This is a genomic window from Streptomyces sp. JJ36, assembly GCF_021696945.1.
Lineage (GTDB): Bacteria > Actinomycetota > Actinomycetes > Streptomycetales > Streptomycetaceae > Streptomyces.
Genome location: NZ_JACYHE010000043.1, coordinates 1 through 50,556, shown reverse-complemented (window position 1 = coordinate 50,556; position 50,556 = coordinate 1). Strand labels below are relative to the sequence as shown.

42 protein-coding genes, 1 tRNA gene and 3 pseudogenes are annotated in these 50,556 nt (G+C 73.7%); 21 read left to right on the top strand and 25 right to left on the bottom strand.

Annotation, left to right across the window (positions count from 1 at the left end; all coding sequences use genetic code 11):
• Window positions 1-141: 141 nt before the first annotated feature.
• The 4 genes from HOY81_RS17140 to HOY81_RS17125 all read right to left on the bottom strand — a co-directional run bounded on the left by HOY81_RS17140 (window position 142) and on the right by HOY81_RS17125 (window position 8,146).
• Complete coding sequence (locus HOY81_RS17140) at window positions 142-4,554, bottom strand: alpha-(1->3)-arabinofuranosyltransferase family protein (protein ID WP_237321300.1); 4,413 nt, start codon at window positions 4,552-4,554, stop codon at window positions 142-144.
• A complete protein-coding gene (locus tag HOY81_RS17135) occupies window positions 4,551-5,321 on the bottom strand; it encodes a class I SAM-dependent methyltransferase (protein ID WP_237321299.1) in 771 nt (256 codons plus the stop codon). Before HOY81_RS17135 ends, HOY81_RS17140 begins: the two co-directional genes overlap by 4 nt.
• Window positions 5,322-5,530: 209 nt before the next feature.
• Window positions 5,531-6,784 carry a glycosyltransferase family 4 protein gene (locus tag HOY81_RS17130; RefSeq protein WP_237321298.1) on the bottom strand — a complete coding sequence of 418 codons (1,254 nt, stop codon included), beginning with the start codon at window positions 6,782-6,784 and terminating at the stop codon, window positions 5,531-5,533.
• A 372-nt stretch (window positions 6,785-7,156) separates the two neighbouring features.
• Window positions 7,157-8,146, bottom strand: coding sequence for a DUF3068 domain-containing protein (locus HOY81_RS17125; RefSeq protein ID WP_237321297.1), 990 nt, complete (start codon window positions 8,144-8,146; stop codon window positions 7,157-7,159).
• Between the two features lie 202 nt (window positions 8,147-8,348).
• Between HOY81_RS17125 and HOY81_RS17120 the strand changes: the two genes are divergently transcribed.
• From HOY81_RS17120 to HOY81_RS17110, 3 genes are all read left to right on the top strand, one after another.
• On the top strand, window positions 8,349-8,639 hold the full coding sequence (locus tag HOY81_RS17120) for a hypothetical protein (protein ID WP_237321305.1): 291 nt from the start codon (window positions 8,349-8,351) through the stop codon (window positions 8,637-8,639).
• The gene (locus HOY81_RS17115) at window positions 8,636-9,871 is read left to right on the top strand and encodes a helix-turn-helix domain-containing protein (protein ID WP_237321296.1); all 1,236 of its coding nucleotides are present in this window, start codon (window positions 8,636-8,638) and stop codon (window positions 9,869-9,871) included. Before HOY81_RS17120 ends, HOY81_RS17115 begins: the two co-directional genes overlap by 4 nt.
• A gap of 261 nt (window positions 9,872-10,132) precedes the next feature.
• Window positions 10,133-11,173: an alcohol dehydrogenase catalytic domain-containing protein gene (locus HOY81_RS17110; protein WP_237321295.1), complete on the top strand. Its 1,041-nt coding sequence runs from the start codon at window positions 10,133-10,135 to the stop codon at window positions 11,171-11,173.
• A 90-nt stretch (window positions 11,174-11,263) separates the two neighbouring features.
• Here the strand turns inward: HOY81_RS17110 and HOY81_RS17105 are convergent, their stop codons facing one another.
• Complete coding sequence (locus HOY81_RS17105) at window positions 11,264-11,692, bottom strand: organic hydroperoxide resistance protein (protein ID WP_237321294.1); 429 nt, start codon at window positions 11,690-11,692, stop codon at window positions 11,264-11,266.
• A gap of 163 nt (window positions 11,693-11,855) precedes the next feature.
• Window positions 11,856-12,914, bottom strand: a complete 1,059-nt coding sequence (locus tag HOY81_RS17100) for an NADP-dependent oxidoreductase (RefSeq protein WP_237321293.1) — start codon at window positions 12,912-12,914, stop codon at window positions 11,856-11,858.
• Window positions 12,915-12,998: 84 nt separating this feature from the next.
• Here HOY81_RS17100 and HOY81_RS17095 point away from each other — a divergent pair, with 84 nt between their 5' ends.
• Window positions 12,999-13,538 carry a MarR family winged helix-turn-helix transcriptional regulator gene (locus HOY81_RS17095; RefSeq protein WP_237321292.1) on the top strand — a complete coding sequence of 180 codons (540 nt, stop codon included), beginning with the start codon at window positions 12,999-13,001 and terminating at the stop codon, window positions 13,536-13,538.
• An 18-nt stretch (window positions 13,539-13,556) separates the two neighbouring features.
• On the opposite strand, the gene HOY81_RS17090 is transcribed toward HOY81_RS17095, so the two are convergent.
• Entirely contained in the window at window positions 13,557-14,504 is a 948-nt protein-coding gene (locus tag HOY81_RS17090; protein WP_237321291.1) for an SGNH/GDSL hydrolase family protein, read from the bottom strand.
• A 301-nt stretch (window positions 14,505-14,805) separates the two neighbouring features.
• Between HOY81_RS17090 and HOY81_RS17085 the strand changes: the two genes are divergently transcribed.
• A complete protein-coding gene (locus HOY81_RS17085) occupies window positions 14,806-15,300 on the top strand; it encodes a DUF3145 domain-containing protein (protein ID WP_237321290.1) in 495 nt (164 codons plus the stop codon).
• A 121-nt stretch (window positions 15,301-15,421) separates the two neighbouring features.
• Entirely contained in the window at window positions 15,422-16,408 is a 987-nt protein-coding gene (locus tag HOY81_RS17080; protein ID WP_237321289.1) for an NAD(P)-dependent oxidoreductase, read from the top strand.
• 121 nt (window positions 16,409-16,529) lie between these two features.
• Here the strand turns inward: HOY81_RS17080 and HOY81_RS17075 are convergent, their stop codons facing one another.
• The 5 genes from HOY81_RS17075 to HOY81_RS17055 all read right to left on the bottom strand — a co-directional run bounded on the left by HOY81_RS17075 (window position 16,530) and on the right by HOY81_RS17055 (window position 21,524).
• Window positions 16,530-17,792: a beta-ketoacyl synthase gene (locus HOY81_RS17075; protein WP_237321288.1), complete on the bottom strand. Its 1,263-nt coding sequence runs from the start codon at window positions 17,790-17,792 to the stop codon at window positions 16,530-16,532.
• 73 nt (window positions 17,793-17,865) lie between these two features.
• Window positions 17,866-18,114, bottom strand: coding sequence for an acyl carrier protein (locus HOY81_RS17070; RefSeq protein ID WP_237321287.1), 249 nt, complete (start codon window positions 18,112-18,114; stop codon window positions 17,866-17,868).
• Window positions 18,115-18,208: 94 nt separating this feature from the next.
• Complete coding sequence (locus HOY81_RS17065) at window positions 18,209-19,213, bottom strand: ketoacyl-ACP synthase III (protein WP_237321286.1); 1,005 nt, start codon at window positions 19,211-19,213, stop codon at window positions 18,209-18,211.
• 13 nt (window positions 19,214-19,226) lie between these two features.
• The gene (locus HOY81_RS17060) at window positions 19,227-20,162 is read right to left on the bottom strand and encodes an ACP S-malonyltransferase (protein ID WP_237321285.1); all 936 of its coding nucleotides are present in this window, start codon (window positions 20,160-20,162) and stop codon (window positions 19,227-19,229) included.
• Window positions 20,163-20,261: 99 nt separating this feature from the next.
• Complete coding sequence (locus tag HOY81_RS17055) at window positions 20,262-21,524, bottom strand: CdaR family transcriptional regulator (RefSeq protein ID WP_237321284.1); 1,263 nt, start codon at window positions 21,522-21,524, stop codon at window positions 20,262-20,264.
• 42 nt (window positions 21,525-21,566) lie between these two features.
• On the opposite strand from HOY81_RS17055, the gene HOY81_RS17050 reads away from it, so the two are divergent.
• Window positions 21,567-22,241 (top strand): pirin-like bicupin family protein, encoded by a 675-nt coding sequence (locus HOY81_RS17050; protein WP_237321283.1) that lies wholly within the window; start codon window positions 21,567-21,569, stop codon window positions 22,239-22,241.
• Between the two features lie 86 nt (window positions 22,242-22,327).
• Here HOY81_RS17050 and HOY81_RS17045 read toward each other — a convergent pair whose 3' ends face one another.
• Complete coding sequence (locus HOY81_RS17045; RefSeq protein ID WP_237321282.1) at window positions 22,328-23,368, bottom strand: aldo/keto reductase; 1,041 nt, start codon at window positions 23,366-23,368, stop codon at window positions 22,328-22,330.
• A gap of 4 nt (window positions 23,369-23,372) precedes the next feature.
• Window positions 23,373-23,870, bottom strand: a complete 498-nt coding sequence (locus HOY81_RS17040) for a MerR family transcriptional regulator (protein ID WP_237321304.1) — start codon at window positions 23,868-23,870, stop codon at window positions 23,373-23,375.
• Window positions 23,871-24,025: 155 nt separating this feature from the next.
• On the opposite strand from HOY81_RS17040, the gene HOY81_RS17035 reads away from it, so the two are divergent.
• The gene (locus tag HOY81_RS17035; protein WP_237321281.1) at window positions 24,026-24,877 is read left to right on the top strand and encodes a serine hydrolase; all 852 of its coding nucleotides are present in this window, start codon (window positions 24,026-24,028) and stop codon (window positions 24,875-24,877) included.
• An 86-nt stretch (window positions 24,878-24,963) separates the two neighbouring features.
• On the opposite strand, the gene HOY81_RS17030 is transcribed toward HOY81_RS17035, so the two are convergent.
• The 3 genes from HOY81_RS17030 to HOY81_RS17020 all read right to left on the bottom strand — a co-directional run bounded on the left by HOY81_RS17030 (window position 24,964) and on the right by HOY81_RS17020 (window position 27,935).
• Window positions 24,964-25,890 carry a DUF4429 domain-containing protein gene (locus HOY81_RS17030; protein ID WP_237321280.1) on the bottom strand — a complete coding sequence of 309 codons (927 nt, stop codon included), beginning with the start codon at window positions 25,888-25,890 and terminating at the stop codon, window positions 24,964-24,966.
• Window positions 25,891-25,935: 45 nt separating this feature from the next.
• Window positions 25,936-27,150: an alpha/beta hydrolase gene (locus HOY81_RS17025; protein WP_237321303.1), complete on the bottom strand. Its 1,215-nt coding sequence runs from the start codon at window positions 27,148-27,150 to the stop codon at window positions 25,936-25,938.
• A gap of 197 nt (window positions 27,151-27,347) precedes the next feature.
• Window positions 27,348-27,935 carry a TetR family transcriptional regulator gene (locus HOY81_RS17020; protein WP_237321302.1) on the bottom strand — a complete coding sequence of 196 codons (588 nt, stop codon included), beginning with the start codon at window positions 27,933-27,935 and terminating at the stop codon, window positions 27,348-27,350.
• Window positions 27,936-28,221: 286 nt separating this feature from the next.
• Here HOY81_RS17020 and HOY81_RS17015 point away from each other — a divergent pair, with 286 nt between their 5' ends.
• Both HOY81_RS17015 and HOY81_RS17010 read left to right on the top strand, forming a co-directional pair.
• Entirely contained in the window at window positions 28,222-29,832 is a 1,611-nt protein-coding gene (locus tag HOY81_RS17015; protein ID WP_237321279.1) for an MFS transporter, read from the top strand.
• A 515-nt stretch (window positions 29,833-30,347) separates the two neighbouring features.
• The gene (locus HOY81_RS17010) at window positions 30,348-30,689 is read left to right on the top strand and encodes a peptidase inhibitor family I36 protein (RefSeq protein ID WP_308341087.1); all 342 of its coding nucleotides are present in this window, start codon (window positions 30,348-30,350) and stop codon (window positions 30,687-30,689) included.
• A 61-nt stretch (window positions 30,690-30,750) separates the two neighbouring features.
• On the opposite strand, the gene HOY81_RS17005 is transcribed toward HOY81_RS17010, so the two are convergent.
• Both HOY81_RS17005 and aceE read right to left on the bottom strand, forming a co-directional pair.
• Window positions 30,751-31,557 carry a potassium channel family protein gene (locus tag HOY81_RS17005; RefSeq protein ID WP_237321277.1) on the bottom strand — a complete coding sequence of 269 codons (807 nt, stop codon included), beginning with the start codon at window positions 31,555-31,557 and terminating at the stop codon, window positions 30,751-30,753.
• A gap of 144 nt (window positions 31,558-31,701) precedes the next feature.
• Complete coding sequence (gene aceE, locus HOY81_RS17000) at window positions 31,702-34,434, bottom strand: pyruvate dehydrogenase (acetyl-transferring), homodimeric type (protein ID WP_237321276.1); 2,733 nt, start codon at window positions 34,432-34,434, stop codon at window positions 31,702-31,704.
• Window positions 34,435-34,838: 404 nt separating this feature from the next.
• Between aceE and HOY81_RS16995 the strand changes: the two genes are divergently transcribed.
• The 6 genes from HOY81_RS16995 (at window position 34,839) to HOY81_RS16970 (ending at window position 39,400) form a co-directional block, all read left to right on the top strand.
• The gene (locus HOY81_RS16995) at window positions 34,839-35,279 is read left to right on the top strand and encodes a DUF3052 domain-containing protein (protein WP_237321275.1); all 441 of its coding nucleotides are present in this window, start codon (window positions 34,839-34,841) and stop codon (window positions 35,277-35,279) included.
• Window positions 35,280-35,450: 171 nt separating this feature from the next.
• Complete coding sequence (locus HOY81_RS16990; protein WP_237321274.1) at window positions 35,451-35,912, top strand: peroxiredoxin; 462 nt, start codon at window positions 35,451-35,453, stop codon at window positions 35,910-35,912.
• A gap of 131 nt (window positions 35,913-36,043) precedes the next feature.
• Window positions 36,044-36,619 carry a TerD family protein gene (locus HOY81_RS16985; RefSeq protein WP_237321273.1) on the top strand — a complete coding sequence of 192 codons (576 nt, stop codon included), beginning with the start codon at window positions 36,044-36,046 and terminating at the stop codon, window positions 36,617-36,619.
• A gap of 128 nt (window positions 36,620-36,747) precedes the next feature.
• Complete coding sequence (locus tag HOY81_RS16980; protein WP_237321272.1) at window positions 36,748-37,326, top strand: TerD family protein; 579 nt, start codon at window positions 36,748-36,750, stop codon at window positions 37,324-37,326.
• A gap of 34 nt (window positions 37,327-37,360) precedes the next feature.
• Window positions 37,361-38,515, top strand: coding sequence for a DUF475 domain-containing protein (locus HOY81_RS16975; RefSeq protein WP_237321271.1), 1,155 nt, complete (start codon window positions 37,361-37,363; stop codon window positions 38,513-38,515).
• 138 nt (window positions 38,516-38,653) lie between these two features.
• Window positions 38,654-39,400: a Tellurium resistance gene (locus tag HOY81_RS16970; RefSeq protein WP_237321270.1), complete on the top strand. Its 747-nt coding sequence runs from the start codon at window positions 38,654-38,656 to the stop codon at window positions 39,398-39,400.
• Window positions 39,401-39,462: 62 nt separating this feature from the next.
• Here HOY81_RS16970 and HOY81_RS16965 read toward each other — a convergent pair whose 3' ends face one another.
• Entirely contained in the window at window positions 39,463-40,449 is a 987-nt protein-coding gene (locus HOY81_RS16965; RefSeq protein ID WP_237321269.1) for a TerD family protein, read from the bottom strand.
• 197 nt (window positions 40,450-40,646) lie between these two features.
• On the opposite strand from HOY81_RS16965, the gene HOY81_RS16960 reads away from it, so the two are divergent.
• The 3 genes from HOY81_RS16960 to HOY81_RS16950 are packed head-to-tail and all read left to right on the top strand — an operon-like array spanning window position 40,647 to window position 45,389.
• The gene (locus HOY81_RS16960; protein ID WP_237321268.1) at window positions 40,647-41,831 is read left to right on the top strand and encodes an HpcH/HpaI aldolase/citrate lyase family protein; all 1,185 of its coding nucleotides are present in this window, start codon (window positions 40,647-40,649) and stop codon (window positions 41,829-41,831) included.
• A gap of 40 nt (window positions 41,832-41,871) precedes the next feature.
• On the top strand, window positions 41,872-44,568 hold the full coding sequence (locus HOY81_RS16955; RefSeq protein ID WP_237321267.1) for a phosphoribosyltransferase: 2,697 nt from the start codon (window positions 41,872-41,874) through the stop codon (window positions 44,566-44,568).
• Window positions 44,565-45,389 (top strand): HAD family hydrolase, encoded by an 825-nt coding sequence (locus tag HOY81_RS16950; RefSeq protein ID WP_237321266.1) that lies wholly within the window; start codon window positions 44,565-44,567, stop codon window positions 45,387-45,389. Before HOY81_RS16955 ends, HOY81_RS16950 begins: the two co-directional genes overlap by 4 nt.
• A 221-nt stretch (window positions 45,390-45,610) precedes the next feature.
• Here the strand turns inward: HOY81_RS16950 and HOY81_RS16945 are convergent, their stop codons facing one another.
• Window positions 45,611-45,844: a zinc ribbon domain-containing protein gene (locus HOY81_RS16945; protein WP_237321265.1), complete on the bottom strand. Its 234-nt coding sequence runs from the start codon at window positions 45,842-45,844 to the stop codon at window positions 45,611-45,613.
• Between the two features lie 47 nt (window positions 45,845-45,891).
• Window positions 45,892-47,148: a hypothetical protein gene (locus HOY81_RS16940; protein ID WP_237321301.1), complete on the bottom strand. Its 1,257-nt coding sequence runs from the start codon at window positions 47,146-47,148 to the stop codon at window positions 45,892-45,894.
• 216 nt (window positions 47,149-47,364) lie between these two features.
• On the opposite strand from HOY81_RS16940, the gene HOY81_RS16935 reads away from it, so the two are divergent.
• Window positions 47,365-47,439: transfer RNA gene (locus tag HOY81_RS16935), tRNA-Val, on the top strand.
• Window positions 47,440-47,508: 69 nt separating this feature from the next.
• On the opposite strand, the pseudogene xerC reads toward HOY81_RS16935, so the two are convergent.
• From xerC to repSA, 3 genes and pseudogenes are all read right to left on the bottom strand, one after another.
• Window positions 47,509-48,659 (bottom strand): annotated as a pseudogene (gene xerC / locus HOY81_RS16930) (tyrosine recombinase XerC).
• The gene (locus tag HOY81_RS16925) at window positions 48,659-48,847 is read right to left on the bottom strand and encodes a helix-turn-helix domain-containing protein (RefSeq protein WP_237321264.1); all 189 of its coding nucleotides are present in this window, start codon (window positions 48,845-48,847) and stop codon (window positions 48,659-48,661) included. The pseudogene xerC and the gene HOY81_RS16925 overlap by 1 nt, the downstream one beginning before the upstream one ends.
• Window positions 48,844-50,079: pseudogene (repSA, locus tag HOY81_RS16920) on the bottom strand (replication initiator protein RepSA); the annotation flags it as partial. The pseudogene repSA and the gene HOY81_RS16925, both read right to left, overlap by 4 nt.
• 218 nt (window positions 50,080-50,297) lie before the next feature.
• Here repSA and HOY81_RS27740 point away from each other — a divergent pair.
• Window positions 50,298-50,431, top strand: a pseudogene (locus HOY81_RS27740) (transposase); the annotation flags it as partial.
• Between the last annotated feature and the right edge of the window lie 125 nt (window positions 50,432-50,556).

Genomic DNA, 50,556 nt, shown 5'->3' with positions numbered 1-50,556 from the left:
GGTGTCCCGGGGCCGCGGATGCGCGTGGTGCGGCCCCCGGACTGCGCCCGGCCGGCCCGGTCCCGGCGCCCGGCCGGCCCGTCGGCGGCCCCGGGGACGCCGGGGCGGCCGGGGTCTCTCCTGCGTTCTGCTGGGGTGCGGTCATCGACGCGGGACCTCCCCGGGTCCGTGGGTTCCGTGCCCGTCCGCGGCCGGGAGGGGCACCGTGGGCTGCGGTCCGGCGCCCGGCCGGCCCGGCGGCGCGGGCTCCCGGAAACCGCCGGGTCCGGGCGGCGCGGCGACCACCGGCGGGCCCGCCGCGCCCGGGGCGGCCAGGGTCCCGTCCCCGGGCTCGCCGTCCGGCGCGGTCCCGCGGGACGGCACCGTCACCAGCGCGGCCGCGAGCGCCAGCAGCGCCAGTGCCTGTGCCGGATGCCCGAACGCCCCCTCGCCCGCGGCGATCCCGGGCCCGCCGGTGGCCGCGCCCACCGCCGCGGCGACGCCCGCACCGGCCATGGCCAGCAGCGCCAGCGGCACCAGCGCCCCCGGCCGGAACCGGGCCACCAGCGCGAGCACCGGCACCACCAGTGCGTACGGGCCGGCGATCAGCACCAGCACGGCGGTGAGCACCACGACCCCCAGCACCCAGCCGGGGCGTGGCACCGCGCTGCCGTCCGCCGGTTCGCCGGCGCCCAGCGGGCGGCCCGCACGGGGGCGCAGGAAGGCCAGGGCGAGCAGCACCACGATTCCGGCGCCGCCGGCGTAGAGGGAGGCGCGGTACCAGTTCGCGGGCTCGTACTCGAGCGTGATCACGCCGCTCGCGCCCTCCGGGACGAGGAAGCCCTGCTGCCAGCCGTCCAGCCGGAGCGGGGTCAGTTCCTCCCCGTCCAGCGTGGCGCGCCACCCCTCGTTGACGTTCTGGTACGTCTGGAGATACGCGGCGCCCGTGTCGGTACCGCCCTCGCCGACCCGCACCTCGCGGTGGTCGCCGTCCCAGTCCAGGGCGCGTACCGGCCGGTCGTCCCGGCCGGCGGCGGGGCGCCCGGGCTCCGCGGCGGACCCCCGGCCCAGCGTGACGCCGCTGAGCGCGAGCGGACCCGCGTTCCCGGCCTCGACGGTGTGCCGTCCGGCCGGCAGCTCCAGCACGCCGTCCTTCGCCTCGCCCGCGCACAGCTCGACCTCGACGGGGCGGCGCTCCGTCAGGTCGCGCACGGTGCCGGAGGCCTTGGTGGCGTGCAGGGTGCCGTCCACCGCGAGCGCCGGGCCCCGGCCGCAGGGCAGCTCGAACGTCCGGTCCGGGGCGGGCGCGGGCGCCCGCAGGTCGCTGAGCGCGGGCAGGTGCACCTCGCTGAGCCCGACGGGCAGTTGCAGGTGCCGCCCCGCGAACGGGTTGTGCACGGTGCGCTCCTCGGTCCCGGTGACGGTGATGTCGAGCGCATCCGTCTCGATCGGGTCGAAGCGCGCCCAGCCGTTCTCGTCGACGCCCACGGTGGCGGCGCCGTCCGGGGAGCTGATCCGCACCTCGGTCGGGCGGGCCGTGATGCCGCCGGCGCCGGCCAGCACCACCTCTCCGACCTTCCGTTTCTCCGGCCAGCGGAGCCGGATCGTGGGGTCGTCGCCCGCGATCCAGGCGGTGGTCAGGTCCTTGTCGACGAGGCTCCGCGGGCCGGTGGCGGTGGCCAGCCGGCTGGTGGAGGCGGCGGTGGCGGTGAGCCGGTCCCTGGAGCCGGGCGCGACCTCGTCGAGCAGGCGGTCCAGCTCCTCGCCCGCCACCGGGACGGCCCGCGCGGCGACGGTGTAGTCGGCGGCCTGCTCCGTGCGGAACCTGCGGTGCAGCCCGCGCTCGCCGGAGACCGGAAGCACGCCGCTGGGGTCGTCGGCCCGGTGCAGCGAGACCAGTTCGCCGCCTGCGCGGTGGCGGGTGCCGTCGGCGGGGAGCCGCAGCATCTTGGTGACCTGGACGTCCGGGACGGTGATCTCGGCGAAACCGGCGCCGGTGAGCCCGGCGGAGGCGCTCTCGGCGCCGGTGACGGTGAGCCGCAGCCACTCCGTGGTGCCGCGCGGCGCCTTGATGCGCTGCGGGCCGCCGTCCGGCTGGAGGGCGCTCTCCGCCGTGCCGCGCTCGGTCTCCACCCGCACGCGGGTGGGGACGGCGCGCACCTGGTCCCCGGGGAGCGGGGTGACCCGGAGGGAGCCGGGCACCTCGGTGGGCCCGTCGAAGGCGATCCGTATCCACTGGCCCACCGGCTCGGCCGGGGTGCCCTCGGCCCAGGCGGTGTCCGGGTCGCCGTCGAAGGCGTTCACCGGTTCGAACTGCGGCAGGTGGAACAGCCAGTTGCCGCTGCTGGAGGCCGTCACGGAGCGGGCGCCGCGCAGGGTCGCGGTGGTCTGGTGCCGTACGCCGTCCAGCGGCAGGATCTGCTTCGGCTCCTCGCCCGGGTCCTGGACGGCGTCCGGCGCGTTGCGCTGCCGGGGCCCGTACGTCGCGGAGGTGTTGTGGTTGACCAGCCCGAAGCGGGTGTCCGCCCGCCGCATCCCGTCGCCGCGCACCTGCACCGCCGGTGCCGGAAGGCCGGGGTGGGCGTCGCCGGTGAGCACCGCGGGCCGGCCCGCCACTCGCGGGTCGTCCCCCAGCGGCAGCAGCGCCTCCGGCCCGCCGCTGACGGCGACGGTCTCCGCGACCGGCTTCAGGGCCACCTCGCCGGGCGCGCGGCGGTCCACCGGCTCCCAGATGTCCACCGCACGCGGGCGGGGGAAGAGCGCGGCGACCTCCAGCGGCGTCCCCGGCGGGATGCGGCCGCCGGTCACCCGCGGGCCGAAGCTCTTCACCCGCTCGTATCCGGAGGCCTCCAGGGTCCGCCGGACCTGCTGCGGTGGTACGTAGCCGATCTGGTCCGGGTCCAGGTCGTTGCGTACCACCACATGGTGCAGCCCGGCGCGGGCCAGGTAGCCGGCCAGCCCGGGCACCGCCCCGCCGGAGGCCATGGCCCGTTCGACGGCGTCCAGCGCCCGCCGGTTGCCGGGGGTGCCGAACGGCACGTAGTCGCGCTGGGCCCAGGGGGATTCGGCCAGCACGTGCAGCGGGTCGTCGATGGGGGAGCCCCAGGTGTGGATGCCGTGCGCGGTGGCCGGGGTGACATAGGCACGTGTGTCCGGGGAGTGCTTCTTCAGCCAGCCCGCCGTCTTCTCCCAGTGCGCGGGCAGCCGGTCGAACGCTCCGGGCTGGAGGACGTCCCCGGTGAGGTAGGGGAGTGCGAGGCCGGGCAGCACCAGGGCCGCGGCGGCGGCCGGCAGCAGCCGCCGGGCACCGGGCCGGCGGGCGGCCTGCCGGCGGGCGCCCCCGCGGCGGGGCTCCGTCCTGCGGGAGGCCACGGCCGGCAGATGCGCCAGCCCGAACACCAGCGCCAGGGCGAGCCCCGGCTGGAACTTGTAGATGTTGCGGAACGGCCGCAGCCAGCCGTCCAGCCACTCCTGCACCGTCCCGGCGAAGGGACCGCCCAGCGCCCCCGCGTACCCGGCCAGCGTGATCCCGGCGACGGTCACTACGGTCAGCACCAGCCAGCGCCGCTCCGGCAGGTCGCGGCGGGCCAGCCCGGCCAGCCCCAGCGCGGCGGCCAGCGCACTGCCCAGGACGGCGAGCACCCCGGTGGCCATGGCCCACCCGGCGGGCAGCCACGCCTCGCCGTAGTAGAGGTACGCCGTCCAGTTGCCGGCGCCGCGCAGCAGCTCCGTGGCGGACATGGTGCCGGTGGTGGTGTCCGCCTGCTCCACGTACGGCATGAAGTCCTCGCCGTAGGTGCCGAGCAGCAGCAGCGGCACCACCCACCAGACGGTGGCCAGCAGCACGCCCGGCGTCCACCAGGCGAGCAGCGTGCGGCGGCGCCGCCCCGTGCGGGTCAGCAGGAACAGCCCGACGGGCAGCAGCGAGGCCAGGGTGGAGGCGGCGTTCACCCCACCCATGAACGGGATGAGCAGCGCGGAACGCGCGGCGGCGACCCGGGGGGAGGCGGTGGCCGAGGTGAGCGGGAGAAGCACCCAGGGCAGCAGGGCGCCGGGCAGCGCGGCCGCCGAGGTGGAGCCGACCACGATGGTGAAGACCGGCCAGAGCGCGTAGCAGACGGCGGCGAGCAGCCGGGACCGGCCGCTGCCGACGCCGAACCGCTCGGTGAGCCGCAGCGCGCCCCAGAAGGCGGTGCTCACCACTAGCGACAGCCACAGCCGCTCCGCCAGCCAGGTCGGGATCTGCGCCAGATCGGTCAGTGCGTAGTACGGCAGCATCGGGAAGGCGTAGCCGACGTACTGGTCGGCGATGCCGCCGAAGCCGGCCCGGTCCTGCCAGAGCCCGCCCAGGTCGGAGAGGAACCGCAGGGGGTCCGTCACCACGCCCAGCTTGGTGTCGAAGGTCGTCTTCCCCGGCGCCGCGGCCAGGAAGCAGACGAAGACCGCGGCCCAGAAGCCGAGGAGCACCCGCCTGCCGCGCGGGGCGTCCGCGCCGCCGGGCGCCGGCGGCCCGGTGCCGGGCTCGGGGCGGTCCGGCTCCGCGGGGGCCTGCGGGCTGCTGACGGTCGTGGTCATCGGGGGCACCGCCGGAGGATGAGGAGGAGGTTCCAGGTCGCGAACTCGCGCAGCCCGGGGACGCGGGTGACGGCGCCGGGCAGGAACGGCCAGTAGCGGGAGCGGGCGGAGAGGATCTCCACGTCGTCGCGGGCCCGCACCCGTCGCAGGGTGGGGCCGACGTGCAGGGCGAAGAGGTTCTCGCCGAGCGTGTGCTTGGCGTCCCGGCCGGTCCGCCGCCGGTACCGGTCCCGGGCGCGGCCCGCGCCGAGGTAGTGCCAGGGCGCGGTCTCGTGCCCGCCCCACGGCGAGTACCAGTTGGTGAAGGACACGTAGATCAGCCCGCCGGGGCGGGTCACCCGCACCATCTCGGAGAGGAAGGTCTGCGGGTCCGCGACGTGCTCCAGCACGTTCGAGGAGAAGCACACGTCGGCGGCGCCGTCGGCGAGCGGCAGCAGATAGCCGTCGGCGAGGACCGCGCCGTCCGGCCGGCGGCCGGACCCGCGCAGCTCGGCCGGGTCCGGCTCGAAGAGATAGGCCTGGGCGCCGCGGCGGCGGAACTCCTCGGTGAAGTGCCCGCTGCCGCCGCCGACGTCGACGACGGTGGCCCCGCGCAGCGGCACGTACCGCTCGACCTGCCGGGCCGCGTCGCGGGCGAGCAGCCGGTAGCACTGGTCGGGCTCGCGCGGTTCGCGCCGGAAGGCCCGGAACAGGGCCAGGGATCTGCGCAGTGAGGGGTCCCGCGGGAGCGCGTGCGGGCCCGTGTCCTGCGGGGTGGGGGTACGCATCGGGGGCACCGCCTTCCGGGTGTCCGTGGTCGTACGGCCGGGCGTGCGCGGCGGCCGGGATGGGTGAGCTGAGTGAGCGGGCCGCCCGGAGCGGCGGCCGGCCGGTGGGGCGAGGAGAGCGGGGAAGGAGGGGTCGGAGGAGGGGTCGGAGGGGCACGGACAGGGGCGACCCCGGCGGCGGGACGGGGCCCGGTCCCCGTGCCCGGGCGTCAGGCGGCCGGGACGGCTGCCGCGCGTGCGTACGCCTCCGCCGCGACGGCACGGAAGCTCCGTACGGTGTTCGCCCACCGGAAGCGGCGGGCCCGCAGCTCCGCGGCGCGGCCGAGCGCCTCCCGGCGCCGCGGCGAGAGGGCGACCGTGCACCAGTGCGCGGCGAAGGAGCTCTCGCCGCGGGCCAGCAGGCCCGTACGGCCGTCCTCCACGGAGTCGCGGAGCCCGGGGATGTCGAACCCGACGGCCGGGGTGCCGCGGGCGGCCGCCTCGGTGACCACCAGGCCCCAGCCCTCCACCATCGACGGGTGCAGCAGCAGCCACGCCCGGCAGAGCAGCCGGTGCTTCTCGGCCTCGCTGACATGCCCGGCGAAGGACACGTCCGGGCCCGCCATCGCCTCCAGCCGGGCGCGTTCCGGGCCGTCCCCCACGATGACCAGGCGGCCGCCGGTGACCGGGCGCACCCGCTCCCACAGGCGCAGCAGGAGATCGATCCGCTTGTACTCGACGAGCCGGCCCATGGCCAGGAAGAGCGGCTCGGGCGCCTCCGGGAGGAGGGGCCCGGGCTCCTCGACACCGTTGTGCACGACGCGGACGTCCTCCTCGGGCACGCCCAGCGCGGCGAGGGCCGCGGCGGTGGACCGGGAGACGGCGACCTTCAGGTTGCGGCGGTGGCTGCCGGCCAGGGCCCAGTGCTCCAGGCGGCGGCCCAGCCGGGCGGCGGGGGCGGGGTAGCGCATCTGCCACAGGTCCGTGTGCACGTGGTTGACCAGGCACAGGGTCGGGCCGCGGTGCCACAGTGGCGCCAGATAGGGCATGCCGTTGCACACCTCCACCAGCAGGTCGCAGTCGCCGACCTGGCGGGCGAGGGCGCGCCGGGCGCGGAGGAAGTGGTCCGCGTCGCCTCCGGCGGACACCACGCGGTAGTCGCGGTAGGCGGCCGGGCCGCCGCAGAGCAGGGTCACCTGGTGGCCGTGGTCGGTGAGGCCGTCGGCGATCCGGTCGACGAGGAGCTCGGAGCCTCCGGCGGCGGGGTTCCCGAGATCGCGCCGGGCCAGGAAGACGATCCGGCGGGGGAGGCCGGGCCCGGGCGGCTGCGTCCGCAGCCCGGCGGTGGGCGCGGCGCCCCGGTCGGGGAGGCCGGGGAGGCCGGCGGAGTCGGGCAGACCGGGAAGCGGTCTGCGGGAGCCGGTACGGGCGGGGGAGGGGGCCGCGGCCTCGGCGGCCGGGGACGGTGGCACGTGCTGGGGCATGGGTGCTCCAACTCGTCTCGGGATGCGGGGAGCGCGGGGGGAGGGGAGGGCCTTGCGCATGTCGCCTCGCGGTGGTGTGGGGGGGGTGAGGTGCTGGTCGGTGCGGGGACCGGCCGCCGGCCGGGCGGGTGTGGGGGCCCGGGGAGCGGTGGGTGCGCATCCGCCGTCATGCGGGGGAGCGGTGGTGCGGCAGAGCGGTGGTGCGGGGGAGCGGTGGTGCGAGAGGGACGGGAGGTGCGGCGGGTTCGGGGTTCCGGAGTGTGCCGGGCGGTGGGCCCGTAGGGGCGGGAACGGGCTGGTTTGCGCGGTGTCGGATCAGTCTGAGCGGCTTCCTGCGCTCGTGCTACTCACCGGTATGACAATTTCGGCGGACTACCGGCCGGACGTTTCATCATTCTGTGCGTGTCCGGGAGTGCCGCGTCGCGGCCGCCTGCCGCGCGCCGCCAGCACGGCCCCGGAGAGGGCGAGGGGTACGCCGGCGGCGGCGCCCGCCAGCGGGGCGGTCTCACCCACGAGCTGCAGCTTTCTGCCGTCCCGCGCCGCGAGCCGTACCTGTTCGCGCTGGGTGGCGTCGGTGAACTCCAGCTTGTCGCTCCGGAGCAGGGTGACGGCGTCCTTCTCACCGCCGGGGGCCCGCAGGGTCACCCGCGGGGCGATGCTCACCCGCAGCAGCCGTCCGGTGCGCTGGTCGACGACGAGATCGATGTCCTCGTTGGCGTACCACTCCTCGGCCTGCACCTGGCCCCGCTCCGGCTCGTCCACGAGCAGGCCCGGCACCTGCCGGTGGCCCACCCGCACGGGGTCGACGGAGCCCGAGAAGCGCAGGCCCTCGTGGCCCTTGACCCGCTCCCGGCCGGTGTGGCGGAGCGGGACGGTGTCTCCGAGCGTGCTGTCCCACCAGGTGTAACCGCGCTCCTCGACGTCGAAGGGGAACTTCAGGTAGGCCTCCCCGGCGAAGGGCGCCGGGGACTCCTCGCAGCAGTGCACCGGCCGGTTGGTCCTGGGGTCGGTGACCCAGCGTTCGGTGGTCCACTGGAAGGACTTGCGGGGGTCGTCCCGCTTGAGCGTGGTGGGGGTGTCGATGGTCTGTGACACGTCCCACACCGCGACGTCGTGCTTGTCGCTCTCGGCGACGTTCCCCAGCACCCGGCGGGTGACCGTCAGCTTCTCGCCCTTCCGGGTCTTCAGCGCCTGCTGGTCGAAGTAGCTCCCGGTGCCGGTGAGGACGGTGGTGGACTCGACGTCGATCGGCGTGCGCTTCGCCCGCGGCTCCACGTACCACGCCAGCAGCGGGGCCAGCACCAGCAGGAACACGCCCAGGCCCAGCAGGACGAGCGAGAGAGGGGAGGCGGAACGGCGCATGTCGGAACACCTTCCGAGGTGAGGTGACGCGGTGGGGGAGCGGTGCGCGTTCGGGAGGGCCGCTGTGGAGGCCCGGGTATGAGCCGGAAACGTAAGGGACGCCTTGACACCGAGTCAATGACTATTTGACACTCGAGTAACTTCCAGCGGGTGTAGCCCTGGGGCGGGCTGGTGCGCACTCACGAGAGAGGTTCGTCGCGCCATGCACAGACTCCTCGCAGCCGCCCTGACCTGCGTCGTCGCCGCCTCGCTCGCGGCCGGCACGGCGCTGGGGATCGTCGCCGCGCTGCATGCGACGCCCGAGCAGCCCAACGTCCCGCTGGTGCACTTCCACAGCTCGCCGCGCGAGGCCGGTGAGACCGGGCCCTCCCGGGAGCCGGACCCCTCCGGGAGCCCGGGGGCGCCCGGAAAGCCCGAGCCATCCGAGAAGACCGGATCGCCCGTGAGGAGTGGTTCGCCCGGTAGGGGTGGCGCGGCGGAGGAGCGGCCGTGACCGCGACCACCGTCGGCGCCGCCTGGCTGGACGTACCCGCGCTGCGGGTCCGGCGCTTCGCCGAACGTGCCCACGCCGAGGTGCCGGAACTCGCCGGAAAGATCCTCCGCGAGATCCGGCGCGAGCACCCGAAACTCTCCCTCACCCTCGACGACTCCGGGGAACCGAAGGCGCTGATCGGCATCCGCCGGGCGCTGGAGCACTTCATCGACCAGCTCACCGCCGGCGGGCACCCCGCCGCCCATCCGCCGCCACAGGTCTTCCAGGAGTTCGGCCGGGGCGAGGTGCTCGAGGGCCGCAGCCTCGACTCGCTGCAGGCCATGTACCGGCTGGGCATCCGGCTCGCCTGGCGGCGCTACTCCGAGATCGGCACCGAACTGGAGATCCCGCCACCCGCGATGTACGAGCTCGCGGACGCCGGCTTCGCCTACCTGGACCAGCTGGTGGCCGAGTCGGTGCGCGGCTACGCCGAGGCCGCCGCGCGGCGCGCGGGCGAACGGCTACGGCTCCAGCGGCGGCTGCTGGACCTGCTGCTCTCCGAGCACCACCGGCCGGGCGGTGAGCTCACCGAGCTGATCGCCGACCGCGCCGCCCGGATCGGCTGGACCGTGCCGCGCACGGTCGCCGTCGCGGTGCTGCTGCGGCCGTCCCGCTCGGCGGTGCCGCCCGCCGTCGGCGAGGAGGTGCTGCTCGACATGGAGTGCGAGCAGCCCCGCATGGTGGTGCCTGAACCCGGCGCGCCCGGCCGGGCCGACCTGCTCCGGCGGGCCACCGCCGGCTGGGCGGGGGCCATGGGGCCGCCGGTGCCGGTCACCGAGGCGGCGAAGTCGCTGAACTGGGCGGAGTCCGCCGTTGCGCTCATCGAGCGGGGACTGCTGCCCGGCGGCGAACTGCTGCCCTGCACCGAGCACACCGAGGCCCTGGTGCTGTTGCCGCCCGAGGAACTGATCGGCGATCTGACCCGGCGGCGGCTCGCCCCGCTGGACGGCTGCGGCCCCGCGCACGGCCGGCGGCTCGCCGAGACGCTGCTGGCGTGGCTGGAGACCCGGGGCGGCGCTCCGGAGGTCGCCACCCGGCTCGGCGTCCACCCGCAGACGGTGCGCTACCGGTTGCGGCAGATCCGCGAGCTGTGGGGCACGGAGATGGAACACCCCGACAGCCGGTTCGAGCTGGAACTGGTGCTCCGCACCATGCGGCTGCGTGGCGAACTGGGCTCCGGCGCACGCACCTGACTCGCCCACCCGCCTCCCCGGCCCCGAGGGCACGCCCGCGCACGACGTCGTACGCAGCGGCCTGCGCCTGCTGCCCGTACCTCCGTGTGAGGCTCCGTCAGGCGGGGCGCGGGGCGCGGGTCCGGGTCGATCTCCGCCAGGGCGCGGCGGCACAATTCTCCCAGCAGCGCATCCGGTTCGGCAGGCGCACCGCCGCGGAAACGGAACCTGCACGTGCCGCAGCAGTGACCGCCGCCCCGGCGGCGGACGAAGGGAGTCGCGGTGACCACGACCACCACCGCCCGAGCCATCGTGATCGACGCCCCAGGGGAACACCGGCTGGTCAGAGGAGTCCGCGCGGAGCCGGGACCCGGGGAGGCCCGGATCTCCGTGCACGCCGCGGGCATCTGTGCGAGCGACCGCGAGGTGTACGAGGGCACCCGCGAACCGGAGTACGTACGCTATCCCGTCACCCCGGGACACGAGTGGTCGGGCACGGTGGACGCGGTGGGGGAGGGGGTGGACCCGGGGCTGGTCGGTCGCAAGACCGTCGCCGAGGGCTTCCGCTCCTGCCAGTCCTGCGAGCGGTGCCGCGAGGGGCTGACCATGCTCTGCCGGGAGGGCTACGACGAGATCGGCTTCACCCGCCCCGGGGCCTTCGCGGACTCGCTGCTCGTGCCCGCGCGGCTGCTTCACCCCCTGCCCGACCACGCGGACCTGCGCGCCGCCGCCCTGCTCGAGCCGGCCGCCGTGGTCGCGGACGCGGTGCTCGCCGCCGAGCCGCGGCCCGGCGAGCGGGTCGCGGTCCTCGGGGCCGGAACCCTCGGGCTGCTGGCCGTCCAGCTCCTGGCCGCCTCCTCTCCCGCGGAGTTGCTGGTCGTCGACCCCCGGCTGCGCCGGGCCGAGCGGGCGCTGACCCTGGGGGCGACCCGGGCGCGTGCGCCCGAGGACGGCGACAGTGACCACTTCGACCTGGTGCTGGAGACCGCCGGGGCGCCCGGCACGGCACAGGACGCCTGCCGGATGGCGCGGCGCGGGGGACGGGTGGTGCTCACCGGGCTGTCCGGGCCCGCGGCGCGCGGCATCGACCCCGTCCGGCTGGTGACCGCCCGGCTCACCGTCCGTGCCGTCTTCGGCGCACCGCCCGCGGCCTGGTCTCATGCGGTGCGGGCACTGGCCACCGGCCTGCTCGATCCCGCGCCGCTGATCACGCACGAACTGCCGCTCACCCGCTTCGACGAGGCGATCGCGCTGGCCGCCAGCGCCGACCCGGACGTCGGCAAGGTGCTGCTCACCACGGGTCCGGACCCGGGGGCCGTCTGAGGCGGCCCCCGCAGACCGGCCGCACGGGCCTCGGACGCGGTGTGCCCGCCCCGCGGCGCGGGACGGGCACACGGGCCGTGCCGACGCGGGTCAGGCGACGTTCAGCGAGACGGCTATGTTCCCCCGGGTGGCCGAGGAATACGGGCAGACCTCGTGGGCCTTCTCCAGCAGTTCCTTGGCGGTGGCGGTGTCCACTGCCGGGATGCTCGCGGTCAGCTCGACCGTCAGCCCGAAGCCGCCCTCCGGGGTGGAGCCGATGCCGACCTCGGCGGTCACCGTGGAGCCGGAGACGTCCGCGTTCTCCCGCCGGGCGACGACGCCCAGCGCCCCCTGGAAGCAGGCGCTGTACCCGGCGGCGAAGAGCTGCTCCGGGTTGGTGCCCGCGCCACTGCCGCCCATCGCCTCCGGCGGGTTGACGACCACGTCGAGCCGGCCGTCGTCGGTGGCGACCCGGCCGTCGCGGCCGTTCTCGGCGGTGGCGACCGCGGTGTACTTGACGTCGATGGGCTGGATGGACATGAATCCTCCTGTTACGTCGCGTGGCACCGGGGGCTCGCGCCCAGGACCCCGGCGGTGCCGTTGCGAGACTATCCGCACTCCCCGGCGGGCCCGGCAGGCGGCCGGTGCGGTGTGGCACGGGTCATAGCGGCGGACCGCCGCGGGGCAGGGGCCGCTGCCGGTGTCAGCCGTCCAGGCGGACCACCATCTTGCCGGTGTTCTCCCCCTTGAGCAGGCCCAGGAAGGCGTCCGCGGCGTTCTCCACTCCGTCCACGACCGTCTCCCGGTAGGTCAGTTCACCGGAGCGGATCCAGGCGGACACCTCCTCGACGAACTGCGGCTGGAGCGCGGCGTGATCCCCCACCAGCATCCCCTCGAGCCGCAGCCGCTTGCCGATCACCAGGGCGAGGTTCCGGGGCGCCGCGGGCGGCTCCGTGGCGTTGTACTGGGCGATCATGCCGCAGATGGTCGCCCGCCCGTGCACGTTGAGCGAGGAGATGGCAGCCTCCAGGTGCTCGCCGCCGACGTTGTCGAAGTAGACGTCGATGCCGTCCGGCGCCGCCTCCTTCAACTGGGCCGCCACCGGGCCGTTCTTGTAGTTGAAGGCGGCGTCAAAGCCGTACTCCTCGGTGAGCATCCGGACCTTCTCGTCCGAGCCGGCGCTGCCGATCACCCGGGAGGCGCCCTTGATCCGGGCGATCTGGCCGACCTGGCTGCCCACGGCACCTGCCGCGCCGGACACGAAGACGGCGTCGCCGGCGCGGAAGGAGGCCACCTCCAGCAGTCCCGCGTAGGCCGTGAGACCGGGCATGCCCAGCACTCCCAGGTAGGTGCTGAGCGGGGCGGCGTCGGCGGAGACCACCGTCGCGTGCCGGGCGTCCAGCGTCGCGAACTCCCGCCAGCCCAGCCCGTGCAGCACGTGGTCGCCGGGCGCGAAGCCCTCAGCCCGGGAGGCCAGCACGACGCCGACGGCGCCGCCGTCCATCGGCTGGTCGAGCTGGAAGGGAGGGACATAGGACTTCACGTCGTTCATCCGCCCGCGCATGTACGGGTCGACGGAGAGGAAGAGGTTGCGCACGAGGAGCTCGCCCTCTCCGGGGGCGGCCACCGGAGCCTCCCGGAGGGCGAAGTTCTCCGGGGTCGGCCAGCCCTGCGGGCGGGCGACCAGGTGCCACTCGCGCCCGGTGGACGGGAGCGCGGCGGGCTGGGGGGAGGCGGGATCGGCGGGAACGGGCGGGGTCATGCGGTCCTCCAGATGCTTCAGATGCTGAAAGAACTGTGCACCTGAATATTTCAGGTTGTCAAGCAATCGGGTACGCTGCGTGCCATGGCCACCTCACCAGCGCCCCCCACCGGCGGGCCCGCCGACCCCCTCACCCGCGAGGTCGTCGATCTCATCGGCACCGTCGTGGCGCGGTATCACGAGGAGTACGAGCTCGCGGCCGCCGAGCACGCGCTGACCGGGGCCCAGGCGCGGGTGCTGGCGCTGCTCGCCCGCGAGCCGATGCCGATGCGCAAGGTGGCCGTGCGCCTGAAGTGCGAGCCGTCCAACGTCACGGGCATAGTCGACCGGCTGGAGGCCCGCGGTCTTGTCGAGCGGCGCCCGGACCCGGCGGACCGCAGGGTCAAGCTGGCGGCCGCCACCGCGTCGGGCCGCAGCACGGCGGAGGGCCTGCGGGGCTCGCTCGACTTCGCCCGCGAGCCGCTGGCCGGGCTCACCTCGCTGGAGCGCCGGCTCCTGCGGGACCTGCTGCGCCGGATGCTGGGCGAGAGCACGGCGGGCGGCAGTGCCCCGGACGCCGGCACCCCGGACGGCAGCGCCCCGGGTGAGCCGCCCGGCGACGCTGCGCACCGCGGCGCCGGGTGACGGCGCCGGCGCGCGGCGTCAGGGTGCCGTGATCCGGCGGTAGGCCAGTTCCGCGAGTTCCCGCTGCCCCTCCCGGCTCGGGTGGAACCAGTCCCACCGGCTCAACTCCTCCTCGGTGAACCGGAAGCCGAAGACCGCGCCGCCGTCGTAGCGGCACTTCTCGTCCGTGGCGCAGACCTCTTCCAGTACCCGGTTGTACGCAAGGACCCGCGTGTGCACCAGGGAGCGCCGCTGCGTCGCGGCCCGGCCCGTCGCCTGCGGGTCGCGCAGCATGGACTGGCAGATGCCCAGGTCCCAGATGCGCCGGCCCAGCGGGTTCTTCCGGCCCTCGGACCACAGCCGCCGGAGGTTCGGCACGCTCGCCACGTACACCTGTGTCCCGGGCGCCTCCCGGCGCAGCACGCGCAGGGCCCGGCGGAGCTGGGCGCGGAAGTCGGCCACCGGAGTCATCGCGTCGACCGTCGGGCGGCAGGCGTCGTTACCGCCGGCCATGACCGTGACCAGCTCCGGAGCCTTTCGGGCCGCGCGTTCCATCTGGTCCGGCAGGTCCGCCATGAGCGCCCCGCTCTCCGCGAAGTTCCAGCTCCGCTTCGCGGGGTCGTCGAGCAGCCGTGCGGCCAGACTGTCGATCTCCGGATCGGTGCCCGTCGCCCAGGAGGCGCCGGGGCAGTCGGCCAGCAGCGAACAGGCGTCGAAGGCGCGGGTGATCGAGTCGCCGACCGCGGCGAGCGAGTCCGGGCTGCGGTCCCAGGAGGGCGTGGGGGACGGGCGCGCCGGCGCCTCAGCCCGGTGGGCGTCCGGGGGTGGTCCCGCGTCCGGGGCCTCGTCCCCGCAGGCGGCGAACCCCACTCCCGCCAGGATCGGCAGCAGCAGGGCCCCGGCGACGACGGTGCGGATCCGGGCGCGCGACGGCGTGCGGCGGGGCGGTGGCGCGCTCGCTGCCGCCTCCGCGTCGTCGTCTCGCATCCCTGCTCCCCACGATTCCGGGTTTCATCCGACGGTACGTCACTCGCCGCCCGGCGTGGCGCGGTAGCTTTCTCCCAGGGCGGTGGACCTGCGCGGCCCGGGTGACGGTGGAAAATCACACGACGTCACCCAGTGTCCCTTTCGGGGATAATTGCCCGCAATGGTGTTTACTGTTCGTCACCTCGGGAGCTCGTAGGGAAGTGACCGATGGTGCAGAATGTCAGGCGCTGATCCGGCGCATGACCGGTAGGTAGTCGAGGCCGCTGGGGAAGGCGCACCTCGAACCGCACTGGAGGTCCCGGTGACGACACGTGGAGTTCTGTTCGTGCACTCCGCGCCCCGCGCGCTGTGCCCGCACGTCGAGTGGGCCGTGGCTGGAGTCCTCGGCAGCCGCGTGGCCCTCGACTGGATCAGACAGCCCGCCTCCCCCGGCACCTGGCGCTCGGAGTTCTCCTGGCAGGGCGATCCCGGCACCGCCTCCAAGCTGGCCTCCTCGCTGCGCGGCTGGCACCTGCTGCGCTTCGAGGTGACCGCCGAGCCGTGCGCCACGGCGGAGGGCGAGCGCTACAGCTCCACCCCCGAGCTCGGCATGTTCCACGCGGTCACCGGCATGCACGGGGACATTCTCATCCCCGAGGACCGGCTGCGGGCCGCCGTGGCCCGTGCGACCCGCGGGGAGAGCGAGCTGGAGGCGGAGATCGCCCGGCTGCTCGGCAAGCCCTGGGACGACGAACTGGAGCCCTTCCGCTACGCGGGCGAGGGCGCCCCCGTGCGCTGGCTGCACCAGGTGGTCTAGGGTCTGGCCGGCGCCTGCGCCGCCGCCCGGAGGGGCCGCCGCCGCCACGGTCGCCCGCCCGGTCCGCCACGCCGTGCCGCATCCTTGCCCTGGAGCGCGCTCCAGGCCGTACCGTGCCGCCATGTCACCCGAGAAGCTGTCAGTCGCCGTGCTGGGCACCGGAATCATGGGTTCCGCCATGGCCCGCAACCTCTGCCGTGCCGGGCTCGACGTCCGGGTCTGGAACCGTACCCGGGCCCGTGCCGAGCCGCTCGCCGCGGACGGGGCCCGGGTCGCCGGTACTCCCGCGGAGGCCGCCGACGGGGCCTCGGTGGTGCTCACCATGGTCCACGACGGGGCGGCGGCCCTGGAGAGCATGCGGGCCGCGACCCCGGCCCTGCGGCCCGGCGCGGTGTGGCTGCAGACCACCACCGCCGGCCCGGAGGAGGCGGGGACCTTCGTGGCCCTCGCCGAGGAGCACGGCCTGCGCTTCGTCGACGCACCCGTGCTGGGCACCCGGGAGCCGGCCGAGCAGGGCACGCTGACCGTGCTCGCCGCCGGGCCGGAGGAGGCCCGTACGCCGCTGGAGCCCGTGCTGGACGCCGTGGCCGCGCGCACGGTGTGGGTGGGCGAACGCCCGGGCGAGGCCACCCGTCTCAAGCTGGTGTGCAACAGCTGGGTCCTCACGGTCACGCACGGTGTCGCGGAGGCGCTGGCGCTGGCCGAGGGCCTCGGCGTGGACCCGCAGCGCTTCCTGGACGCGGTCGCCGGGGGACCGCTGGACATGGGGTATCTGCGTGCGAAGTCCGAGGTGATCCGTTCGGGGCGGTTCGAGCCGAGCTTCGCCGTGGCGACGGCGGAGAAGGACGCCCGGCTGATCGTCGCCGCGGCCGGGGCGGCGGGCGTACGGATGGACCTGGCCGCCGCCGGGGCCGAGCGTTTCCGGCGGGCCGCGCGCCAGGGCCACGCCCACGAGGACATGGCGGCCTCGTACTTTGCCGGGTTCGCCGGGGCTGAACTGGCCGAAGAGGCCGAAGGGGCCGGTGGGGCGGGCGGTGCGGCGGACGGCGAGCAGGACGGCGGTGCAGCGGACCGGCGGCAGAGGGGCCCGGAGGGCGGGCAGCGGTAGCCGCCGCGGCTCCGGGACGCGCACAGCCGGAAGCACCGGCGAGGCCCGGGCCGCCGCAGCCTGCGCTGCGGCGGCCCGGGCCTGGTGCGGAGGCGTACCGTGCCTCGGCCGGACGCTTCGGTCAGACGGTGCGGAAGGCCAGCACCACGTTGTGACCGCCGAAGCCGAAGGAGTTGTTGAGCGCCACGATGCGGCCCTCGGGGAGCTTCCGCGGTGCACCCCGGACGATGTCGGCGTCCGCCTCCGGATCGAGGGTGGCGATGTTGATCGTCGGCGGCGCCTGCCGGTGGTGGAGCGCCTGGATGGCGGCCACCGTCTCGATGCCTCCGGCACCGCCGAGCAGGTGACCGGTCATCGACTTGGTGGCGGAGACCGCCATGTGGTCCACGTCCGTACCGAAGACCTTGCGCAGTGCCAGCAGCTCCGCGATGTCGCCCTGCGGCGTGGAGGTCGCGTGCGCGTTGACGTGCACGATCTCCTCGGCCTGCAGGTCGGTGCCGGCCATCAGGTTCTGCAGGGCGTGCGCGATGCCGTTCCCGCTGGGCTCCGGCTGGGTGATGTGGTGGCTGTCGGCCGAGATGCCCTGGCCCACGGCCTCCGCGTACACCCGGGCGCCGCGCCGGGCCGCGTGCTCGGCGGACTCCAGCACCAGCACCCCGGCGCCCTCGCCCAGCACGAACCCGTTCCGGTCGACGTCGAAGGGCCGCGAGGCGCCCGCCGGGTCCTCGTTGTTCTTCGACATCGCCATCATGTTGCCGAACGCGGCGATCGGCAGCGGGTGGATGGCCGCCTCCGTGCCGCCCGCGACGACGACGTCCGCCCGGCCGGTGCGGATCATCTCCACCGCGTACCCGATGGCCTCCGAGCCCGAGGCGCAGGCGCTGACCGGGGTGTGCACGCCCGCCCGGGCGTTGACCTCCAGCCCGACGTTCGCCGACGGGCTGTTCGGCATGAGCATCGGCACGGTGTGCGGCGACACCTTGCGGACGCCCTTCTCCCGCAGCACGTCGTACTGGTCGAGGAGCGTGGTGACGCCGCCGATGCCGGAGGCGATGACGGTGCCGAGCCGGTCCGGGTCGACGGCCGCCTCCTCTCCCGCCCGGGCGCTGAAGCCCGCGTCCTGCCAGGCCTCGCGGGCTGCGACCAGCGCGAACTGCGCCGAGCGGTCCATCTTGCGGGCCTGCGGACGGGGGATCAGCTCGGTGGGCTCCACCGCGACCGGCGCGGCGATGCGGACCGGCAGCTCGGCCGCCCAGTCCTGCTCCAGGAGGCGTACGCCGGAGCGACCGGCGACCAGGCCCTCCCAGGCCGAGGCACTGTCGCCACCCAGCGGTGTGGTTGCGCCGATACCGGTGACGACCACGGAGTGTTGGGTCGCGTTCATCGGGATTCTTTCTCCACGGTTGAGGGGTTCACGGTGCCGCGGTGGCGCCACCGCGGGGTGGCGACAGGCCGGCTCAGCTCTGGTGGTCCAGGATGTACTTCGTCGCGTCGCCGACGGTCTTCAGGTTCTTGACGTCGTCGTCCGGGATCTTCACGTCGAACCGCTCCTCGGCGGCGACGACCACCTCGACCATGGACAGCGAGTCCACGTCCAGGTCGTCGGTGAAGGACTTGTCCTCCTGGACGTCCTCGGTGGGGATCCCGGCGATCTCGTTGACGATCTCGGCGAGACCGGCGATGATCTCTTCCTTCGTGGCGGCCATCTGAGGCGCTCCTTCGGTGTCGTTCCGACTGCGGTGTGCAGTACGTGGTGCGGCGCGCGGGCCGCTGAGCAGGGCGGTCCGCGCACTGATCTTGTCAGGGGAGAGTAACGACCGTCGCGGCGTAGACCAGACCCGCCCCGAAACCGATCACGAGTGCGGTGTCGCCGCTCTTCGCCTGCCCGGTCGCCAGCAGCCGCTCCATGGCGAGCGGGATGGAGGCGGCCGAGGTGTTGCCGGTGGTCTCCACGTCCCGGGCGACCGTGACGTGCTCCGGCAGCTTGAGGGTCTTCACCATCGAGTCGACGATCCGCATGTTGGCCTGGTGCGGGATGAAGACGTCCAGGTCCTCCGCCGGCACGCCGGCCGCGTCCAGGGCCTGCTGGGCGACCTTGGCCATCTCGAAGACGGCCCAGCGGAAGACGGTCTGGCCCTCCTGGCGGATCGCCGGGAACTTCTCCACCGGGTGGTCGCGGTAGTGGTCCCACGCCACCGTCTGGGAGATGACGTCCGCCTTGTCGCCCTCCGAGCCCCACACCACGGGGCCGATGCCCGGCTCGTCGGCGGGACCGACGATGACGGCGCCGGCACCGTCGCCGAAGAGGAAGGCGGTGGACCGGTCGGTGAGGTCCGTCAGATCGGAGAGCCGCTCCGCGCCGACGACGAGCACGTGCTCCGCGCTGCCGTCGACGATCATGCCCTTGGCGAGCGCGAGCCCGTAGCCGAAGCCCGCACAGCCGGCGTTGATGTCGAAGGCCGCGGCCTTCCCCGCCCCCAGCCGGTGGGTGATCTCGGTCGCGACCGAGGGGGTCTGCTTGAAGTGGGAGACCGTCGAGATCACCACCGCGTCGATGTCCGCCGCCGTGATCCCGGCATCGGCGACCGCCTTGCCGGCGGCCTCCAGCGTCATCTCGGTGACCGTCTCGTCGGGACCGGCCCAGTGCCGGGTCGAGATGCCGGAACGGGACCGGATCCACTCGTCGGAGGAGTCGATGTGCTGCAGGATCTCCTCGTTGGGCACCACCCGGGTCGGGCGGTAGCCGCCGACGCCGCGGATCCGGGCGTACGGTGCGCCCTTGGCGGGCCTGATCTTCGCGGTCATGCTCTCGAGGCTCCTATTCGGCCGTGGCGGCGTGCTCGGTGACGAGCGCGCGGGCCGCGTCGAGATCGTCGGGGGACTTCAGCGCCAGCGTCTGCACGCCGGGCAGGCCGCGCTTGGCCAGACCGGTCAGGGTCCCGCCGGGGCAGACCTCGATCAGCGCGGTGGCGCCGAGTTCCTGGAAGGTCTCCATGCACAGGTCCCAGCGGACGGGGTTGGCCACCTGGCCGACCAGGCGCTGGACGACCTCGTCGCCGGAGGCGACGACCTGGCCGTCCTTGTTGGAGACGTAGCGGATCGCCGGGTCCTCGGCGGCGACGTCGCGGACAGCGGCCTCGAGGGTGGTGACGGCCGGTGCCATGTGCTCGGTGTGGAAGGCGCCCGCGACCTTCAGCGGGATCACCCGGGCGCCCTCCGGGCGGTCCGCGGCCAGCGCCGCGAGCTGCTCGGCGGTGCCGGCGGCCACGATCTGCCCGCCGCCGTTGATGTTGGCCGGGGTGAGCCCCAGGCCCTTCAGGTGCGCGGTGACGGCCTCCGGCTCGCCGCCCAGCACCGCGGACATCCCGGTCTCGGCGACCGCGGCCGCCTCGGCCATCGCCCGGCCACGGGTCCGGACGAGGGACATCGCGGTCCCGGCCGGGAACACCCCGGCGGTCGCCGCGGCGGCCAGCTCGCCGACGCTGTGCCCGGCCGTCGCGCCGAGCACCCGCCCGGGCTCCAGACCGTCCAGCAGCGCCCCGGCCGAGACCAGGGCGGAGGCGACCAGCAGGGGCTGCGCGACGGCGGTGTCGCGGATCTCCTCCGCGCCCGCCTCGGTGCCGTAGTGCACGAGGTCGAGGTCGATGGCGTCCGACCACTCCCGGAGCCGGTCGGCGACGCCGGGGAGGTCGAGCCAGGGGTTCAGGAAGCCAGGCTTCTGCGCGCCTTGGCCGGGAGCGACGAGTACGAGCACTCTCTCACTCTCTCTTGTGTCAAGGGTCCCCGCCCGTGGGGACCGAGACGAAGAACGGTCGGGGGAATTGTGGTGCCCCGACAAAGCCGGGGTCCAGAACTACGGTTGCCGGTCCCCGTCGGCGAGCCGTCCGAGAATCAGCGCGATACGCAGCGTAAAGGCTGAGCGTACGTCGGAGGGGGACCAACCGGTGACATCTGTCACACGTCGCAGCCGGTAGCGGACGGTGTTGGGGTGAACGAAGAGCATCCGGGCGGCGCCCTCCAGGCTGCTCGCCTGCTCCAGATAGACGCTCAGTGTTTCCAGCAGCGCCGAGCCGGCGGCCTCCAACGGTCTGTAGATCTCCTCCACCAACAGCTCGCGTGCGGCAGGGTCTCCGGCCATCGCGCGCTCCGGCAGCAGGTCGTCCGCGAGCACCGGCCGCGGCGCGTCGGGCCAGGCCGGACAGGCCCGCAGGCCGGCGGCGGCCGCCTGTGCGGAGCGGGTCGCGGAGAGCAGGTCGCCCACCACCGGACCGGCCACCACCGGTCCCGGCGCATACGGTCCGATCAGCGACTTCGCGGTGCGCAGCGGGTCGTTCGACCCTCCGGCGATGACCACCAGCCGGCTGCCGAGCACCCCGGTGAGGACCTGGAGCTTGGCGTGTCGCGCGGCGCGCCGGATGGCCTCCACGGTCAGCTCGCTGTCCCCGTCGGGTGCCGTCCCGAGCACCACCGAGACGTGCTCCGGGGAGTTCCAGCCGAGCGCCGCGGCGCGGGAGACCGCGCCCTCGTCCGCCTCCCCGGAGAGCACCGCGTTCACCACCAGCGACTCCAGGCGTGCGTCCCAGGCGCCGCGCGCCTCCGCTGCCTGGGCGTACACCTGTGCGGTGGCGAAGGCGATCTCGCGGGCGTACACCAGCAGCGCCTCGCGCAGCACCGACTCGTCGCCCGGCGCAGCCACCTCGTCGATGGCGGCCTCGACGACCTCGATGGTGGTGCGCACCATCTCCACGGTCTGGCGCAGGGTGATCGCCCGGGTCAGTTCGCGCGGGGCGGTGCCGAAGACGTCGGTGCTGATCGCCTGTGGGGTCTCGGGATGCCGGAACCACTCGGTGAAGGCCGCGATGCCCGCCTGGGCCACCAGACCGATCCACGAGCGGTTCTCCGGCGGCATCGCGCGGTACCACGGCAACTGCTCGTCCATGCGCGCGATGGCGGCCGCGGCGAGCTTGCCGGAGGACTGCTCCAGCCGTCTCAGGGTGGCCGCGTGCGGATGCTCGGGGAGCCGCTCGGCCGGGGTGTCGGGCCGGCCGGCGGGGTCGGGCGTCGGTTCCGGGGGCGGGTCGGGCGTTCGTTCTGGCACGGCACCAGCCTGCCTCATGGGGTGCCGTCCTCGGGGCCGGGGGCGGCTACGGTGGGGCACATGCTTGAGGTACGGCGTGCGGCGGACCGGTACCGGGGCGGCGACGCGGCGGCCGGGATCGACACCCGGCACTCCTTCTCCTTCTCGGGCTTCTACGACCCGCAGAACGTCCGGTTCGGCCTGCTCGTCGCCTGCAACGAGGAGCGGCTGGCCCCCGGTGCGGGGTTCGGGATGCACCCGCACCGGGACGTGGAGATCGTGACCTGGGTGGTCGAGGGCGAGCTGGAGCACCGGGACTCCACCGGCCGCGCCACCCGGATCCGGCCGGGCGACCTCCAGCGGCTGGGCGCCGGGTCCGGCGTGCGGCACGTCGAGCGGAACGCGGGGGAGGAGCCGCTGCGGTTCCTCCAGATGTGGCTCGTCCCCGGGGTCTTCGGCGGCGCACCGGAGTACGAGGTGGTGCGCGGCATCGCGGACGGCACCCCCTTCGCGCTGCCGCGCACCGAGGCGGTGCTGCACGTACGGCGGCTGCCCGACGGCGGCCGCACCGCGGTGCCGGACGCCGCCTGGGTGCACGCCCAGGTCGTCCGCGGCACCGCCGAGATCGGCGGGACGCGGCTCGGCCCCGGCGACGCGGCGCGCGTGACCGGGGCCGAGGGGCTGGTCGCCGGGGCGCCGGACGGCCCCGCCGAGCTGCTGGTCTGGGAGATGCACGCCGAACCCGCGTACGGCTGAGCAGGGCCCTTGCCGAGCTGGGCGCTACGGCCGTGCGGAACCCTGCGGCCGCGCACGGGCCGCGCGCAGCGGGGCGGGGTCCGCCGTCAGTCCCGTCCGGCCGAGGTGAGTGACATGTCCGCGTAGCGGGTGCCCGTCACCCGGGCCGCGATCGGCTCCAGCAGCGCCAGCTCGTCCTCCGTAAGGGTGATTCTGGTGGCGGCGGTGTTCTCCTCCACCCGGCCCGGCCGCCGGGTGCCCGGGATGGGCACCACGGGCAGCCCGTGCACCGTCTGCCGCTGCTGCACCCAGGCCAGCGCGACCTGCCCCGGCGTGGCCCCGTGCGCCGCGGCGACGTCCCGCAGGGGCTCCAGCAGCCGGGCGTTCGCCGCGGCGTTGGCTCCGGTGAAGCGCGGCTGGTGCCGGCGGAAGTCGTCGTGCGTCAGTTCCTTGTCGGCGTCGGAGAAGGAGCCGGTGAGAAAGCCGCGGCCGAGCGGCGAGTAGGGCACGAAGGCGACCCCCAGTTCGCGCGCCGCGTCCACCGCGTTCTCCTCGACGTCCCGGCTGAAGACCGACCACTCCGACTGCAGTGCCGCGATCGGGTGCACGGCGTGCGCGGCGCGCAGCTCGCTGCCCGTCACCTCGCTCAGTCCCAGATGCCGGACCTTCCCTTCCCGCACCAGTTCGCCCATCGCGCCGACGGATTCCTCCAGCGGCACCTGCGGGTCCCGCCGGTGCATGTAGTACAGGTCGATCGTCTCGACGCCGAGCCGCCGCAGGCTCTGCTCCACACAGGTGCGCACGTAGGCGGCGTCGTTCCGCACCCCGCGTGCCAGGGGGTCGTCCGGGTCCAGCACGACGCCGAACTTGGTGGCGAGCACGATCTCGTCGCGGTGTGCACGGACGAAGGGGGCGAGGAACCGCTCGTTCTCCCCGCTGCCGTACATGTCCGCGGTGTCGTAGAGGGTGACGCCCAGCTCCAGGGCGCGTTCCAGGGTGGCCCGCGCCGCGTCGGCGTCCGTGGGGCCGTAGGCCATGCTCATGCCCATGCAGCCCAGTCCCTGGACGCCGACCTCCGGGCCGTCGCCGCCGAGCCGCGTGGTGCCGATCTGCTCCGTGGTCCGTCGCGCGTTCTGCTCCGTGCTCATCAGGTCAAGCCCCTTCCGGCGCTGTGCCGCGCCCGGCCGGTGCGGAGGCACGCTCTGCCTCCCCGTAGATGCTGATCTTGTAGTCGAGGACCGCGAGCGTCTCCTGGAGTTCGGCGATCCGCCGCCGCACGTCCCGGCGGGTCTCCTCCAGCAGCTCCCGCCGCGCGGCCACGGTGTGCCGGCCGGCCCGGACGAGTTCGGCGTACCGGACCATGTCCGCGACCGGCATCCCGGTCAGCCGCAGCTTGCCCACCAGGTTCAGCCAGTCCAGGTCCCGGTTGGTGAAGCGGCGCTGCCCGGTGTGCGAGCGGTCGACGTGCGGCATCAGACCGATGCGCTCGTACCAGCGGAGGGTGTGCGCGCTCAGGCCGGTGCAGGCGGCGACCTCGCTGATGGTGTAGTGGTCCTCTCCGTCGGGGCGGGGGTGCACGGCCTCACGGGTGGCGCAGCGGCCGGGCCGGTTCCCCTCCCCCGCCGGCTGGTTCTCCGTCACGGGCTCCATCACGGTCATAGTGGAACGCTACGGACTTCGAGTGCACTCCAGGCAAGCGCCGGGAGAGGAATCACGTGCCGTGGCCTCCCGGGACGTCGCCGTACGGTCCGGGCGGTCGCGCCCCGGCGGCGGCGGGCGCTCCCGGACGACCTAGGCTGGCGGACATGAGCGAGCAGAGCGTGCAGGGCGGGGCGCCGGGCGGCATGCGGGAGGCCCTGCGCAGGATCGAGGACTGGCCGGTGCCGCACGCGGCGGCGGGTGTGGTGCGGGCGGACGGCACCGTCGCCGGGACACACGGACCGGTCGGCCGCCGCTTCCCGCTCGCCTCCGTCACCAAGCCGCTGGCCGCCTACGCGGTGCTGGTCGCGGTGGAGGAGGGCGCGCTGGAGCTGGACGAGCCCGCCGGGCCGGAGGGCTCCACGGTACGGCACCTGCTGGCGCACGCGTCGGGACTCGCCTTCGACGAGGACCGGACCATGGCCGCTCCCGGCGACCGGCGGCTGTACTCGAACACCGGTTTCGACGCGCTGGCCGACCACCTCACCAAGGCCACCGAGATCCCCTTCGCGGAGTACCTGCGTGACGCCGTGCTGGCGCCCCTGGCGATGCGGGACACCGAGCTGGCCGGTTCGCCCGCGCACAGCGCCACCTCCACGGTCGACGACCTGGTGCGGTTCGCCACCGAGGTGCAGGCGCCGCGGCTCCTCGCGCCGTCCACCGTGGCGGAGGCCACCCGCGTCGTCTTCCCCGGGCTCAGGGGCGTGCTCCCGGGCTACGGCCACCAGGTGCCGAACGACTGGGGGCTCGGTTTCGAGATCCGGGACGGCAAGGAGCCGCACTGGACGGGCAGCCGGTCCTCCGCTCGCACCTTCGGGCACTTCGGGCAGTCCGGCACCTTCCTCTGGGTCGACCCGGAGGCGGGCGCGGCCTGCGTCGTGCTGACGGACCGCGCCTTCGGGCCCTGGGCGATCGAGGAGTGGCCGCCGTTCACGGACGCGGTGCTGGCGGCGCTCTGACGCCGGGGCGTGCGCCCGGGCCGGTGCCGGGCCCGGCGGGGCAGCCGTCCCGGCGCGTGCCGGGTGCGGCACCGCGGTGGCCGGGGTCAGAGCTCGGCCAGCAGCTCCGCCTTCTTGGCGGTGAACTCCTCGTCCGTGAGCAGGCCGGCCGCATGCAGTTCGCCGAGATGCCGGATGCGCTCGGCGATGTCCGCCGGGTCCCGGCGTGTGGGGCCCTCCGCGCGCCGCGCGATCCCCGGCCCGCCGGACACGGCCTCCAGCGCCGGAACGGGCTCGGCCGCCTGTACGGCGGCGAGCACCGAGGCGGCGAACGGCAATGATTCGTACACCAGCCCGTATCCCAGTCCGAAGACCACCGCTGCCGGGTCCTGGTCCGCGGCGATCCCCGACTCCCGCGTGCTGTCACCGTCCCGTCCCGCCCGGCACTCTCCATCCCGGGGCAGCAGCCGCAGATGGCCGTCGAAGACCTCGGGCGACCGCCATTCCACCCCGGCCAGCTCGCCCACGGAGAAGACCTGGTCCCCCGCCTTCCACTTGGCCGAGGACGCCCCCGTCCAGAACCACCGGAAGCGCACCGTGGTGCCGTCGAAGGCCGCCTTCCCGTCGTACGCCTTGAAGCTGAGCGGTGCGGCGGGCGCCGCCACCAGGTACGCCCCGGCGGGCTCGGACGCCTCGGGGCCGAGCGCCGCCCGCAGTTCGGTGGCGTAGTACTCGGCGAGGGTCTCGCGCTCGGCGGGGAGCACCAGGCGATACGGGTCGCTGCCCTCCTTGAGCTGGCCGGCGGCCGCCTCCAGCAGCGGGTCGGCGCCTTCCCGGGGCACGGCGCGCAGCACCACGGTGCCGCGCTTGCCGCCCGCCGTCAGCTCGACGTCCCGCAGCGCCTCGTACGGGATGTGCCGTTCCCCGAGCGCCTGCAGAAGCTTGGGCGTGCGCAGCCCCCGTTCGAAACGGATGCGTAGGGAGTCGGAGCCGAACTCCCAGGTGGAGTGGATGCCAGCCAGTACGTCCCCCATGTGGGCCATCGTATGCGGCGCTTGCATGCTCGTCCCCCTGTCGTGCTACGCGCGTCCGTCCGTCGTCGCGCACTCCGTGTCGCCCTCCGCGCAGAGGACGGTCCCCATCCGTCCCGCCCCCACCGCGGCGAGATTGTGCAGACTACGGGTCCCCGGCACGAAGTAGCCCGCGTGGCCGGCGGCGCCCTCGGCCGAGAGCCGGCGTGCGCCGAACCCGGCGGCCACCGGGTCGGCGCCGTGCCCCAGGCCTCCGAACTCCAGATGCGGCACGTCCGCGATCCAGTCGTCCCCGTCCCGCATCGCCCACACCCGGGCGTCGGTGCCCAGCTCGGTGACGTCGTCCGCGCGCATGCCGGGGCTGCCCGCCACGGCGATGTCCACCACCCGGCGCGGCAGGTCGTCGGCGGCCACCCCGCAGACCACGGAGCCGTAGCTGTGACAGACCAGGGTCACCCGGGACCGGCCCGGCAGCGCCCGTACGAAGCCGACCAGGCGCTCGGCGCCGGCCTCCGCCATGGGTACCGAGGCGGCGTCCACCCCGAGGCCCAGCGGGGCCGAGTAGTCCGCCCAGGCGATGGTCGCGGTCGGCTCCGCCGGGGCGGCCGCCCGCTGGGCGTTCTGCAGGGCGCCGGCCATGCCGGCGGGTGCGCTGTACGCACGGTCCTCCCGCTCGAAGGTGAGCAGCTCCGTGTCGACGCCGGGGACGACCACCGAGACCCGCCGTGCGTGCGCCAGATCGCCGAAGACCTCGGCGGCCCGCCCGTGCCCGCTCGGATCGAACGCCAGGATCTTGCGGTCCTCCGCGAGCAGGGCGGAGAGGCGCTTCATCCGCCGGGCCGCGTGCTTCCGCCCCGCCTCGGTGAGGCGGTCGCTGCGCATGCGCCGCCGCTCGGTCCTCCGTGCCTCGGCGAGGGCCAGCCGGTTGGCGCGGTACCGGAGCTGCACCGGGGCGCCGCCCAGATTGCCCACGACCAGGGGGTGGCGGGCCGCCAGCCGGTGCCGCTGGGCCGGGGAGAGCGAGGAGAAGAAGCCGGCGACGGCCTGCGGGGGCGCGTCCGTCCCGGGCAGTGCGCGGCCCGCGATCCGGCCGTCCGCCTCCCAGGCCTGCACCGCCGCCTCGAACGGGCCCGGTGCTCCGTCCTGCTTGACCGCCGTCCAGCCGGTGGTGGCCAGCAGCACGAACGCCACCGCCAGCGTCAGCAGCGCGCGCCAGGCGGTGGAGCCCTGCGCCTCGGAGGCGGACACGCCCGGGGCGGGCAGGGAGGGACGGAGTGCGGAGAAGGAAGTCACCAAGGCGACACCCTAGGAGAAGCCTTCGCCGGCGCACACACGCCGTGAGTCATCTCACGTTTCGAGCAGCTGATCAGCGAAGCCGGGGTGGGGGCCCGGAAGGCCCGGCGCTTCGGGGCGCCGGGGGCGTCCGGACGGCCGCCGCCCGGGCCGCGGGACGGCGAAGTTCACCCGCCCGGGTGGCTGGTGGAGCGGCTCCAGTCGTCGCTCAGCACCGGCCCCATCAGGTCGAGATAGGTCTCCATCCAGCGCCGGGCGGCATCGACGGTGACGTCCTGGCCCTCGCCCCACTGCCGGCCGGCGGCACGCATCACCCCGGAGAAGGCCGCGGTCAGCACCCGGGGACGCGGGTCGTCCGTGGGCAGACCCTCGCGCCGGGCGAAGACGGCGGCCAGCCGGTCCTCCATGTCGGTGGAACGCCGCAGGTGGACCGCTACCAGCGCCGGTGTGGTCTCGATGACGTGCCACATGCGCATGTGCACGGAGATCGGCACGACCTCCTGGATCGACTCGCCGAGGCTCTCCCAGGTGGTGTCCAGGGCGTTGCGCAGGGCACGCATGGGGGACTCGCCGGCGGGGCGGGCGCAGACGGCGTCGTAGAACGCGGACTCCGTCTCGTCCTGCAACGCGAAGGCGACGTCCTCCTTGCTGGAGAAGTAGCGGAAGAAGGTGCGCTGCGAGACGTCGACGGCCTCGGTGATCTGGTCGACCGTGGTGTGCTCGTACCCCTGCGCCACGAAGAGTTCGTGCGCCATCCGGATCAGGGCGTCCCGGGTCCGCTGCTTCTTGCGCTCCCGCAGTCCGGTCACTTCCGGCACCTCCCTCGTCCCTGCTCACCGGGCCCGGCCACGCTGCCGCTCTCCGGGCGTGGGCGTGCCGCTCTCCGCGGCGTCCTCCGTGGCATTCCGCGTGGACCTCCGCGGCGCCGCGCTCACCCTACTGCGAGGTGAGAGGCGGTCCCGGCATCGGTGAGCTTGATGACAGCCTCCGACTCCTGCATTCATTTCTCAAGTGTCAGAGGCTGACATTAGCCTGGCGGGCATGCGCGCACACACCCCAACCACCCGGCCGGGCCACGCGGAGCAGTCACCCGGGCCGGAGCCCCGAAGCCGCAGGGGAGTGCGGGGCCATCCCTGGCTCACCCTGCTCACCGTCGCCCTCGGCGTCACCATGGTCGCTCTGGACGGCACCATCGTCGCCATCGCCAACCCCGCGATCCAGCGCGACCTGGGCGCGTCCCTGGCGGACGTGCAGTGGATCACCAACGGCTATCTGCTCGCCCTGGCGGTCTCCCTGATCACCGCCGGCAAGCTGGGGGACCGGTTCGGCCACCGCCAGACCTTCCTGGCCGGCGTCGTCGGATTCGCCGCCGCCTCCGCGGCCATCGCGCTGGCCGGAAGCGTGTCCCTGGTGATCCTCTTCCGGGTGGTGCAGGGCCTGTGCGGGGCGCTGCTGATGCCCGCGGCGCTCGGGCTGCTGCGGGCCTCGTTCCCCGCCGGGCGGCTGAACGCCGCCATCGGGATCTGGGGCGCGGTGATCGGCGCCTCCACCGCCGCCGGCCCCATCGTGGGCGGCCTGCTGGTGGAGCATGTGAGCTGGGAATCCGTCTTCTACATCAACGTCCCGGTGGGCCTGGTCGCCCTCGGGACGGGCCTGGTCCTGCTGCTGGACCACCGTGCGGAGAAGGCCCCACGTTCCTTCGACCTCCCCGGCGTCGTGCTGCTCTCCGGCGCCATGTTCTGCCTGGTCTGGTCCCTCATCAAGGCCCCGGAGTGGAGCTGGGGCGACGGCCGCACGCTGGGCTTCCTCCTCCTCGCGGGGCTGGCCTTCGCCGCCTTCGCGCTGTGGGAGACCCGGGCCCGGGAGCCGCTGCTCCCACTCGGCATGTTCCGTTCGGTGCCGCTGTCGGCCGGCACGGTCCTCATGGTGCTGATGGCGTTCGGCTTCATGGGCGGGCTGTTCTTCGTCACCTTCTACCTGCAGAACGTGCACGGGATGAGCCCGGTGGAGAGCGGCCTGCACCTTCTGCCGCTGACGGCCATGATGATCGTCTCCTCGCCGCTCGCCGGCACCTTGATCACCCGCGTCGGCCCGCGCGGGCCTCTGGTCGGGGCCATGGTGCTGGCCGCCGTCGCGATGTTCGGGATGTCGACCCTGGACGCGGAGAGCGGCACGGCGGTGACCTCCCTCTGGTTCGCGCTCCTCGGCCTGGGACTCGCCCCGGTGATGGTGGGCGCCACGGAGGTCATCGTGGGCAACGCGCCGCTGGAGCACGCGGGCGTCGCCGGCGGCCTCCAGCAGTCGGCCATGCAGGTCGGCGGCAGTCTCGGTACGGCCGTGCTGGGCGCCGTCATGGCCTCCCGGGTGGACGCGGTGCTGCTGGAGAAGTGGGCAGGCACCCCGCTGCCGCCCCTCGGCGAGCAGCAGGCGGAGCGGCTGCGGAGCGCGGCGGAGGTCGGCGTCGCCCCGCCCGCTCCGGAGGGGACGCCGCCGCGGGTCGCGGAGGCGATGACGGAGGTGGTGCACGCCTCGTTCGTCTCCGGGATGGGGCTGGCGTTCACCGTCGCGGGCACCGTGGCGGTGCTGGCGGCGGGCGTGGCGGTCTTCACCCGGCGTGGGCGCCGGGACACCGGGTCCGCGGTGCACGTCTGAGGTGCCCGCTCCGCCCGGCGTGGGCGGGGGCCTCGCGGGGCTTCGGCGTCTGTCGGCCTTGTGCCGGCCTTGTGCCGGTCGTGGCGTCGGCGGGGCTGCGGCGGGGCTTCGGCGGGGCTTCGGCTTGGCTACGGCAGGAGGGGAGGGCGCGAGCCGGGGGCCCGGGAGCTGTGGACTACCGACGGGTTGTGGACAGCGCGGCCACCTGTACCGGTGAACTCGGCGACCAGGTCTTGGCAGGTGGGAGCGGGTGGCGACAGGGTTGATCACGAGCGGGACGGAGAGGCCGTCCCGCCTGACCCGGGGGAGTGATCACCATGCCTGGCTCCGCGTCCGCCGCCGTCCTGCCCGTTCCGGCTGCCGTCCCGTCCGGCACGGGCTCCGCCCCCCGGGGCGGTTCCCGTCCCGGGCCCGCGTCGCGCACCGGCTCCCGGAGCGGGAGCGGGACCGCCCGCCGCCTGCTGTCCGCCGGCGTCGTCGCCGGGGCGGCCCTCGCCCTGGCCGCCGGCGGTTCCGTGGCGGCCCCGTCCGGCGCCGCGGCCCAGCCGGTCGCCCCGGCGGCGGGGGACGGTCCCCGGCTCGGCGCCTGCGGTGCCGGGGTCCTCTGCTTCTGGGCGGATCCGGGCTTCTCCGGCAGACGGCTGACGTATGAGCTCGCGGGGACGGACATCGAGAGCTGCGTGCGGCTGCCCGCCGGCTTCACCGCGGACGCGTACGCCAACCGCACGGGACGCCCGGTCACGGCCTATCAGAGCGCGGAGTGCCGGGAGACCGGCGAGTTCCACACCCACCCCTCGGGGTCCTGGACACCGGAGTCGGCGTACCAGGTGCGGGCCTTCAAGATCTGGGAGCGCTGAGATGCCCCTCCTGCCCCGTGCCGCCGCGCGCCCCCGGCCCCTTGCCCGCCTCCGTGCGGCGTTACGGCCCCGGGCTCTCCGCGGGGACACCTCCTTGCGCCGGCGCCGCCCGCGCCGCGCCCGGCGTGGCCCGCAGCTCCGCCAGCTCGGCCCGCAGTTCACGGACCTCCGTGGTCAGGGCGGCCAGCGCCGCCGCGTGCCGCTCGCTCTCGGCATCCTCCCGCTCGACCCGGGCCACGAACCAGGCGGCGATGTTCGCCGTGACCACGCCCAGCAGCGCGATACCGGAGAGCATCAGCCCGATCGCCAGCAGGCGGCCCAGCGGTGTGGTCGGCGCGAGATCCCCGTAGCCGACCGTCGTCATGGTGGTGAAGGCCCACCACACGGCGTCCCCGAAGGTCCGGATGCTGCTGCCCGGCGCGTCCCGCTCCACCTCCAGCACGGCGAGCGAGCCGAAGACCAGCAGGCCGGCACAGGAGCCCGCGACATAGGTGGTGAGCCGCACCTGCGAGGCCATGCGGGCCCGCTGGCCGGCCAGCAGCAGTGCGGAGACCAGCCGGAGCAGCCGCAGTGGCTTCACCAGCGGCAGGGCCACGGCCACCAGGGCGAGCGGATGGCTGCGCACGAAACGCAGCCGGTGCGGCGCGAGGTAGAGGCGCACCCCGTAGTCCACGGCGAAGGCAGCCCAGACCACCCACTCCACGCTCAGGCACGCCAGGCGGCCCCCGTCGCCGATGCCGGGGCGCACGATCGGCAGGGCGTAGGCGACGGCGAAGAGCACCGACATGCCCAGCAGCGGCGCCTGGGTGTGCCGTTCCCAGCGGGCCTGGTTCTCCTCGCCGGGCTCGGGCGGCGTCGGGTATCCCATGCCGGGAATCGTAGAAGGGGCCCCGCCGGCCGGTCCGCGCCCCCGGCCGGTTCCCGCCCCGGTGGCTCGTCGCGGCCCGGGACGACGGCGGTGCCCGGCCCGGCCGGGCACCGCGCGGACGGGCCGGGCACCGCGCCCGGGACGTCAGGCGTCGCCGCCGGCCGCCCCCGGATCCGCCGCGGCCACGTCCAGAAGCTGGTAGCGGTCCAGCGCCTGCTTCAGCGCCGAGCGGTCGATCTTGCCCTCACGCGCCAGCTCGGTCAGCACGCCCAGGACGATCGACTCGGCATCGATGTGGAAGAAGCGCCGCGCGGCGCCGCGGGTGTCGGCGAAGCCGAAGCCGTCCGCGCCCAGCGACTGGTAGGTGCCGGGCACCCAGCGGGCGATCTGGTCCGGCACACTGCGCATCCAGTCCGAGACGGCCACCTTGGGCCCGTCGGTGTCCTGGAGCTTTCGCGTGACATAGGGGACGCCCTGCTCCTCCTCGGGGTGCAGCAGGTTGTGCTCCTCGACCGCCACCGCCTCCCGGCGCAGCTCGTTCCAGGACGTCGCCGACCAGACGTCCGCCCGGACGTCCCACTCCTCGGCGAGGATCCGCTGCGCCTCCAGCGCCCAGGGCATCGCCACCCCGGAGGCCAGGATGTGCGCGGCGTGTGTGCCCTGCTCGCCCTCCCGGTAGCGGTACAGGCCCTGGAGGATGCCCTCGACGTCGACGTTCTCCGGCTCCGTGGGCTGGTGGATCGGCTCGTTGTAGACGGTGAGGTAGTAGAAGACGTCCTCGCTGTTCTCGCCGTACATGCGGCGCAGCCCGTCCTTGACGATGTGCGCGATCTCGAAGGCGAAGGCCGGGTCGTAGGCGACGCAGGCCGGGTTGGTCGAGGCCAGGAGCTGGGAGTGCCCGTCCGCGTGCTGAAGGCCCTCGCCGGTCAGTGTCGTGCGCCCGGCGGTCGCGCCCAGCACGAAGCCGCGGGCGAGCTGGTCGGCCATCTGCCAGAACTGGTCGCCGGTGCGCTGGAAACCGAACATCGAGTAGAAGACATAGATCGGGATCAGTGGCTCGCCGTGCGTGGCGTATGCGGAGCCGGCCGCGATCAGCGAGGCGGTGCACCCCGCCTCCGAGATGCCGTCGTGCAGCATCTGCCCGTTCGGCGACTCCTTGTAGGCGAGCAGCAGCTCCCGGTCCACCGACTCGTACGTCTGGCCCAGCGGGTTGTAGATCTTTGCCGAGGGGAAGAAGGAGTCCATGCCGAAGGTGCGGTACTCGTCGGGGGCGATCAGCACGAAGCGCTTGCCGATCTCCTTGTCCCGCATCAGGTCCTTCAGCAGGCGCACGAAGGCCATCGTGGTCGCGATCTGCTGCTGGCCGGACCCCTTCTTGACCGCCGCATAGGTCCGGTCGTCCGGCTGCGGCAGCGGTGTGGCACGGACCACTCGGGTGGGCACGTAGCCCCCGCACTCCCGGCGGCGGTCGTGCATGTACTGGATCTCCTCGGACTCCCGGCCCGGGTGGTAGTAGGGCGGCAGGCCCGACTCCAGCTCCTTGTCCGGGATGGGCAGGTGGAGCCGGTCGCGGAAGTGCTTGAGGTCCTCCACGGTCAGCTTCTTCATCTGGTGTGTGGCGTTGCGGCCCTCGAAGTTCGGCCCGAGCGTCCAGCCCTTCACGGTCTGGGCCAGGATCACGGTGGGCTGTCCCTTGTGCTCCTTGGCCGCCTTGTACGCCGCGTACACCTTGCGGTGGTCGTGGCCGCCCCGCCCGAGGTGGAGGATCCGGTCGTCGGTCATGTCCTCGACCATCGCGCGGAGCCGCTGGTCCCCGCCGAAGAAGTGGTTGCGGATGTAGGCGCCGGACTCGGTCGCGTACGTCTGGAACTGACCGTCCGGGGTGGTGTTCAGCTTGTTCACCAGCACGCCGTCCCGGTCCTGGGCGAGCAGCGGGTCCCAGGAGCGGTCCCAGACGACCTTGATCACGTTCCAGCCGGCGCCGCGGAAGGCCGACTCCAGCTCCTGGATGATCTTCCCGTTGCCGCGCACCGGCCCGTCCAGCCGCTGGAGGTTGCAGTTGACCACGAAGGTCAGATTGTCCAGGCCCTCCCGGGCCGCGATGGAGAGCTGGCCCAACGACTCCGGCTCGTCCATCTCCCCGTCGCCGAGGAAGGCCCACACGTGCGAGTCGGAGGTGTCGGCGAGGCCGCGGGCCTCCATGTAGCGGTTCATCCGCGCCTGGTAGATGGCACCGATCGGGCCCAGTCCCATGGAGACGGTGGGGAACTCCCAGAAGTCCGGCATGGACCGCGGATGCGGATAACTCGACAGGCCGTTCGGATGGGTGGACTTCTCCTGGCGGAAGCCGTCGAGCTGCTGCTCGGTGAGCCGGTCCAGCAGAAAGGCCCGGGCATAGATGCCCGGGGAGGCGTGTCCCTGGAAGAAGACCTGGTCACCGCCCTTGCCGTCGTCCTTGCCGCGGAAGAAGTGGTTGAAGCCCACGTCGTACAGCGAGGCCGAGGAGGCGAAGGTCGCGATGTGGCCGCCCACCCCGATGCCGGGGCGCTGTGCGCGGGAGACCATCACGGCCGCGTTCCAGCGGGTGGCGTTGAGGATCTTCCGCTCGATCTCCTCGTTGCCGGGGAAGAAGGGCTCATCCCTGGTCGCGATGGTGTTGACGTAGTCCGTGCTGCGCATCTCCGGCACGGCCACGCGCTTCTCACGGGCGCGCTCGATGAGCCGGAGCATGAGGTAGCGGGCACGCTCCCGGCCTCGCTCGTCGACGGCCGCGTCGAGCGAGTCGAGCCATTCCTGGGTCTCCTCGGGATCGAAGTCCGGGACCTGGCTGGGCAGGCCGCCAATGATGATCGGGGTGCGATCGGATCCGGAAGCCACGCTTTTCCTTCACTGTTCGGTCTTGAGTACGGACGGTGTCGCGCGCCTCCATCGTGTACCGCTGCCGCGGATACGTCACCTCTACCGAGGGGTAACCGCCGGCCCTCGCGCAGCCCTGCACGGGCCCTGTGGCCGGGGCGGAGGGGTGCGGCCCGAATTTCCACCCTACGCCCGAAGGGCCCGGTGTGCCGCTGCCCCCTGGACGGCCTTCCGGGCGGCCACCTCACCGGCGGAAGGCTGTGGTGCGAAGCACCGGGGATCATGCATTGTGGGAGGAGACGTCAACGTTTGTGCGGGACAGAGGGCCGGGTACTTGCGCGATCCGTCCCGCCCGTGTGGACTACGGCCAGCGTCCCGCGCACGCGTGGGACGGTTCCCATACCGGACATGACAGGAGGCAATCCGTGAGCGCGACCGCGGACCACGCGGAGGAGCGGACCAACCCCGCCGCAAGGCTGGGTTTCCAGCCCGGGCAGGTGGTCCAGGAGCTCGGTTACGACGACGACGCCGAGCAGGCACTCCGTGAGGGAATCGAGGCCGTCACGGGCACGGAGCTCGTCGACGAGGACCATGACGACGTGGCCGACGCCGTGGTGCTGTGGTTCCGCGAGGAGGACGGCGATCTGACGGACGCGCTGGTGGACGCCACCATGATGATCGACGAGGGCGCGCCGGTCTGGCTGCTGACGCCCAAGACGGGGCGCCCCGGCTACGTCGAGGCGAGCGAGATCGGTGAGGCCGCGAAGACGGCAGGCCTCGCACAGACGAGCAATGTGAACGCGGGCAAGGACTGGACGGGCTCCCGCCTGGTCACGCCCAAGGCGGCGAAGTCCGGCAAGCGCTGAGCGCCGGCGGCGGCACGGGCTCCGGGGCGTACGCCCCGGGCGGCCCGCAACCGCCGTGCGTCCGGAGCCGGTGTCCCCGGCGGCCACGGCTGCCGGGGACACGTCGTTGTGGGCCCCCTGCGGTGCGTAGGCTGGGCGCGTCACCCACCGCGACCGAGGGGATGCGAATCCATGGAGGCTCTCGAGGCCGGCACGAAGGCCCCGGACTTCACTCTGAAGAACCAGCACGGCGAGGCGATCTCGCTGGCCGACTACAAGGGCCGCAAGAACGTGGTCCTGCTCTTCTACCCCTTCGCCTTCACGGGCGTGTGCACCGGAGAGCTCTGCGCCCTCCGTGACGAGCTGCCGACCTTCGTCAACGACGACGTGCAGCTCCTGGCGGTCTCCAACGACGCGCCCTTCTCGCTGCGGGTCTTCGCCGAGCAGGAGAATCTGGACTACCCGCTGCTCTCCGACTTCTGGCCGCACGGCGAGACCTCCCGGGCGTACGGCGTCTTCGACGAGGAGAAGGGCTGCGCGGTGCGCGGCACCTTCATCATCGACAAGGAGGGCGTGATCCGCTGGACCGTCGTGAACGGCCTGCCGGACGCCCGCGACCTGAACGACTACGCCAAGGCGCTGCAGTCCCTCTGATGTCCCCGGGCCGACCCGGTGAGAGCCGGGGAACCGCTCACTAGGATTCAGACGTTGATCCGTCGGGATCCGATACATCCGATACGACGGGGGCACGCAGTGCTCCTCACGAACAATTCTCAGGAGGACTCGTGGGAGTCAGCCTCAGCAAGGGCGGCAACGTCTCGCTGACCAAGGAAGCCCCCGGCCTGACCGCCGTGATCGTCGGTCTGGGCTGGGACGCCCGTACCACCACCGGAAGCGACTTCGACCTCGACGCCAGCGCCCTGCTGGCGAACGCCGAGGGCAAGGTCACCAACGACCAGAACTTCGTCTTCTTCAACAACCTCAAGAGCCCGGACGGCGCCGTCGAGCACACCGGCGACAACCTCACGGGCGAGGGCGAGGGCGACGACGAGGTCATCAAGGTGAACCTCGCGGGCGTTCCCGGCGACGTGGACAAGATCGTCTTCCCGGTCTCCATCTACGAGGCCGAGACCCGCCAGCAGAGCTTCGGCCAGGTCCGCAACGCCTACATCCGCGTGGTGAACCAGGCCGACAACAACGAGCTGGCCCGCTACGACCTGAGCGAGGACGCCTCGACCGAGACCGCCATGGTCTTCGGCGAGCTCTACCGGCACGGTTCGGAGTGGAAGTTCCGTGCCATCGGTCAGGGGTACGCCTCGGGCCTGCGCGGCATCGCGCAGGACTTCGGCGTCAACGTCTGACGCGTTCCGCTCGCGGAACGACCTGATCTCGGCAAAGGCGCGGCGCCGCACGCTTCCCGGTCGGTGAAGTGTGCGGCGCCGCGCCCGTCGGCACACTGGGCGCATCACATCGGGGAGAGGAAGAGAACATGGGCGTCACGCTCGCCAAGGGGGGCAACGTCTCCCTCAGCAAGGCCGCACCGAACCTGACCCGGGTCCAGATCGGTCTGGGCTGGAAGGCGCGCTCGACCACGGGGGCGGCCTTCGACCTGGACGCCAGCGCTCTGCTCTGCGGGGGCGGCCGGGTGCTCGGGGACGAGTACTTCGTCTTCTACAACAACCTCAAGAGCCCGGAGGGCTCGGTCGAGCACACCGGCGACGAGCTGGTGGGCGGCACGGGTGCCGGCGACGACGAGACGGTGCTGGTGGATCTCTCGCTGGTGCCCGGCCGGGTCGACGCCATCGTCTTTCCCGTGTCGATCTACGAGGCGGAGGCCCGGCACCAGACGTTCGGCCAGGTCACCGACGCGTACATCCGGGTCGTCAACGAGGACGACGGCCAGGAGCTGGCCCGCTACGACCTGACCGAGGACGCCTCCTCCGAGACGGCGATGATCTTCGGAGAGCTGTACCGGCACGGCGGGGAGTGGAAGTTCCGTGCAGTCGGTCAGGGGTACGCATCGGGACTCCGGGGCATCGCCCTAGACTTCGGGGTCAACGTTTCGTAAAGCGCGCCACAAGCGAGAAGAGATTGGGTAGCCAGTGGTTCTGAAAACCTTCGGCTGGTCCTTCGGCGTCACCGCCCTGGGCCTGGCCGCGGCCGCGTACTTCTGGGGGTGGGAGGGATTCGCCGTGGTGGCGATCCTCTCCGTCCTGGAGATCTCGTTGTCCTTCGACAACGCGGTGGTGAACGCCGGTGTCCTGAAGAAGATGAACGCCTTCTGGCAGAAGATCTTCCTGACCATCGGCATCCTGATCGCGGTCTTCGGAATGCGACTGGTCTTCCCGGTCGTCATCGTCGCCATCAGCGCCAAGGTCGGGCCGATCGAGGCGGTGCAGGTCGCACTCGACAACCCGGACCGCTACGAGCAGCTCGTCACGGACGCCCACCCGGCGATCGCCGCCTTCGGTGGCATGTTCCTGTTGATGATCTTCCTCAACTTCATCCTGGAGGAGCGGGAGCACAAGTGGATCCCCTGGATCGAGCGCCCGCTCGCCCGGCTCGGCCGGGTGGACATGCTGCCCGTGCTCATCGCCCTGGTCGTGCTGCTGGTCACGGCGATGACCTTCGCCACCCACGCCCACCAGTTCGGCGGTGAGCACGCGGACAAGAGCGGCACCGTGATGCTCTCCGGCATCGCCGGCCTCATCACCTATCTCCTCGTCGGCGGACTCTCCGGACACTTCGAGGACAAGATCGAGGAAGAGGAGGAGCGCGAGGAGGAGGCCGAGGAGGCGGCGCGCCGGGCGGGCAAGGACCCGAGTGTGGTCGGGCTGGCCGGCAAGGCCGCGTTCTTCATGTTCCTCTACCTGGAGGTGCTGGACGCGTCCTTCTCCTTCGACGGCGTCATCGGCGCCTTCGCCATCACCAACCACATCTTCTGGATGGCTCTGGGCCTGGGCATCGGCGCGATGTACGTCCGTTCTCTCACGGTCTACCTGGTCCGCCAGGGCACCCTCGACGACTACGTCTACCTGGAGCACGGCGCGCACTACGCGATCGGCGCCCTCGCGGCGATCCTGCTGATCACCATCCAGTACCAGATCCACGAGGTGATCACCGGTCTCATCGGTGTCGCCCTCATCGCGGCCTCCTTCTGGGCCTCCGTCCGGCGTAACCGCGCGCTGGAGTCCGGCGGCGGAGACGGCGGCGAGGGAGACACGGCAGCCAAACCGGAGGTCTCCTCCGGAGTCTGATCCGGAAGGGGATCGACCGATAACCGGCGTGTCAGCGCTGCCCGATTGCGGAACGCTCTCAGCGGGGCGGCGACGAGTCCCGACTCGTCGCCGCCCCGCCGTGGGACTGGTGGCGAGACGTGTGTGTGGGGGTGCGAGATGGTCTCCCTCTGGGAGAACTGGCGGCGGGGTCTGGGCAGAGGGCCGAAGTTCGACACCGTCGGCGGTCCGGCCACCTATGCCACGGAGCTGACCCGGCGCAACTCCTCGGTGTCCCTGACCCGGCAGGGCGCGGACACCGGCAGCATGCAGATCAACCTGTCCTGGCGGATGCGCAGTTCCGACCTGGAGGAGCGCTCACGCCGCGGCTCCCTGCGGCATCCCCTGCGCGCCTTCAAGCCCGAGGTGGTGCAGGCCCACACCCGGGGCGTGGTCAGCGTCGACCTCGACCTGGCGTGCATGTACGAACTCACCGACGGCACCCGCGGCGTCGTCCAGCCGCTGGGCAACTTCCTCGGCGACTTCAACGCCGCGCCGTACGTCAAGCTGACCGGCGACGACCGGTTCGGGGCTCCCTCGGGCGAGACGATGTACGTCAATCTCGACCACAAGGACGAGATCAGGCGGCTGCTCGTCTTCGTCTACATCTACGACAACACCCCGGCCTTCGACCGCGCCCAGGCCGTGGTCTCCGTCGTCCCGAGCAACGGCGCCCGGATCGAGGTCGGCCTCCACGAGCGTGCACCGCAGGCCCGCTCCTGCGCCGTGCTGCTGATCGAGCACGAGAAGAACGAGCTGGTGGTGCGCCGCGAGGCCCGCTACGTCTACGGCTTCCAGTCCGAACTGGACCGGCTCTACGGCTGGGGCCTCCAGTGGGGCCGGGCCACCAAGGCCGGCCGGATCTGAGCGGCACCCGGTCCCGCCCCGCCCGCGCACCGCGGCCGCGCCCCCCGGAAGACCGGCGTGATTCAGCCGCCCAGGAACTGCGGGCCCTGCGGCGGCAGGCCGTCACCCTCCGGAGCCGGGCCCCCGGCCGGGACCGGGGGCGGGGACGACGCGGTGTGCACCGGCTGCGGGTAGCCGTAGGCGGGCGGGGCCGCCGGCGGGTACTGCGGGAGCGTGTGCACCGGCTGGGTGGCCTGGTCGTCCGGCACCGAGAACGCGCCGGCCCCCGCGGGCTCCGGCTGTGGCTCCGGGCCCGGCGGCTCCGGTGCGGGCCCCGGCGGCACCGGCTCCGGTCCGGGCGGTACCGGCCCCGGTCCGGGCGGCGTGGGGTGGGGCTCGGGCTCCGGATGCGGCTCGGGGCGGGGTTCCGGTACCGGGGAGGGCTCGGGGAAGTCCGGCTCGGACGGCGGCTCGGGCACCGTCCCGGCGGGCGCACCGGCCCCCGCGGCACCGCTGCCGGCGGCCTCTCCGCCTTCCTCCACCGAGATCCCGAACTCGGTCGCCAGCCCGATCAGCCCGGTGTCGTACCCCTGGCCCAGGGCGCGGAACTTCCAGCCCTCACCACGGCGGTACAGCTCCCCGCAGAGCAGCGCCGTCTCCGCGCCGGTCTCCGGGACGATCTCGAAGACCGCCAGTGTCCCGCCCGCGACGTCGTGCAGCGTCAGCCGCAACCCCGTGACCTCGCTGAAGGTGCCGCCGTCGGCCGAGGCGGCGAGCAGCACCCGCGTCACCGAGGCGTCCAGCCCGGCCAGCTCCGCCTCCACGGCGTCCGTCAGGGCGCCGTCCGCGGCCTGCTGCTTGGAGCAGTGGCCGACCAGGCCGGACGGGTGCCGCGGCTGGTTGTAGAAGACGAAATCGTCGTCCGAGCGGACGCGGCCGTCCTCGCCCAGCAGCAGGGCCGAGGCGTCCACGTCCGGTACGCCGGACGGCCCCGGCGACCAGTGGAGCACGGCGCGCACGGCCGAGGCCTCCAGTGGAATGTTCGAGCCCTTCAGCATCGCGTGGGTCATGTCCTCAATCCTGCCTTCCGGCGGTTCGCGGGGACAATGCGGGGCGTGTGCGCGAGCCCGTACGTCTACCCGCAGGTAACCCGCAATTCACGGTCCGGGGGAACTTCCGCCCCCCTTTCGAACGTACGATGAGCGGCCGGAACTCGCCCCTCGGTGGGCGGGCCGGGGGCAGGTACGAACGGGGAGACGGGTCACACATGCGGCATTTCGCGCACCTCACGCCCGACGTCCGGCGCACGCTCTTCCACCGCGAACCCGCCGCATTCGGTCCGGAGTCCTCGCTCCGGACGCTCGGTGCGGCGCTCGGCGCGACGCTCTACAGCCCCGCCACCCGCCCGTATCTCGCCGCCGATGTGCGCAAGCAGGCCCGGCGCGGCGTGGTCTCCATGGTGCTCTGCCTGGAGGACTCCATCGGCGACTCGGACGTGGCCGCTGCCGAGGACAACCTGGTGCGGCAGTTCACCGAGCTCGCCGCGGCCCCCGGCCGCGGCGGCGCGGACCCCGGTGCGGGGCTGCCGCTGCTCTTCGTCCGGGTACGGCGCCCGGAGCAGATCCCCGACCTGGCGGCCCGGATGGGCGACGCGGGGCGGCTGCTCACCGGCTTCGTCCTGCCCAAGTTCACCGAGGAGAGCGGCGTGCCCTTCCTGGAGGCGCTCACCGCCGCCGAGGCGGCCACCGGGCGGCGGCTGCTGGCCATGCCGGTGCTGGAATCGCCCGAGCTGCTGCACCTGGAGTCCCGGGCAGGCACCCTCGCGGGCATCGCCCGCGCCGTGGACAAGTACCGCGACCGCGTGCTGGCCCTCCGCCTGGGGGTCACCGACTTCTGCTCCGCCTACGGACTGCGCCGCACACCCGAGATGACCGCGTACGACGTGCAACTCGTCGCCTCGGTCATCGGCGACGTGGTGAACGTGCTCGGCCGCGCCGACGGCACCGGCTTCACGGTGACCGGCCCGGTCTGGGAGTACTTCCGGCTGCAGGAACGCATGTTCAAGCCGCAGCTCCGCCGCAGCCCCTTCCTCAGCGGTCACGCCGAGCGGCTGCGCACCGCGCTCATCGAGCACGACATGGACGGGCTGCTGCGGGAGATCGAGCTGGACCGGGCCAACGGCCTGCTCGGCAAGACCTGCATCCATCCCTCGCACGTGGCGCCGGTGCACGCCCTCTCCGTCGTCTCGCACGAGGAGTTCAGCGACGCCTCGGACATCCTGCGGCCCGAGCGGAACGACGGAGGGGTGCTGCGTTCCTCGTACACCAACAAGATGAACGAGGTGAAGCCGCACCGCGCGTGGGCCGAACGCACCCTGCTGCGCGGCGAGGTCTTCGGCGTCGCACGGGAGGGCGTCGGGTTCGTGGACCTGCTGGCGGCGGGGCTGTCGTGAGCGCAGGGCGCCGGACGGGCGCGAGGACGGACGGGGACGCATGAGCGGACGAACGGCCGAGGGGACGGCGGACGGAGTGGAGCAGCACGTGGACGAGCGGCAGCGGGCGGACGGCACCGCATGGCCCGGCGCCTGGGTCACCCGGGAACTGGGCGTCGGACTGACCGGCGAGGCGCACGAGCTCCGGGGACTCCTCGGACTCGCCGTCCGCGACAACCCCCGGCGGGCGCATCTCCTCGTCTCCCGGGTGCTCGGCAAGCACGTGCCGCAGGACCCGCGGGTGGTGCACGACGCGGGCACCGGACTCGGCCGGCGCGTCCGCGCGCTCCTCGGCGAGGAGGCGCCCGGCGCCGTGGTGCTCGGCTACGCCGAGACCGCGACGGGTCTGGGCCACTGCGTGGCCGAGGGGCTGGGCGGGGTGCCCTACCTGCATTCGACGCGGCGCGAGGTGCGTTCCGTCGCGACGGCCGGCGCCTTCGAGGAGTCGCACAGCCACGCCACCGGGCATCTGCTGCTGCCCGAGGACCCGGAACTGCTCGCCGGCGACGGGCCGCTGGTCCTGGTCGACGACGAGTTCTCCACCGGCAACACCGTCCGCAACACCCTGCGCGGGCTGCACCGGAGCCACCCCCGGCAGCGGTACGTGGTGGTCGCGCTCGTCGACATGCGTTCCCCGGCGGACCGGGCCCGGCTGGAGAAGTGCGCCGCCGAGCTGGGCGCCCGTATCGACGTCGTCGCACTGGCCTCCGGCGGCGTACGGCTGCCGGAGGACGTGCTGGAGCGTGGCCGGGCGCTGGTGCGCCGTCACGAACCCGCCGCCCGCGCCGCCGAGTCGGCCGGTGCCGCCGGTACCGCCGCGGAGTGCGCCGGCGGGCAGGACGCACCCGGGCAGGAGCCGGCCGTGGACGACGCGGCCGGGACGGGTGCGCTCGGTACGGACCCGGACCGGGACGCTGCCGCCGTTCAACCGGCGGAGACGCACACGCCCCCGGACGCGCGGCCCGCCCGCGCCCCGCACCGCATCGCGCTGCCCTGGCCCGCAGGTCTCCCCGACGGCGGCCGGCACGGCTTCACCCCCGGCCACCAGGCCCGCCTCGACGCCGCGCTCCCGGAGCTGGCCGGCCGGCTCGCCGCAGCCCTCCGGGAGGCCGGGGCGCTGCCCGGCGCGGCCCTCCGGGACGGCCCGCCGCCCCCCGGCGGCGCCCCGGCGCCTACGCCCCGGCTGCTGGTACTCGGCTGCGAGGAACTGATGTACGTGCCGCTGCGCCTCGCCCGCGCACTCCAGGAGCAGCTCGGCGACACCGCACAGGTCCGCTTCTCCACCACCACCCGCTCGCCGGTGCTGCCCGTCGACGACCCCGGCTACGCCATCCGCACCCGGCTCACCTTCCCCGCACACGACGACCCCGCGGACGGCCCCGGCCCGCGCTACGCCTACAACGTCGCGCCCGGCACCGATCCGGACCGCCGCTTCGACGCCGTCCTCGTCGTCGCCGACTCCGCCGCCGACACCCCCGCGCTGCACGCCCCCGGCGGCCTGCTGGACCGGCTCGCCCCGCACACCGGCGCCGTGCTGCTGGCCACCGTCCCGTCCCACGTCCCGCTGCCCCGCCCGCTGCGCGGGCCCGCCTTCTCCTCCTACGGCCCCGACGAGGTCGGCTGGCTGCTCCAGGACCTCTCCGACGTACACCTGGAGGCCCCCACCGAGGAGCGCGAGGAGGCCATCCAGCGCGGCGGCGCCCACTACGCCGAGTCGCTCCCCGTCGAGTACCAGCCCGACGCCGCCTACCAGCGCCTCTTCCACAGCGCCCTGGACGCCTCGGCCGTACGCCTGGCCCGCGCCGTCGGCACCGTCACCGAGACCGTGCTCGCCGAGCGCGGCCACGGCGTCGTGCTGGCCTCGCTGGCCCGTGCCGGCACGCCCGTCGGGGTGCTGATGCGCCGCTGGGCCCGGCACCTGCACGGCCTGGACCTCCCGCACTACACCCTCTCCATCGTGCGGGGGCGCGGCATCGACACCACGGCCCTGCGCTACCTCGCCGCCCACCACGACCCCGCCGGCGTCGTCTTCGTCGACGGCTGGACCGGCAAGGGCGCCATCACCCGGGAACTGGCCGAGGCCCTCGCCCCCTGGCCCGCCTTCCACCCCGAGATCGCGGTCCTCGCCGACCCCGGCGGCTGCGTGCGGACCTACGGCACCCGCGAGGACTTCCTGATCCCCTCCGCCTGCCTCAACTCCACCGTCTCCGGACTGGTCTCCCGTACGGTGCTCCGCGCCGACCTGGTCGGCCCGCACGACTTCCACGGCGCCAAGTGCTACCGCGAGCTCGCCGCGGCCGACCTCTCCGCGCACTTCCTGGACACCGTCACCGCCCGCTTCGACGAGGTCCGCGCCGAGGCCGCCGCCGAGGCGACCGTCCTGCTCAGCGCGGACCGCACGCCCACCTGGGACGGGTGGCGGGCGGTCGAACGGATCAGCGAGGAGTACGGCATCGGCGACGTCAACCTGGTCAAGCCCGGCGTCGGGGAGACCACCCGGGTGATGCTCCGCCGCGTCCCCTGGCGCGTGCTGGCCCGCCGCGACGCCGGGCCCGAGCTGGACCACGTACGGCTCCTCGCCGAGCAGCGCGGCGTCCCCGTCGAGGAGACCGACGACCTCCCGTACCGCTGCGTCGGCCTCATCCATCCCCGCTACACCAGGGGCGCCACCGGCGCCGACGGAAAGGCAGCCCGGTGACCTCAGCAGCCCCCGCCCTCTTCGCCAGCGACCTCGACCGCACGCTGATCTACTCCGCCGCCGCCCTCGGCCTCACCGGGCCCGACCGGGAGGCGCCACGGCTGCTCTGCGTCGAGGTGTACGAGAGCCGGCCGCTCTCCTACCTCACCGAGACCGCCGCCGCGCTGCTCACCGAGGTCGCCGCGGACACGGTCTTCGTCCCCACCACCACCCGCACCCGGGAGCAGTACGGGCGCATCCGGCTCCCCGGGCCGCCCGCCCGCTACGCCGTCTGCGCCAACGGCGGCCACCTGCTGGTCGACGGCAAGTCCGACCCGGAGTGGCACGCGCGGGTGCGCCGCAGGCTGGCGGAGTGCGCGCCGCTGGACGAGGTGCGCGCCCGCCTCCGGGCCACCGCCGACCCGTCCTGGCTGCTCAAGGAGCGGGTCGCGGAGGAACTCTTCGCCTACCTCGTCGTCGACCGGGACCGGCTGCCCGACACCTGGGCCAAGGAGCTCGCCGACTGGGCCGCGCCACGCGGCTGGACCGTCTCCGTGCAGGGCCGCAAGGTGTACGCCGTCCCGCGGCCGCTCACCAAGAGCGCCGCCGTCGCCGAGATCGCGCGGCGCACCGGCAGCGAGCGGATCTGGGCCGCCGGGGACTCCCTGCTCGACGCCGACCTGCTGGACGCCGCCGGGCACGGCTGGCGCCCCGGCCACGGCGAGCTGGCGGACAGCGGCTGGGAGGCGCCCCACATCGTGGCGCTGCCCGAACGCGGGGCCGCGGCCGGGGAGCGCATCCTCGCCGAGGCCCGCGCCCGCGCGGCGGCCGGCGGCGCCTGAGCGGCGCTGCGCGACGACTGAGCGGCGCTGGGAACGGTGCCTGAGCGACGACTGAGTGACGTGGAGAGCGGCGCCGCCCTGACCCCGCTCTGAGCACGCCCGTGCTGACAGCGGCGCCTGAGCGACGGCCTGGGCGGTTGCCCGAGCGGTGCCTGGGCGGCTGAGAACGGCGCCCGAGCCGCCCTGAGCGGCGCCCGTGCTGACAGCGGCGCCGCGGGTCGTCAGCCGCAGCAGCCGCCCCCGCAGCACCCGCCACCGCCACCGGCCCCTCCCGGGGCCGGCGCGGCCCCGGCGCCCGGGGCGCTCGCCGCCCCGCCGACGGCGACCGTCGACAGCAGCTTCACCGTGTCCTGGTGCCCCTCGGGGCAGGGCGCGGGCGCTCCCGACTGCGCCATCGGCCGGCGCAGCTCGAAGGTGGCGCCGCACTCGCGGCAGCGGTACTCGTAGCGTGGCATGCCCGCAGCATAGCGCCGCGCGTTCCGTGGCCCGGCCGCCTGGCGGCTCACCGCCCGGCGGCCCGCTCCTGCCGGATCCGGTCGACGACGCCCTGCACGGTCTCCCGGACGGCGTCCAGCTCGGTCACGAAGTGCCAGTAGTCCGGATGCCGCCCCGAGAGCCCCTCGACCGCACGGTCCACCCGCTCCACGGAGCGGTCCAGCGGCCCGGCGTGCCGTGGGTCGGGGGTGCTGCGCCCGGCCATCGCCAGCCGCTGCGCGTCGCGGATCGCGAACCGCACCCGTTCCACCTCCGCGGTGTGGTCGAAGCTCACCTCGTTGAGCCGCTGGAGCCGGTCGCTCGCCGCCTTGACCGCCTCGTCCGTGGTGTTCAGCAGCGCCCGTACGGTCGACAGCAGCGCGGTGGCGTCGGCCCAGCGCTGCTCGTCCCGCGCCTTCTGCGCCTCGCGCAGCTTGTCCTCTGCCTGCCGCACCGTCCGTACGGCCTCCTCCGGGACCCCCTGCAGGTCCTCCCAGCAGGCGGCGCTGAACCGGCGCCGCAGCTCGCTCAGCACCGGCTCCACCTTCCCGGCCCGGGTGTGCAGGGCCTGGGCGCGGGTGCGCAGCGAGGAGAGCCGCTTGTCCGTCTCGGCGGCCCGCTCCGGCAGTCGCTCGGCCTCGCCGCGGACCGCCTCCGCCTCCCGTACGACCTGGTCGGCGCGGTGCAGCGTCTCCTGCACGCCGTGCCGCCCGGCGCCCTCGTTGAGCCGGGTCAGCTCGGGGGAGAGGGCTGCCAGCCGCGCCGCGAGATCGTCGGCGGTGAGCCCCGACGACCGTGCCGCGTCCAGCGCGTGCGTCGCCGCCAGCAGCGCCTGCCGTGCCCGCTCGACCGCCGGCGCCAGCCGCGCGAGCTGCGTTTCGGCCTTCTCCAGCAGCGGCCCGAGCCCCTGGGCGAACCGGTCCAGTTCCCCCTTCACCCGCTCCAGGTCCCCCCGGACCCGCTCCAGCTCGGCCCGGGCGCGCCCGGCGGTCTGCGCGTCCAGATCGTCCCGGTCCAGGTCGTGGGCGTCCACCACGGAGATGTACGCATGACTGACCTGGTCGATCCGGGTCCCGAACTCCGCGAAGTCGGCCGCCGCCCGGCGGCCCGCCGGGGAGTCGTCCACGGCGGTGATCGTCTCGATGGAGATCCGCAGGTCACGCTGGGCCGTGTCGAGCTCGTAGAAGGCGGCGGCTGCGGCGTCCTTCGCGGCCTGCGCGTCGGCACGCTTGCTCTCGGCACGGCCTCCGCCCCATCCCCACCTGCGGGTGCCGCCGCCGTTCATGCTCACAGAATCCTCTCCCCGTGCGCCGCAGCCACTCGACCGAAGGAACATTGTCCCACCAGGGCCTAACGAACACACGAGCCGTTCCGTCCCCGCGCCGCACCTTCCCGACCACCGCACGTACGGGCCGCGCGTCCGCGCCGCCCCCCTGTGGCCCCCGCCGCGATTGCGCCCGGACGAGGGCGACAGGGTAGTCTGTGGGCCCATCCTCATCCCGGGCGCATAGCTCAGCGGTAGAGCGCTGCCCTTACAAGGCAGATGTCACTGGTTCGATCCCAGTTGCGCCCACCAGCACCGAAGACCCCCGACCGATCACGGCCGGGGGTCTTTGACATCCAGGGCTGACATCAACGGCGACGGTCAGTCGCGGTCGGGGCGCCTCCTGAGCAGCCGGTCCATGTGGCTCACGGCCTCCCGCTGGGTGTCCTGTACGACATGCGCGTAGGTGTTCATCGTGATGGCGATCTGCGAGTGGCCCAGGATCTCCATCACCACCCGCGGCGGCACCCCTGCGGCCGTCAGCAGCGTCGCGCAGCCGTGCCGGGCGTCGTGCAGCCGGATCACCCGGAGCCCGGCGTTCGCGGCGACCCGGGTGAAGGACCGGTACAGGTTGCGCGGCTCGATCGGCCGGCCGGTGCGGGTGGTGAAGACGTGCCCCGACTCCTGCCAGTCCTGGCCGGCCCGCTCGCGCAACGCCGACTGCCTCAGCCGCTGACAGCGCAGGGGAGCGACGCACATCGCGGGAAGAGGGAGCGTCTGACGGCGGCGGCGCCCCTTCGGATCGTCCTCGTACAGCTCCCCACGGACCCGCTGCCGCTGCTTACGGACCCGGATCTCTCGCGCCTCCAGGTCGACGTCCTGCCAGCGCAGACCGACGATCTCACCCCGCCGGAAACCGAGGGCGATCGCCAGGACGAAGGCGCGTACAGCGCGTCACCGCGCGCAGCGGAAAGAAGGGTCAACGTCTCGTCCAGCGACCACGGCGACAGGTCGCGCGCGTCGACCTTCGGCGGCTCCACCAGCGTCACGACGTTCCTCGTGATCAGTTCCTCGCGGCAGGCAGCGGAGAGCGCCGACCGCAGGACCTTGTGCGACTCCCGCGCGGTGGCAGCAGTGGTCTGCTTCTCCAACCGAGCCAGGAAGCGCCGCACGTCGCCGACGGTCAGCGACTCCAGCCGCTTGGCCCCGAGCATGGGCACCAGGTAGAGCCGCACGTGTACGTCGTACTTGGCGGCGGTGGTCGGCTCGCGGCGAGGCTTGATGATGTGGTCGAGCCAGTAAGGAAGCCAGTCGGCGAGCTTGGCCGAACGGGTCGGCACCGGCACACCGGTGTCCACCTTGGCCAGAAGCTCACGGCGCTTGGCGTCGCAATCGGCCCAGGTCTTGCCGTAGGCGAACTTCCGGGCACGCGTGCCGTCCGGCTGGAGCACGTAGACGGCAGCCTGGAACCGCCCGTCCTTCCGGCGGGTGATGGTGCCACCATTTGGGTTGCGCTTGCGCTGACTGGCCATCAGGCAGCTTCCTCCAGTTCGTGGGCGATGAAGTCGCGAACGGCGCTCTCCGGGATGCGCCGGGACCGGCCAATGGTGAGCGAGGCGAGTCGGCGCGAGCGGATCAGGCCGTAGACCGTGGAGCGGCCGAGCTTGAGCCGTCGCATGACCTCCGGCACGGTCAGCAGTTCCTCAGTCGCGGTGGTCACTGGTTGTCCCCTCCCTGTGCGCGGAGGTCTTGCAGTTCTTCGCGTGCGGTGTCGCGGTTGAGTTGGAGGTCCCGTGCGATACCGGCGGCGAGGGCGGATTCGCCGGGGGTGTGGCCGTGCCCGGCGTACTGCCAGTCCGCGAGGACGAGGACGGTGTCCGGCTCGGTGTCGTCCAGGCCGAGGGCGGCGGCTTGCTCGGCGGCGCGGTAGTCGGCGCGTGCCTGGCGGAGTGCGCCGAGGGTGGTGGAGTAGCGGCGCGACTTGGTGGAGAAGTGGCCGCGGAAGCCGAGCATGTGTGCCCAGGCCCACAGCCGCCGGTCGGGGTAGACCGGGTCGAGGTCTTTGCAGGCCTCGATGAGGCGGCGGGTGTGCTCGGGCACGTCGTGCCGGTCGAGCTCGGCCATCTCCCCGATGCGCCGGTCCGGGGTGCCGGTGGTTTCGGCCGCTTTGGTGGCGTACTTGGCGACGTAGGAGGCCACGGCTTGCTCGGTCAGTTCCGAGCCGTCCCCGAACGCCTTCACGGGCCGCACGTCGAGCTGAGCGCCCCACCGCAGGGTGCGGGCGGGCTGGCCGTCGGCGGCGGGAACGGTGACCGAGGTGTAGCCGTGCCGGACGGCGGCGCGGATGGCGTCGTCCAGGAGGGTGAGCCGGGCCCAGGACGGCGGCGGGGAGGCGGGTCCGTCGGGCCCGTCGAGACGGATCACGGCGTGGAAGTGGATGGCGCCGCGCTTCTGGAACTCGGCGACCTTGCCGTAGGAGACCCGGCAGACCTCCCGCAGCTCCCGTTGGGTGATCCCGGCGCGGTGGGCGATCTCGCGGCGCAGCCGGGTGGTGAAGCGCTGCCAGAGCTGTCCGGCGTGGTTGTTGAACAGCACCGCCCCGGCGTAGTCGTAGCTGTCGGGGTCCAGCGGTGTGCCGAGGGCGGGGTCGTCGGTGGGGTGGCGGGTGCCGCAGCGGCAGCGGCCGGAGTCGGGGCGGTTGTGGACGGGGCCGAAGCTGGGGGCGGTGAGGGTGAGGAAGACGCGCGGGTGGTCCCGGACGGTGGCGGGGATGCTGCAGCGGTCGTCTCCGGCGAGGCCGACGCGGATGAGGTGCCAGGTGTCGGCGGCGTAGGTGCGGGCGCAGGCCGGGCAGCGGGAGGCCCGCCGGTTGCCGCAGGCGACGCGGAGGCGGCCGCCGGGCTCGTGCTCGGTGGTGTAGTGGTGCAGCGTCTCCCCGGTGGTGTGGTCTTTGGTGAGAAGCCGTTTCTCAACCGTTCATGGAACGTGGGGGTCGAGCAGGTTTCCCGCTGGGGTGATCTTCGGGCGGTGGGCGCATGAAGGCAGGGCCTCTCGGTAGCTCGGAGATGCGAATCCAACCGAGCAATGCCGGGAGGCCCTGTTGTCGTTGTTGTACGCGTCCGAGTACGTCCGGTTCAACTCGGCTGCTCCATCGTGTGATTGTCTCGCGCATGTGTACGGCAACGCGGCTGATCAGCCGGAGCGGGTGCGCCGGTATCCCTCTGACATGACGGACGCGGAGTGGGCGGTGGTGCGGCCGCTGCTGCCGGTGCCGGCCTGGCTTCTGGGGCGGGGCGGGCAGCCCGAGGGCTACTGTCACCGTCAGATACTGAGCGTTTTCCAACCTGTCGGGCTGGGCGGGTAGTTGGACTGGAGGGCGGTGTCCGGACGTGAAGAAGCTCCTGGTAGACGGGTTCACGACCAAGATCA

What these genes read in the sequence shown, in the direction of transcription:
- HOY81_RS17095 (WP_237321292.1), top strand. Translation starts at nt 12,999, where the DNA reads ATGGCCACCTCACCAGCGCCCCCCACCGGCGGGCCCGCCGACCCCCTC.
- HOY81_RS17120 (WP_237321305.1), top strand. Translation starts at nt 8,349, where the DNA reads ATGCACAGACTCCTCGCAGCCGCCCTGACCTGCGTCGTCGCCGCCTCG.
- HOY81_RS17130 (WP_237321298.1), bottom strand. Translation starts at nt 6,784, where the DNA reads ATGCCCCAGCACGTGCCACCGTCCCCGGCCGCCGAGGCCGCGGCCCCC.
- HOY81_RS17055 (WP_237321284.1), bottom strand. Translation starts at nt 21,524, where the DNA reads ATGAGGCAGGCTGGTGCCGTGCCAGAACGAACGCCCGACCCGCCCCCG.
- HOY81_RS16955 (WP_237321267.1), top strand. Translation starts at nt 41,872, where the DNA reads ATGAGCGGACGAACGGCCGAGGGGACGGCGGACGGAGTGGAGCAGCAC.
- HOY81_RS16970 (WP_237321270.1), top strand. Translation starts at nt 38,654, where the DNA reads ATGGTCTCCCTCTGGGAGAACTGGCGGCGGGGTCTGGGCAGAGGGCCG.
- HOY81_RS17040 (WP_237321304.1), bottom strand. Translation starts at nt 23,870, where the DNA reads ATGGAGCCCGTGACGGAGAACCAGCCGGCGGGGGAGGGGAACCGGCCC.
- HOY81_RS17045 (WP_237321282.1), bottom strand. Translation starts at nt 23,368, where the DNA reads ATGAGCACGGAGCAGAACGCGCGACGGACCACGGAGCAGATCGGCACC.
- HOY81_RS17065 (WP_237321286.1), bottom strand. Translation starts at nt 19,213, where the DNA reads ATGACCGCGAAGATCAGGCCCGCCAAGGGCGCACCGTACGCCCGGATC.
- HOY81_RS17090 (WP_237321291.1), bottom strand. Translation starts at nt 14,504, where the DNA reads ATGCGAGACGACGACGCGGAGGCGGCAGCGAGCGCGCCACCGCCCCGC.
- HOY81_RS17100 (WP_237321293.1), bottom strand. Translation starts at nt 12,914, where the DNA reads ATGACCCCGCCCGTTCCCGCCGATCCCGCCTCCCCCCAGCCCGCCGCG.
- HOY81_RS17105 (WP_237321294.1), bottom strand. Translation starts at nt 11,692, where the DNA reads ATGTCCATCCAGCCCATCGACGTCAAGTACACCGCGGTCGCCACCGCC.
- HOY81_RS17140 (WP_237321300.1), bottom strand. Translation starts at nt 4,554, where the DNA reads ATGACCACGACCGTCAGCAGCCCGCAGGCCCCCGCGGAGCCGGACCGC.
- HOY81_RS16960 (WP_237321268.1), top strand. Translation starts at nt 40,647, where the DNA reads ATGCGGCATTTCGCGCACCTCACGCCCGACGTCCGGCGCACGCTCTTC.
- HOY81_RS17070 (WP_237321287.1), bottom strand. Translation starts at nt 18,114, where the DNA reads ATGGCCGCCACGAAGGAAGAGATCATCGCCGGTCTCGCCGAGATCGTC.
- HOY81_RS17075 (WP_237321288.1), bottom strand. Translation starts at nt 17,792, where the DNA reads ATGAACGCGACCCAACACTCCGTGGTCGTCACCGGTATCGGCGCAACC.
- HOY81_RS17005 (WP_237321277.1), bottom strand. Translation starts at nt 31,557, where the DNA reads ATGGGATACCCGACGCCGCCCGAGCCCGGCGAGGAGAACCAGGCCCGC.
- HOY81_RS17080 (WP_237321289.1), top strand. Translation starts at nt 15,422, where the DNA reads ATGTCACCCGAGAAGCTGTCAGTCGCCGTGCTGGGCACCGGAATCATG.
- HOY81_RS16990 (WP_237321274.1), top strand. Translation starts at nt 35,451, where the DNA reads ATGGAGGCTCTCGAGGCCGGCACGAAGGCCCCGGACTTCACTCTGAAG.
- HOY81_RS17030 (WP_237321280.1), bottom strand. Translation starts at nt 25,890, where the DNA reads ATGGGGGACGTACTGGCTGGCATCCACTCCACCTGGGAGTTCGGCTCC.
- HOY81_RS17050 (WP_237321283.1), top strand. Translation starts at nt 21,567, where the DNA reads ATGCTTGAGGTACGGCGTGCGGCGGACCGGTACCGGGGCGGCGACGCG.
- HOY81_RS17135 (WP_237321299.1), bottom strand. Translation starts at nt 5,321, where the DNA reads ATGCGTACCCCCACCCCGCAGGACACGGGCCCGCACGCGCTCCCGCGG.
- HOY81_RS16945 (WP_237321265.1), bottom strand. Translation starts at nt 45,844, where the DNA reads ATGCCACGCTACGAGTACCGCTGCCGCGAGTGCGGCGCCACCTTCGAG.
- HOY81_RS16965 (WP_237321269.1), bottom strand. Translation starts at nt 40,449, where the DNA reads ATGACCCACGCGATGCTGAAGGGCTCGAACATTCCACTGGAGGCCTCG.
- HOY81_RS16940 (WP_237321301.1), bottom strand. Translation starts at nt 47,148, where the DNA reads ATGAACGGCGGCGGCACCCGCAGGTGGGGATGGGGCGGAGGCCGTGCC.
- HOY81_RS16980 (WP_237321272.1), top strand. Translation starts at nt 36,748, where the DNA reads ATGGGCGTCACGCTCGCCAAGGGGGGCAACGTCTCCCTCAGCAAGGCC.
- HOY81_RS17035 (WP_237321281.1), top strand. Translation starts at nt 24,026, where the DNA reads ATGAGCGAGCAGAGCGTGCAGGGCGGGGCGCCGGGCGGCATGCGGGAG.
- HOY81_RS17015 (WP_237321279.1), top strand. Translation starts at nt 28,222, where the DNA reads ATGCGCGCACACACCCCAACCACCCGGCCGGGCCACGCGGAGCAGTCA.
- HOY81_RS17020 (WP_237321302.1), bottom strand. Translation starts at nt 27,935, where the DNA reads ATGGCGCACGAACTCTTCGTGGCGCAGGGGTACGAGCACACCACGGTC.
- HOY81_RS17125 (WP_237321297.1), bottom strand. Translation starts at nt 8,146, where the DNA reads ATGCGCCGTTCCGCCTCCCCTCTCTCGCTCGTCCTGCTGGGCCTGGGC.